Here is a 57,671-nt window from a genome sequence, read left to right on the forward strand (position 1 = left end):
ATGTCCCCCACCTCCCCCGGCCCGGGAGGCGACCCGGACCGCAGAGGAGATCATGCCGCACCCACGACACCCAGCCGAATTAAGCAGCAGAGTCTGCTGCCCTGCCGCCTGCTGCCACGGCCGGAGGGTGACCGCGAGGCCGAGCTCGCGCAGCAGGTGGGCGAGCATGCCGGTGAAACTGTCCTCGGCGTCGACGATCAGGGCGCTGCGGCCGGTCAGCGCGGGCACCGCGGCCGCCTCCGGCTCGCGCCGCCGGAGCCAGAAGGGGGCGAGGTGCGTGTTGCGGGCGGCGAGCGCCCCCGCTATCCGCGGATCTGCCGCAAGCGGTACGTGCGGACGGCCCGGCGCGGGCAGGCCGAGGCCTCGCCGCGAGTCGGGAGCACGGTCGGCCCGGGGCTCGTCGTCGCGCTCGGCGGACTCGCCGCTGGTGGCGTCGCCCTCGGCGGTGGAGGTGCCGGTGGGGAGGGTGCCGGCGGTGGAGGTGCCGGTGGGGAGGGGGCTGGTGGGCAGGGGGCCGGCCGGCGGGTGCAGGCCGAGGGCGGCGAGTACGCCGGCGGCCTTGGTGTAGGTCTCGGCGACCTCGCCGGCGGCGGTGGAGTGGCGGACCAGCGTCGCTCCGACGGGCACCCGCAGCCGACCGTCGGGGGTGATCTCGGCGGTGCGGATGAGGATCGGGGCGTCGAGCGTCTGGCGGCCGGCCTCGTCGCGTCCGAGCAGGGCGCACACCCCGCCGTAGTAGCGCCGTCCCCGGCGTTCGTGGCGGGCGATGACCCGCAGGGCGTTGTCCAGCGGGCTGCCGGTGACGGTCGGGGCGAACATCGTCTCGCGCAGCACGTCGCGCACGTCGGCGTCACCGCGGCCGGCGAGCAGATACTCGGTGTGCACGAGGTGGGCCATCTGCTTGAGCTGCGGACCGATGACCTCGCCGCCGCGGTCGGCGACCCGGGCCATCATCTTCAGTTCCTCGTCGAGCACCATGTACAGCTCGTCGATCTCCTTGGGATCGGCGAGGAACCGCAGTAGCGCCGCGGGGTCCGGGCCGGTGGCGGGCAGTCGGTGGGTGCCGCTGATCGGGTTCATCATGATGAGCCCGTCGTCGACGCTGACATGCCGCTCCGGTGTGGCCCCGACCAGCGTCCGGGTCCCGGTGTGGACGAGGAACGTCCAGTAGGCGCCGCGCTCGCCGAGCAGCAGCCGGCGTAGCGCGGCGAGCCCGGCGACCAGCGGCGGGGTGTCGAGGCTGGCGGTGTAGACGCGGTGGATGACGAAGTTCGCGCCCTCGCCGCGGCCGATCTCCTCCCGCAGCACCGTGGAGACGGTCTCGGCGTACCGCTCGTCGCTGAGGTCGAAGTGCCCGCCGGTGGCGGTGACGGCACGGTCGGGCAACGCGGCGAGGGCCGTCTTGAGCGGGACTCGAACGTGTTCGTCGACGCGCAGGCATTCCAGCGGCATCGCGTCGTCGATGCAGGTCAGGCCGCGTTCGGTGAGCTGGCGGTAGGGCACGAGGGCGAGCGTGCGCGGCCCGGCGGGACCTGCGGTGGGCAGGGGGAGGTCGGCGAGCCGGTCGACGACGTCGAGTTCGCCGCGCAGCACGTCGAGATGATCGGCGCCCTCGCGGCGCAGCAGCGCGAACGGGCCGGGTTCGCCGCCGGCGGTGGCGGTGGCGGTGTCGAGCAGGGAACGGAGCAGATCCATGATTTTTTCCTCGTGGGGTCGGGCGGGCCGCCGGGGTCGACGGCCGTCCCTCGCCGTGCCGAGGTGACGATGGCGGCCGCCGGGGTGGGCGGCCGCGTGCGTGTGGATTACGCGCGCTGGGTGTGGACCGCCGATGTGGCGGCCCACCAGAGACTCCGGCGCGCAGGCATGCGGTCACTCTAGCGCACGGCCGGTCGCGGTGAGCGTGCGTCCGTGGTCCCCGGTTGCCTCGCGGGCCCGCCGGCTTCGCGGCAGGCCGACGTCCGCCACTCGCCCGGGCAGCGTTCCCGCAGCGTGGATGTGGCGTTCGGGCGAAAACCAACCTGACCGATCGGTATGCTGACGGCCGTGAAGTTCGTCGTGCTTTCGCTGATCATCAATGCTCCGGACCCGCACACGGGCGTGACGATGAGTCAACACGACAAGCTCGCCAGCATCCTGGACCAGGCGGCCCTGGTCGAGCAGCTCGGCTACGACGCCTACCAGATCGGCGAGCGGCACGGCGCACCGTTCCTGTGCTCGTCGCCGGCGGTGCTGCTGACCGCGGTCGCCGCCCGCACCAGCCGGGTCCGCCTGCTCACCGGGGTCACCGTGCTGAGCATTCACGACCCCGTCCGGGTGGCCGAGGAGTACGCGCTGCTCGACCACATCAGCGGCGGCCGGCTCGACCTCGTCATCGCGAAGGGCAACCACGCGCCCCACTACGCGACCTTCGGGCTCGACCCGGCCGAGCAGTGGGACGTGCTCGCCGAGAAGTACGAGCTGCTGCGCCGGCTGTGGTCGGAGGAGAACGTGACCTGGTCCGGGCGCTACCGGGAGCCGCTGGTCGACCTGACGACGCAGCCGCGCCCCTACCAGCCGACGATCCGGGTCTGGCACGGCAGCGCGACGAGCCGGCATTCGACGGAGCTGGCCGCGAAGCACGGCGACCCGCTGTACTCGGCCAACGGGTTCTTCAAGGTGGCCCAGTACAAGGACCTCATCGACCACTACCGCCAGCGCTGGGCCGAGCATGGTCACCCGGGCGAGCCCCTGGTCGGCAGCGGCTTCCCGGCCCTGCTCATCCGCAAGACCTCGCAGGAGGCCCTCGAGGCGTACCGGCCGTTCTGGAACGCCCAGCGCGCCACCCCCGCCGCCAAGCACAACAACTCGCCGTTCTGGGAGCTGGAGGAGTTCATCGAGCAGGGCTCGGCCCTCGTCGGCAGCCCGCAGCAGGTCCTCGACAAGATCCACCGGTTCACCGAGCTGTACGGTCAGCAGCTCACCGGCATCGGCGTCGACTCCCTGCCGCTCGCCTGGCAGCGCGAACAGCTCGAATGGTTCGCCGCCGACATCGCCCCCGAGCTGCGCCGCGCCTACCCCGACACGCTGTGGGAGGCCTCGCCGGCCATCGACCCCGCCGCCCCGGCCGCGTCGCCGGCCTGACACCGCCCCCACCTTCGCAGCACCGCTCGGAGCGATCGCGGGACCGAAGCCGGAAGCGGGGCCGGGCGGACGTCGGGGAGTGGCGCGGTTCCGCGGAATCCGCATGACCGTGATCATCGGAATGGGGCGCGGCCGTGTGCGTCCGCCATGGTCGCAAGGGGTCCGTGTCGGTCACTCCGCGGCCCCGGCGACTATTTCCGGTCAACGCCCCGTCCTACGCATGTGCATCGCCGCCGGACCGCTGCAGGATCGCCTTCTGTCGGGATCGGGGGAATCGGGATCGGGGGAAGACAACGAGCCCGCGCTCATCTGGCCGCTTCTCCCGGGGACAGCCGCTCGTATTCGTGCCATCCCGCTGGCGTAGGCGGAGCCGAATATCGGTTTGAGTGGATAGGGGCAAGTAGTCGAATGCCCTCCGCCGGGGTGCTTGACGGTGGGTATGGTCCCTGGATGCCAGATCCGATCTTTGCCCACCCTCTCCTTGCGCGTGTCTACGACTCCTTCGATGGAGACCGCGACGACCTGGCCGCCTACCTCGCGACCGCCGCCGAGTTGACCGCGAGTCTTGTGCTCGATGTCGGGTGCGGCACCGGTTCCCTGGCGGTCCTGCTCGCGGGAAGCGGCTGTACGGTCGTGGGCGTCGACCCGGCCGAGGAGTCGCTCAGGATCGCGAGGTCGAAGGACCGGGCGGGCAGGGTCCGCTGGATCCAGGGCGATGCCGCGGCACTGCCGGCGCTCGACGCGGACCTGGCGACGATGACCGGGAACGTGGCCCAGGTCTTTCTTACCGACGACGACTGGAGCCGGGCCCTGCAGGGCATCCACACCGCCCTTCGCCCCCACGGCCATCTCGTCTTCGAGACCAGGCGCCCCGAACGTCACGTCTGGGAGGAATGGGTGGTGGACGTCGATCCGGTCACGCTTGACATTGCGGACATCGGCCTGGTGGAACGACGTCTGGAGGTCACCGACGTCAGCCTTCCGTTCGTCTCCTTCCGATACACCTACCGCTTCCTGACCGACGGCGTGGTCGTCACCTCGGACTCGACCCTGCGGTTCCGCAGCCGGGGCGAGGTCGAGTCGAGCCTGGTCGCCCACGGCTACCGAGTCCTCGACGTGCGGGAGGCACCGGACCGCCCGGGGCGTGAGTTCGTGTTCGTCGCCGAACGCGCGGCCTGAAACGGCCAGTGTCCGTCACCGCATACCGGCGGACCGACAGACCCGACGTCCGGCGGTGCGCAGGGCGGGGTGAGGTGGCTCAGGTCGGCCGGCTGCCGTCCCGGGCGCGGCATCAGGTTGTGTGGTCGACCACCCCCTCGTGCATCCCCGCGTCGGGGCTACGCCGGAGGTCGGCGCCATGCAGTATTCCGGTTATGTACTATCCGGGATATGCGGATTACCCAGGGAGTCGAGTGGGCGCTGCACTGCTGTCACGCGCTCGCGGAGGCTCCTGGCGGCGTGGCGCTGACGGTGCAGCAGCTCGCCGAGTTGCACGCCGGTAACCCGGCCTACCTGGCCAAGCATCTGCAGGCGCTGTCGAGGGCCGGGATCGTTCTGTCGGTGCTTGGCCCGCGTGGGGGATACCGGCTTGGTCGCCCACCCGACCAGATCCGGCTGCTCGACGTGGTGGAGGCGATCGAGGGCCAGGGGCCCGTGTTTCTGTGCACGGAGATCCGCCAGCGCGGGCCTGCGGCGCTGGCGCCGGCGAGCTATCGGATGCCCTGCGCGATCGCGGCGGCGGTGGGCGCGGCCGAACAGGCGTGGCGGCGCGAGCTCGCCTCGACCACCGTGGCGGACATCGTCGCGGAGTCCCGCCGCCGGGCACCGGAGGCGATCGCCGCCACGGCCCGCTGGCTGGAACAGTCCGCGCAGAACAGGGGCCGAAGGTCGTCCGGAGGTGATGCCGGAGCGACCGGACCGTGAACGCGCGCACCTCGCCGGGGTGGGTGGCGCTGCTGACCGGATGGCTGGCGCTGTTCGTCATCGGCACCGACCTGTTCGTCGTCTCGCCCCTGCTGCCGGTGTGGCGGGCCCGGTTCGACGTCTCGCTGCGCACCGCCGGCCTGAGCGTGACCGTGTTCGCCGTCGCCTACGTGCTGGCGGCGCCCGCCTGGGGGCGCCGGGCCGCGTCGGCGTCGCCGCAGAACGTTCTTACCCTCGCGCTCGTCGGCTTCTGCGCGTTCAACCTGCTGACGGCGTTCGCCCCGGACTTCGGGGTGCTGCTGGCGGCCCGGGGCGGCGCGGGCCTGTTCGTCTCCGGCGCCACGGCGACGGTGTTCACCCTCGTCGGCCTGAGCGCGCCCGGCGACCGGCGGGCGTCCTGGCTCGGGATCGCCACCTCTGGGCTGCTGTCCGCACTGTGGGCTGGCGCCCCGTTGGGCAGTCTCCTCGCCCGGCACACGAGCTGGCGGGCCGTCTTCGTCGGGCTGTCCGTGCTGGCGCTGGGCATCATGGCGGCCAGTCGGCGCGTGTGGCCGGCGGGCGGCGCGGCCGGCGCGGGCGGATCGTCGTCGATGAGCCCGCTTGACCGCTGCCGGGCGGTCGCCCCCACCGCCTGCTGGGGCGCGGCCGTCTACGGCCTCTACACCTACCTGGCCGCCGGCCTGGACGATCGGTCCCGCTGGTCCACCGCGTGGGTGAACGCCCTGCTGGTGGCCTACGGGCTCAGCGCGGTCGCGGCGACCTTCCTCGGCGGGCGGATCGCCGACCGGCGCGGCGCCCACCACACCACGTGGGTGGCGTTGGGCCTGCTCGGCGCCGCCGAGGTCGTCTTCGCCGTGAGCCTGCGCGGCGCGGTGCCGCTCGGCTGCCTGGCCATCGCGCTGGTCGCGCTGGCCGCCTACACCGCCTTTCCCGCCAAGCAGGCTGAGCTCATCGCCCGCCATCCGGACGACCAGGCGCGGCTGATGGCCTGGAACCAGAGCGCCATGTACCTGGGGATCACCGTCGGTTCGCTGGCCGGCGGGCGGATCGCCGACGGCCACTTCACCGAGCTGCCACTGGCCTGCGCGGCCATCGCCCTCGTCGGCGCCGCCGTGCAGCTCTCGGCGCCGTCCCGCCCGGCGCCACCACCCAGGCCGCCCGCCTGAAGGCTCACCCGCCTGCGGCGCGTCGGCGGCCGGCGGAGTCGCGCAGTGGTCAGCCGAGGGCCGCGGTGGCCTCGATCTCGACCAGGGCCTCCGGGCGGCCGAGGCCGGCGACCCGCACGACCGTGACAGCCGTGGGATGGGCGCCCCACACCGCGCCGGTCGCCGCGTACGCCTCGGCGGGGTCGACGTCCGCGGCGAGGTAGACGTTCAACCGGGCGACGTGCTCGGGCCCCGCGCCGGCGGCGGCGAGCAGCGTGAGGACGTTGCGCAGCGCCTGGGCGGTCTGCTCGGCGATCCCGCCGGTGATGACGCCGTCGCGATCGGTCCCGTTCTGGCCGCCGATGTAGAGGGTCCGGCCGGCCTCGGCCACCGTCGCCTGCGAGTAGGCGGGCGAGGAGTGCAGCTCGGGCGGGTTGAGGTGGGTGATGGTGCCCATGGTCTCGCTCCTTGGTCGGGGACGCCTTGTCCTGTGGGGACGCCTTGTCCTGTGGGGACGCCTTGTCCTGTGGGGACGTCGTGTCCTGTGAGGACGTCGGGTCGTGCGGGGACGTCGTGGTTGTCACGGGCGGGGGAGCCGATTCCGGCCGCGCGGTGTGGAGCACGTTACGGGGGGAGGGGGCCGGATCGGGCCGGCAGAGGTGCCCTCGTCGAGGGCTCCTTCGGGCAGGCCTCTCCGGACCGGGCTGCCCGGCTGGACACAACGGCGGCCCCGGTGGGAAGCCCGGCGCTGCCGGCCGGTGGGTCCAGCGGCCCCTGCGGCCAGGTCGGCGGCCTGGGTGCGGGGGCGGTGCTGGGCGTCCCCCGCGACAGGCGGTCGGGCGTGAGCGTGCAGACATCCCGCGCCCGGCCACCTGCCGCCACCTGCGCGGATGGCGGGCCGGCTCAGACCGGCATGGCCCGATCGCGCCAGGGTCATTTGTCGTAGTTCGACAGCATCAGGCACGATTCCACCATGCGTTCAAGGTGATCAACTCGCGGGCACCGGCACCTGAGTCGTCCGACCGGAACAACGCGTCGTCGCCTTTCGAACGGAGGCGAACGGCAGCCCGGTCCGGCCTCCCGCCGGTCGCCCGTGTCGGCGTCCGCGTGGCCGCGCGGACGCACCGGATTGGCCCGGGTCCACCGGGACGCAGTCTCCATCTCTGTGCTGCACACCGGCGGCTGGCGCGTCGCCTCTGCGCGGGCACGGACCTTGTCCGTGCCCGTCGCGCCTGCGCGCCGGTTGTCCGCTGGCCACGTGCGGGCGCAGGCAACCGTCGCCGACAGATCGTTGCCCTGTTCCTGAGCAAGGTGGGAGTTCGCATGCGCGATTTGCGCCAGACCCTCGGACGATCCCCGCGCGCGGCGGGCGAGTCGTACGAGGCGTGGCGGGCCCGGCTGGCCGGCCGGTCGGCGGACGCCCAGCACGAGCTGCTGGGAGACCTGATCGCGGCCCAGATCGCCGCGGTGGCCGGCCCGGGCGCTGGCGTTGTGGACCGGGGGGCGCCGTGGCGCGCCCTCGGGGTCTACCGCCACATCGCCGAGCGGCTGCGGGCGGCGCTCGCCGAGCAGACGGGGCTGCGCCTGTCCGCCACCCTGTTCTTCGACCGGCCGACGCCGCAGGCCCTCGCCGACCACCTGCGCCGCGAACTGCTCGGGATCGGCGACGAGATCACCGCCGTGAGCCCGACGGCAGGACCGACGGCGGGACCGGCGGCGGGTGGGGCTGCGGCGGGCGGCGGGGACCGGCCGGCGGACGACCCGATCGTCATCGTCGGCATGGGCTGCCGGCTGGCCGGCGGCGTCGACTCGCCGGAGGCGCTGTGGGAGCTGGTGCACGCCGGGCGTGACGTCGTCGCCGGCCTGCCCGACGACCGAGGCTGGGACCTGGCCGGGCTCTACGACCCGGACCCCGACCATCCCGGCACCGCCTACACCCGCCACGGCGGGTTCCTGACCGGCATCGACCAGTTCGACCCGGCGTTCTTCGGGATCGGCCCGCGGGAGGCCGCCGCCCTCGACCCGCAGCAGCGGTTGATGCTGGAGGTCTCCTGGGAGGCGCTGGAGCGGGCCGGCATCGACCCCCGGTCCCTGCGCGGCAGCCGCACCGGCGTGTTCACCGGGGTCTCGCTGCAGGACTACGGGCCCGCCTGGCACACCGCGCCGCAGGACGCGCAGGGGCAACTCCTCACCGGCAACGCCTCCGGGGTGATCGCCGGACGGGTCGCCTACACCTTCGGCCTGGAGGGGCCGGCGCTGTGCGTGGACACCCAGTGCTCCGCCTCGCTGGTCGCGACCCATCTCGCCAGCCAGTCGCTGCGCGCGGGGGAGTGCGACCTGGCGCTCGTCGGCGGGGTGACGGTCATGTCGACGCCGGGGATCCTGGTGGAGTTCAGCCGCAAGCGCGGGCTGGCGCCGGACGGGCGGTGCAAGGCGTTCTCCGCCGACGCCGACGGCACCGGCTGGGCGGACGGCGCGGGCGTGCTGCTGCTGGAACGGCTCTCCGACGCCCGCCGCCGCGGCCACCGGGTGCACGCGGTGCTGCGCGCTACCGCGATCAACTCCGACGGCGCCAGCAACGGGATGACGGCCCCCAACGGCCTGTCCCAGCAGCGGCTCATCCGCCAGGCGCTGGCCAACGCCGGCCTGCGGACCGCCGACGTCGACGCGGTCGAGGCGCACGGCACCGGCACCACGCTCGGCGATCCGATCGAGGCCCAGGCCGTCCTCGCGACCTACGGCCAGGACCGGCCGGCCGGTCGGCCGCTGTACCTGGGCTCGCTGAAGTCCAACATCGGTCACGCCCAGGCCGCGGCCGGGGTCTGCGGCGTCATCAAGATGGTCCAGGCGCTGCGGCACGAGGTGCTGCCGCGCACCCTGCACGTGCGCGAACCGTCGCCGCACGTCGACTGGTCGGCCGGCGACGTCGAGCTGCTCACCGACAACGTCGCCTGGCGGCGCCGCGAGGGCCGCCCGCGCCGGGCCGGCGTGTCGGCGTTCGGGGTGAGCGGCACCAACGCCCACATCATCATCGAGGAGGCCCCGGCCGAGCCGCGCCCACCCGCGCCGCGCAGCGGCACCGCCGACCACCCCGGCACCATCCTGCCGCCTGCCGCTGCCCCGTCGCCTGTCGCGCCGACGGCGCAGGACGGGGCACAGGCCGGCGCGCCGGTGCCGATCGTGTTGTCCGGCCGGACGCCGGCGGCGCTGCGCGCCCAGGCCGAGCAGCTCGCCGCGTACCTGGAACGCCACCCGGATCTCGATCCGGTCGACGTCGCCCACACCCTCGCCGGCCGGACCCGCTTCGAGCACCGGGCCGTGGCGCTGGCCGGCCGGCGCCGGGGCGGCGACGGCATCCGGCGCCTCGCGGGCACCCTGTCCGCGTTCGCCGCGGGCCGACCGGCGGCCGGGGTCGTCCTCGGCGCGGTCGCTTCGGCCGCGCCGAGCCGCACCGCGCTGCTGTTCACCGGGCAGGGCAGCCAGCGTAACGGGATGGGCCGGGACCTCTACGACGCCTTCCCCGCCTTCGCCGACGGCCTCGACGAGATCTGCGAACGATTCGCCGACCATCTCGCCCGGCCGCTGCAGGAGGTGATGTTCGCGGCCCCCGGCACGTCCGAGGCGGCCCTGCTGCACCGCACCGAGTACACCCAGCCGGCGCTGTTCGCCTTCGGCGCGGCGCTCTATCGGCTGATCACCTCCTGGGGGGTGACCCCGGCGCTGCTCGCCGGCCATTCCATCGGCGAGCTGACCGCCGCGCACGTCGCCGGCGTGTGGTCGCTGGACGACGCGGTGGCGCTGGTCGCCGCCCGCGGCCGGCTCATGCAGTCCTGCCCTCCCGGCGGCGCGATGATCGCGATCCGGGCGGGCGCCGACGAGGTCGCCGCGTCGCTGACCGGGTACGAGGGGCGGGTGGAGATCGCCGCCGTCAACGGTCCCGAGGCGACGGTGATCGCCGGGGACGCCGCCGTCGCCGAGTGGATCGCCGCGGCCTGGGCGGCCCGCGGCCATGCGACGAGGCGGCTCACCGTCAGCCACGCCTTCCACTCCCCGCACATGGCGGGCATGCTCGCCGAGTTCCGGGCCGTCGCCGAGCAGGTCACCCACCACCGGCCGGCGATCCCGATCGTGTCCACCCTCACCGGCGAGCCGGCCGGCGCGGAGCTGTGCACCCCCGACTACTGGGCCCGACACGCGCGCGGCGCGGTGCGCTTCCTCGACGCCGCCCGCCGCCTGCACGCCGAGGGCGCCACCGCGTTCTGCGAGCTCGGCCCCGACGCGGTGCTCACCGCGTTGCTGCCCGGCTGCCTGCCGGCGGACGCCGCGGCGCCGATCGCGGTCGCGTCGACCCGCGCCGGACGCCCGGAGGCCGCCACCCTGCTCACCGCCCTCGCCGGCCTCGACACCCGTGGTGTCGACGTGGACTGGCGGGCCGTCATCGGCCGCGCCGGCACCGTCGTCGACCTGCCCACCTACCCGTTCCAGCGCCGGCGCTACTGGCTCGCGGGCACCGCTGCCGTCATCCCCGCCCCCCGCCAGGCCGACGCCGCCCCGGCCAGCTCGCCGCTCGCCGCCGCCCAGTCCGTCCCCGCCCAGTCCGTCCCCGCCCAGTCCGGCGCCGCCGTGTCGGCGGGTGGGGCGCAGGCCGGGGCGGCGGACGAGGCCAGCGATCCCGGCACCTGGCGTTACCGCACCGGCTGGCAGCCGCTGGCCGACGCGGACGTCACCGCGGCGATCGCCGCGCAGGCCAGCGCCATCGCGCCGTTGGACGGCCGCTGGCCCGTGCTTGTCCCGCCGACCGGGGTGGACGAGGATCTGCTCGCCCGCGTCACCTGGATGATCGAGCGTCTCGGCGGCACGCCGCTGGTGGTGCCGCTCGCCCGCGCCGACCGGGGCGCGATCGCCGCACGGCTGGTCGAGGCGGGGTTCGGCGGCGCACAGCCGCCTGCCGCCAGCGCGCCGGTCGGCGACGGGGTCGGCGGCATCGTCTCCCTGCTTGCCCTCGACGGCACCCCCCACCAGGACCATCCGCACCTGACCACCGGGCTCGCCCTCACCGTCACCGTCGTCCAGGCGCTGGGCGATCTGCGGGTGGGCGCGCCGCTGTGGGCCGTCACCCGCGGGGCGGTCACGACGGGCGTGGAGGATCCGGTCACTCAGCCGGAGCAGGCGATGATCTGGGGTCTCGGCCGCTCGCTGGCGCTGGAGACGCCGCGGGTCTGGGGTGGCCTCATCGACCTGCCCACCAGCCTCGACGACCAGACGCTGCTGTGGTTCGGCACCGCACTGACCGCCCCCGGCGGCGAGGATCAGTTTGCCCCCCGCCCGCAGGGCCTGCGGGTGCCCCGTCTGCTGCGCCTCCCCGAGGGCCCCCCCGAGGGCATCGCCGAGACGAATCCCGCGTCGGCGCGGACCGAGGCGCGGGCGGGTGCCTGGCGACCCGACGGAACCGTACTGATCACCGGCGGCACCGGCGCCCTCGGCGCGCAGACCGCCCGCCGCCTGGCCCGCGACGGCGCCCGCCGCGTCGTGCTGGCCAGCCGGCGCGGACCTGACAGCCCCGGCGCCCGGGCGCTGCTCGACGAGCTTGCCGCGCTGGGCACCCATGCCACGATCGACGCCTGCGACGTCGCCGACTCCGACCGGCTCGCCGCGCTGCTGCGCCAGCTGGCCGACGCAGGCGAACCGGTCACCGCCGTCGTGCACGCCGCCGGCACCGCCGGCCCGACGATGCCGCTGGTACGGCTGACACTGGCCGAGTTCGCGGACGTCGTCGCCGGGAAGGTCGCCGGCGCCGGCGCGCTCGACCGTCTGCTCGACGGCCCGGACGGGGCGAAGGTGGCGGCGTTCGTGCTGTTCTCGTCGATCTCGGGGGTCTGGGGCAGCGGCAACCAGGCCGCCTACAGCGCCGGCAACGCCTACCTCGACGCCCTCGCCGCCCGCCGCCGCGCCGAGGGCCGGCCGGCCACCGCGGTGGCCTTCGGCCCGTGGGCCGACGCCGGCCTCGGCGCCGAACCGGCGCTGCGCGACTACCTGACCCGCCGTGGCCTGCGTCCGCTGCCTGCCGAACCGGCCGTCACCGCGCTCACCCGGGCCGTCGCCGCGGGCGAGACGGCGATGACCGTCGTCGACGTCGCCTGGGAGACGTTCCTGCCGTCCATCACCGCGGCCCGGCCCAGCCGTTTCTTCGAGGAACTGCCCGTCGCGGCCCCGCCCGCGGGACCACCCGGGGAGCCGGCACTGTCGGCGCGGGTCGGCCAGGCTGTTCCGACCGTCCTCGGCCTGCGGCCACCGCGGCGCGCCCGGGCGCTGGCCGAACTGGTCCAGGCCGAGGCCGCGGCCATCCTCGGCTACGACACTCCCGAGGAGCTCGACCCGACCCGCCGCTTCCTCGAACTCGGCTTCGACTCACTCGCCTCCGTCGAACTCAGCCGCCGACTGGCCGCGGCGTCCGGCCTGACTCTGGCCACCCAGGTCGTGTTCGAGCATCCGACGGTCACCGAGCTCGCCGCCCACCTCGACACCCTCGCCGCCCAGGTGACCGCCGCCCCCCACCCGGCCGACGCCGCCTCGGGCGCCACCCCGGGCGCCACCGCAGCAGCGTCGGGCACGGCCACGACGGGTGGCGCGGCCGAGGTCGGGGTTCGCGGGCTGTACCGGCAGGCCTGCGCGCAGGGCAAGTTCGCCGCCGGCGTCGGCGTGCTGCGCGCCGCCGCCCGGCTGCGCCCGGTGTTCGACACGGCCGCCGCCTTCGGCCCGCCCGCGCGGCCGGTGCGCCTGGCCACCGGCCCGGCACCCGTCGCGCTGGTGTGCCTGCCGTCGATGGTGGCCCCGTCCGGGCCGCACAACTTCGCCCGGATCGCCCTGCACCTGCACGGCCTGCGCGACGTCTTCGCGTTGCCGCACCCGGGGTTCGGCGACGGCGAGCTGCTGCCGGCGAACGCCGAGCTCGTCGTCGAGATGCACGCCGACACCGTCGCGCGTGCCTTCCCCATCACGCCCGTCGTCCTCGCCGGGTACTCCTCCGGCGGCTGGTTGGCGCACGCGATCGCCTCCGCTCTGGAGGAGCGGGGGGTGCGCCCCGCGGCGGTGGCACTGCTCGACACGTGGCTGCCCACCGACCGCATCCCGGAGGAGGACATCCACGAGGAGCTGCGCGGCATCGCCGTCAACGACCAGGCGTTCGCGCTGATGACCGAGGCGCAGATCACCGCGCAGGGTGCCTACCTCGACCTGTTCGAGAACTGGCGGCCGCGCGGCGTCGCCGCCCCGGTCATGCTCCTGCGCGCGGCCGAGCGGATGCCCCGGCGCACCGTCGCCGAGGACGTCACCGGGCACGGCCAGGCGTGGACGACCGACTGGTCGATGGACCACGACTCCTTCGACGTGGCCGGCGACCACCAGTCGATGATGAACGAGCACGCCGCGTCGACCGCCCGGGACCTGCACCGCTGGCTGGAGCGGCTGGAAGGGGTGAGATAGCCGGGCGGCGGCCCCGCACCACGCGGCGGCGGCTGGTCCGCCGTGCGGTGCGGCGCGGGGACGGCCCTGTCCCCGCGCCGCACCGCTGAGCGGCGGCTCTCAGGTCGCCGAGCGCGGGCTCGGCTGGGTGGCGGCGATCGACTGGCCGGCGGCGACCGCCCGGGCGAGGACGCCGATGTCGGCCTGATCGGTGAACAGCCCGTCGATGCCGGCCTTGAGGTAGGCGACCTGCTCGTCGATGGCCCGGCCGAAGTCGTTCGCCGAGGTGCCGCGGCGGTAGTCCGCCGGCAGGAACGTGTTCTCCGCGCGGAAGGTGTAGGGGTGCAGGACGAGCCCGGCGGCATGCGCGTCGGCGACCAGCGAGGTCGGCCGCCCCAGCGTCCCGTCGGCGGCCTTGGGGATGACCTGAAGCTTGTCGGGGCCGATGGCGTTGGCGTAAGCGGCGATGGCGCGCAGGCCGGCCGGCGTCACGAGGTCGGCGTAGGTCCGCTTGTCCCCGGCGGCGACGAGGTCGAACGGCGCCCCCTCGGCCGACAGCAGCTGCACCACCGAGGTGCGCAGCCCCAGCTTGCGCAGCTGGGCGAGGTTCGTCGTCTCGAAGGACTGGACGAACACCGCCGCGTCGCGCCGGTTCAGGCCATAGCGGTTCAGCGTGTCGACGAGGCGCTGCTCCAGGGGCAGCCCGGCCTTGGCGAAGTAGGTCGGGTGCTTGGTCTCCGGGTAGACGCCGATCTCGCGGCCGAGTTCCTTCGACAACCGGGCCCGCAGGTCGAGGACCTCGGTGAACGTGGGGACCTCGAACAGTCCGTCGTAGAGGGTGTTCTCCTGGCGCACCTCGGGCAGCCGCTCCTTGGCGCGTAGCGTCTTCAGCTCGGCCAGGGTGAAGTCCTCGGTGAACCAGCCGGTGGTCGCGACGCCGTCGAGCGACGCCGTCTTCTTCCGGCCGGCGAACTCGGGGTGGTCGGCGACGTTCGTCGTCCCGCCGATCTCCGGTTCGTGCCGGCAGACGAGGACGCCGTCCTTCGTGGGCACCAGGTCGGGCTCCACGAAGTCCGCACCCAACCGTGCGGCCAGCTCGTAGGAGGCCAGGGTGTGCTCGGGGCGGTAGCCGGAGGCGCCGCGGTGACCGATGACCAGCGTCGAGCGGCGGCGCTCGCCGCCGGCGGTGGGCGCAGCGGCGGCCAGCGCGGGCCCGGCCGCCGCCACCGAGGCGGCGAGCGGGGCGGCGGCGAGTGGTGTGGCGACGATCCCCGCAAGCACGCGGCGGCGGTCCACGGATCCTCCAGCGTGCCCGGGTGGCGACCCTCGCCCCTGGCGGCGCTCACCCAGCGAAGCGAGGACAGATTTCGGCACGGAGGATCGGGCCTTGCCCGCGGGGGTCGCCCAGCCGTCGAGTCGGTGAACATCCCCGCGGGACGCCGACGGGAAAGGCGGGTCCGGCGATTGGATAAACCAATGGCGACGGTGGGCCCGGCGCCGTCGTGGTTAGCGTTGGGCCCGTCCTGGAGCAAATGCTCCGGTGTGGATGCGTCGAACAGCGACGTGACCGGGAGGGAGACCGCGCATGGCGAGCGTCGATCCTGCTGCCTGCCCCGCCGGTGCTGCCCGTCCCGCCGGTGCCGACGGTGCCGTCGGGGGCGTCGGTGCCGTCGGGGGCCGGGTCGCCGTGGTGTCGGAGCCGCGCCGCAAGACGGTCAGCAATCCCTTTCTGCACCGCCTCCAGCGCCGTCACTTTCTGTTGTTCGACGTGCTCCCGATCGCCGGCACCGGGGCCGCCGTCGCCTTTCTGTGGGTGCATCCGCTCGGCGTCACCGAAATCGCGTTGCTGTTCGTGCTCTGGCTGGTGACCGGCCTGGGCATCAGCGTCGGATATCACCGGTTGTTCACCCATCGCACCTTCAAGGCCGCGCCGTCGGCGGCGGCGGTCCTTGCGATCTGCGGCTCCATGGCAGGGCAGGGCGGCGTCGTGTCCTGGGTCGCGCTGCACCGCCGGCACCACGAGTGCAGCGATCGCGAGGGCGATCCGCATTCACCGAACCTCGCCGGCGCCGGGCTGCCGGGGCGGCTGCGCGGCCTGGTGCACTCGCACTTTCTGTGGATGCGCCGGCACGAATACCCCAACGTCGCGCACTATGCCCCGGACCTGATCCGCAACCGGTCGCTGATGCGCGTCGCCCGCCGTTATCACCTGTGGGTCGTGCTGGGGCTGCTGCTGCCCGCCCTCGTCGGCGGCCTGGCCTACCGGAGCTGGGAGGGCGCGGTCAGCGGCCTGCTCTGGGGCGGCCTCGTGCGCATGTTCGTACTGGAACACACCATCTGGGCGATCAACTCGTTTCTGCACATGTTCGGTACCCGGCCGTACGAGTCCCGGGAGAACAGCCGCAACGGCGGGATCTTCGCCCTGCTGACCTTCGGGGAATCCTGGCACAACAACCATCACGCCTTTCCCGACTCGCCGTCGTTCGGGCTCACCTGGTACCGGTTCGACCCCGGTTACTGGCTGATCCGGATCATGGCGGCCTTCGGGCTCGCCCGGGACCTCCGGCTGCCGTCCGGGCAGCGCAGGGCGGCCCAGCGGACCGGGCGCCGCGAGGCTGTCGGGCTCGACCCCGCTGCCTGACCCGGATTCCCCAGACCTGACGCACGGAGGAGAAGACAGGTGCCGGACAGCCGGGAGAACCTCACCACTCGGGATGACGCCGCCACTCGGGATGACGCCGCCACTCCGGATGACGCCGCCGCTCCGGATGACGCTGCCGCTCGGGCGAGCATCGCGCAGTGGTGCCGGGACCATGTCGCGGACATCCTGGAGCAGCCGGTGTCCGAGATCGACCTCGACGCGGATTTCGACCGGCTCGGCGTCGATTCGGCCGTCGCGGTCTCGCTGCTGATCGCGGTCGAGGACCACTACGGCGTCGACGTCGCCCCCGAGGCGCTGTTCGAGAACCCGACGCTCAACGCGCTCGCGGCCTACCTGTACGACCAGGGCGCGCCGGACCTGGCCCAGCGGTGACGGCGCCCGTCGACGCCGACCGGACGGCGGGGGCGGCGGCGGCCGTCCGCTATCACTACGACGTCGGCGACGAGTTCTACCGCCTCTGGCTGGACAGCTCGCTGACCTACTCCTGTGCGATGTGGGAACCGGTCCCCGGGGAGACTCTCGGCGTCGGCGGGGACGCCCNGGCGGCCGCCCAGGAACGCAAGCTGCGCTTCCACCTCGACGCGGTGGGGGCCGACCGGGCCCGGGCGGTGCTCGACGTCGGCTGTGGCTGGGGGTCGGTGCTGGCCCGGCTGGCGGTGCGCCACGGGGTGCCGCGGTCGGTCGGCCTCACGCTCAGCGAACGCCAGGCGGCCCACATCCGCGCGCAGGCCCATCCCGGCGTCGAGGTACGCCTCGAGAACTGGCTGGACTACACCCCGGAAGGCCGCTTCGACGGCATCATCTCGATCGGCGCGTTCGAGCACTTCGCCACGCCGGCGGATCCGCCGGCCGAGAAGATCCGCCTCTACCGCGAGTTCTTCACCCGCTGCCACCGCTGGCTGACACCGGACGGCGTGCTGTCCCTGCAGACGATCGCCTACGCGAACATGCGCCGCGAACAGGCCAACGGGTTCATCCAACGGGAGATCTTCCCCGACGCCGACCTGCCCACCCTCGCCGAGATCACCGCCGCCGCCGAGGGGATCTTCGAGGTCCGGGCGCTGCACAACGGCCGGTTCGACTACGCCCGCACCTGCGAGGAGTGGGCCCGCCGGCTGCGGGCCCGCCGCGACGAGGCGGTGGCGCTCGTCGGGCCGGAGGTCGTCGCCCGCTACGAGCGTTACCTGCGGCTGTCCGCGGTCGGCTTCCGGATGCGCAGGATCTGCCTGCTGCGCCTGGTGCTCGTCCCCTACCGCGCCACCGGCGTCGACGGCCCCGGCGGTCCGGCCCGATGACGCACCGCTCGGCCTCGTCGGCTGGGATGGCCTCGTCGGCTGGGATGTCCTCGTCGGCCGGGATGTCCTCGTCGGCCGGGATGGCCTCGTCGGCTGGGACGGCGGTGTCGGCTGGGACGGCGGTGTCGGCGGCGCCGCGGTTCAACCCGTTCAGCGCCGCGTTCCGCGCCGACCCCTACCCGGTCTACCGGGAGCTGCGCCGGACGTCGCCGGTCCTGCGGACGATGGGCATGTGGGTGCTGACCCGCCACGCCGACGTGCGCGCCGTGCTGCACGACCGCACCTTCAGCGCCGGCCTGATCCCGCGGCTGGTCAGCCGCGCCGCCGGCGGCGACACCCCCGACTCCGGTTCTGCCGACAGCACGGACAGGTCCGACAGCACGGACAGGTCCGGCAACGCGGCGCGGATGGTCCGGCTGGCGCACACGTCGCTCGTCTTCACCGACAACCCCCAGCATGCCCGGCTGCGCGCCCTGGTCAACCGGGTGTTCACCGCCGCCGAGGTCTCCCGGCTGCGGCCCCGGATCGCCGCGATCGCCCGGGGGCTGGTCGACCGGTCGCTGTCCGCGGGCGGCGGCCTGGACGCGGTCACCGACCTCGCCGCGCCGCTGCCCGTCGCCGTCCTGAGCGACTGGATGGCGCTGCCGGGCGACGTGCGGGCCGAGGTCGGCCGGTGGACGCACGACATCCGGTTCCTGCTTGAGCCCGGCCTGATGGCGCCCGCCGAGGTCGCCCGCGTCGGCGAGGTCGTCGCGACCTTCGCCGGCGCCCTGGCCGGCGTCATCGCCGCCCGCCGCGCTCAGCCTGGCGACGACCTGGTCAGCCGGCTTCTCGCCGCGCGCACCGGTGGCGGGGACCGGCTCAGTGATGAGGAACTCGGCTTCCTGTGCATCATGTGCTTCGTCGCGGGCGTCGAGACGACGACGGCGCTCATCGGCAACGGGCTGCTCGCGTTGCTGCACCATCCCGACACCGCGGCGCTGCTGCACCGGCGGCCGGAGCTGGTCGGCGCCGCCGTCGAGGAGGCGCTGCGCTACGACAGCCCACTGCAACTGACCAAACGTCTCGCCACCCGCGACGTCGACCTCGGCGGTACCCCGATCCGCGCCGGTGAGCAGGTGCTGCTCTGCCTCGGCGCGGCCAACCGGGACCCGGCGGTGTTCGACCGGCCGGACAGCTTCGACATCACCCGGCCGGAGCGGGCCCATCTCGCCTTCGGCCACGGGATGCACGGCTGCCTCGGCGGTCTGCTCGCCAGGGCGCAGGCCGAGGTCGTCCTCGGCTGCCTCACCGGCCGCGCCGAACGCCTCGCGCCCGCGGTGGACCTGCGCGATGACCCCGGTGGGCGGGGCCTTTCCCGACAGGAGCACAGCCTCATCGTCCGCGGCCTGACCAGCCTGCCCGTCGTGCTGGCGGGGGCCTGGTGACGGGCGGGCCCGCGGCGGGGACGCGAACCGGGCACGACGTGGCCGGCGCGGCGCCGCCGGACGCGGTGTCGCCGGACGTGCTGCTGCCGGGCGTGCTGCGCCGACGCGCCGTCGGCGATCCGCACGCGCGGGCGTTCGTCCTGCTCGACGAGCATGGCGACGAGCAGGCGACGTTGACCTACCGGGAGCTGTACACCCGGGCGCTGGCCACCGCCGACCGGCTGGGCCGCCGCTGCGGGCCGGGGGAGCGGGCCCTGCTGGTCTTCCCGCAGGGCCTGGAGTTCATCGTCGCCTACTTCGGCTGCCTGTACGCCCACGTCATCGCGGTGCCGGTCAACCCGCCCCGGCGCGGCGCGGTCCAGAACGCCACCCGCGCGATCGTGCGGGACTGTGCGCCGACTGCCGTCCTGTCGACCGGCTCTATGATCGACATGGTCCGGGCGCCGCTGGAGGCGGTCGGCGGGCCGCTGGCCTGGATCGCGGTGGACGAGATCGACCCCGAGCCGTCCCCGGAGTCGGCCGGCGCCACCCCGCCGGCAGTCGCTGCGCCGGCCGACGGGTTGGCGGCCGACGGGATGGCGGTGTGGTCCGGCGAACCGGACGCGGTCGCGTTCCTCCAGTACACCTCCGGGTCCACGGCCGACCCCAAGGGAGTGATGGTCACCCATCGCAACCTGGCCGCGAACCAGGAGATGATCCGGCACGCCTTCGGCCATGACCGGCACTCGACGTTCGTCGGCTGGGCGCCGCTGTTCCACGACCAGGGCCTCATCGGCAACGTGCTGCAACCGCTGTACCTTGGCGCGACCGGTGTCCTGCTGGACCCGGGGGCGTTCATCCGCCGCCCGCTGCTGTGGCTCGCGACGATCTCCCGCTATCGCGCCCACACCAGCGGCGGCCCGAACTTCGCCTTCGACGTCTGTGCGGCCGCGGCGGCCCGCGGCGGCGTGTCCGACCTGGACCTGAGCTGCTGGCGGGTCGCGTTCAACGGCGCCGAACCAATCCGCGCCGACACGCTGCGCCGCTTCGCCGACGCCTTCGCCCCGGCCGGCTTCGACCCGCGGGCGCTCTACCCCTGCTATGGCCTGGCCGAGGCGACGTTGCTGGTCACCGGAAGCCGCAAGGGCCGCGGCCCCCGCACCCTCGACGCCGACATCGACGGCCTCGGCGAGGGCCGCTACGCCCCAGCCCCGCCTGACCGCGGCCGTACCCTCGTCGGCTCCGGCCTCGTCCCCTCGGCCGCCCAGGACACGGGCGCCGCCGCGCTCGGGCCGTGGGCCGCCGCCGAGGTGCGGATCGTCGATCCGGAGACCGGGCGCGGCGCTCCGCCCGACCGGATCGGGGAGATCTGGGTGGCCGGCGACCACGTGGCGGCCGGCTACTGGCAGCGCCCGCAGGCCACCGCCGCCACCTTCCAGGCCCGCTGCGCCGACGCGCCCGGCCGGTCCTATCTGCGCACCGGCGACCTCGGCCTGATCGTCGACGGGGAGCTGTACGTCGTGGGCCGACGCAAGGACATGCTCGTCCTCCGCGGCCGCAACCACTACCCGCAGGACCTCGAACAGACCGCGGTGGCGGCGCATCCCGCGCTGCGGCCCGGCGGGTGCGCCGCCTTCGCGGTACCCGGCGCCGGCGGGGAACGCCCCGTCATCATCCAGGAAGTGCGCGGCGAACCTGGTCCGGCCGCCGACCCCGCGGATGTCGCCGCGTCGATCCGCGCCGCAGTGGTGCGCGAACACGACCTCACGCTGGCGGATCTGGTGCTGGTCCGCCCCGGAGCGCTACCGAAGACCAGCAGTGGCAAGATCATGCGAGCCGCCGCCCGCCGGCGTTACCTGGCGGGCGACTTCGCACCGTGGGCGGCGTCGACGCTCGCCGCGCCGCCCTCGTCCCCGGCCGGCTGAGACGGCCCGATGGCGGTGCACCCGACCAACCCCGACTACGTCCGGTTCGTGACCGAGACGGTTCTCAGCATGCCCGCCGCGGCCCGGCTGGGCTTCCGGGTCGGGCGGGTGGCCCCCGGTGAGGCTGAGCTCCTCCAACCCTGGCTCCACGAGCTCACCCAGCACGACGGCCACCTCCAGGCCGGCGTCCTCGCGTCGCTGGCGGACCTCGCCGCCGGCTGCGCCGCGGGCACCCTGCTGCCGGTCGGCTGGGTCAACATGACCGTCGACATCACCCTGAAGATCCTCGCCCCGGCGAGCGGCGCAGCGTTCCTCGCCCGCGGCAGGGCGGTCAACGCGGGCCTGACGACGACCATTGCCGCCGCCGACGTCTGGTGCGTTCCGACCACAGACGGCGCAACGGACCTCCCCACGGCTCACGGCGGTGCGGGTCTCGGGATCGGCGCCGGCGCGGCGGCGAGCCGGTCCAGGGCCGACGATTCGTTCGGCCCCCGCGAACCCGCACAGACGATGTGCGCCACCGGGCTGATCACCCTGCGCAACATCCGCCGCCCTCCGTCCCGTTCGCCGCGCCCCCACCCAGCTGACGATTGAGTCTCCGCCTTTCCGTGATGCCTGGTCGGCGGGTAGGGATCGGGTGGCGGGGGTGCCCGCGCGCCTGGAGGGGCCGGAGGAGATCCGCGCCTACTTCGCCGCGGCGGCCAAGGCTCCGATCCGGTGGGAGAAGTTCGACGACATGGTGGTCCACGAGACCGCCGACCCGGAGGTCGTCATCGTCGAGTACAACGCCCGCGGAAAGATCACAACAACCGGTGCGGCATACCAGCAGTCCATCATCGCCGTGTTTCAAGTCCACGATGGAAAGATCGTCTTGTATCGCGACTACCTGAATCCGCTTGCCCTTGCCGAGGCGCGCATGGAGCTGTCCACCCCGGCTGAATAGTGGCGTGCTGGGGGCACGACCCCATCGCGGCGCGACGGGTTCCGCGTCGCCGGCCGGCTTCGCCTCGGGTGGTCATGAGGTCCTGCCCGCGGCCGTCGTCGAGGCCGGCGCGGCGGCCCCCGCGGGCGCCGGGGCGATGCCGTGCGCGCGCAGGTAGCGTTCCAGCCGGCCGACGTGGTCGGCGGTCGACCGGTAGGCGAGGTAGCCGTCGGGACGGACGAGGACGGCCTCGCCGATCGCGGCGCCGTAGCGTGCCCGCGCCCGGCCGGCCGGGTCGAGGACGGCGCCATCGCCGCCGGAATGCGCGCGGCCGGAATGCGCGCGGCCGGAAGGATCGTCGCCGGTGTTCCGGCCGGCGGGGGAGGTCGCGACGACCCGAGCGATGACGAGGTCGCCGAAGCGGGCATGGATCAGGGCGGCGTCGTCGTGCAGCCGTCGGGCCGCGTCGTCGTCGCCACCGGCGAACAGCAGCAGCGAGAACCAGGGGGTCCGGGTCGCCTGGCGCAGCGTCGGGCCGTCCGGGGCGGCGAGCGCGATGTCCGGGGCGAGCGCAGCATCCGGGGCGAGCGCGACGTCGGGAGCGAGCGCGCCCGGGTCCGGCACCCCGCGGCGGCGACCGGTGCGGCTCGGTTCGCGTTCGGTGAGGGGGCCGTCGGGGTAGCCGAGCCCGAGCTGGCTGAGCGCGGCCGCCGCCCGGCGGCCCAGCGGCGGGCTCGCGGCGACGAGTCGCAGGGCGAGGCCACGCGCCTGCCGGGCGACCGGATGCTGCGCGGTGATCACGCGGGTCGCCCGGGCCGTGCCGGCCAGCAGCCGGTCGGCGACCGGCTCCCGCTCGGCGGCGTAGGTGTCGAGCAGCGCCGCGTCGGCCCGCCCGGTGGCGACCAGCGCGAGCCGCCAGGCCAGGGCATAGGCGTCCTGCAGGCCGGTGTTCATGCCCTGCCCACCGACGGGACTGTGCGAGTGCGCCGCGTCGCCGGCGAGCAGCACCCGCCCGCGCCGGAACGTCTCCGCCCGGCGCTGGTGGACGCGGAACGTGGTGGTCCAGATCGCCTCGGTCAGCCGCGGTGGATCAGGCAGCCGCTCGTCGAGCAGCCGTTGCAGCTCCGCCAGATCGAGATCGGCGCGGTCGTCGGAGTGGGAGCCGGCGGTATCGGGGAGATCGGCGATGAAGCGCCAGTGCCGGGGGCCGGGCATCGGGAAGGCGGCGACGACCCCGGCGGGGGAGAAGGTCACCTGGCCGTGCGCGCGCTCGCGCGCCCAGTCGGTCACGACGTCGCCGAGGGCGAAGGTCTCGGGCAGGTCGTAGCCATGTGTGGCGATGCCGGCGGTGTGCCGGACCTGGCTGTGCGCGCCGTCGCAGCCGACCAGCCAGTCGGCGAGGACGGTCCGCGTCGAGCCGTCCGCGTGCCGCAGCACCGCCACGACATGCTCGTCCTCCTGCCGGACCGCCACACACTCGGCGCCCGTCTCGATCCGCACCCCCAGCCGCGCGGCGTGCGAGCGCAACAGGTCCTCGATCTGCGGCTGCGGCAGCGACAGGGTGAACGGGAAGGGGCTCGGCACCCGATCGATGGGCAGCCGCACGACGGTCCCCGCGCGCCGGCCCGCCTCCCTGCTGCCGCCCGCGTCGTGTCGGCCGCTGACGTCGTGCACCTCGACCTGGCGCAGCGGACGGCCGCGGCGCACCGCCTCGGCGGCCAGGCCGAGGTCGTCGAGCAGCATCAGCGTGCGGCTGCTGACGGCGAGGGCGCGGCTGCCGGGGGGTCGGAGCGTCGCCCGTTCCACGATCCGGGTGCGCACCCCGCGCCGGGCCAGCTCGGCGGCGACCAGCAGACCGGTCGGGCCGGCGCCGACGACCAGGACGCCGGGCCGGTCCGCGGAACTCGGCATGCGTGCACCGTAGTGACGTCACGCGGAGTGGGCAACTGCTGACCGATGCGGTCGCGGCAGCGGCGTTTCAGTGCTCGCGGATCACCGTCGCCACCGTGTATGGACGGCCGGCCGGGCCGCCCGCGCTGACCTCGTACACCGCCAGGGAACGGCCGCGGTGGACCGCGCGGGTCGTGAAGGTGACGGGATGGTTGCCGTCGCCGGGGCGCAGGAAGCTGATCCGGATCGACGTGGTGTGGGGTGGCCCGTCCGGGTCCGCCAGCGCCACCGCCAGATCGGAGCCGCACAGCAGCACGCCGCCGTGCACCGTGTTGTGCGGGTTCTGCATCCCGGGACCGCTCGGTAGGACGAGCGCCGGCCAGCCCGCCTCGGGCCCCGCCGCCCCGGCCGCCGGTGACGCCCCGGCCGCCGGTGACGCCTGCTCGGGGATCGCTCCGGCCGACGCCGACGCCGACGCCAGATCGAGGGTCTCGAACAGGGACCCGTGGTCCGCGGGTGGCAGGGGCGGGCGCATGCCGCCCGGCGGCAGGATGTCCGCCGGGACGTAGCGGCAGCGGCCGGTGGCCACGGCCACCACCCGGCCCTCACCGTCGTACACGGTGGCGGCCGCGAGCCCACCGACGGCGTCGCGGCCCAGCAGCGTGGCGTGCGCGGTCAGCTCCGGGCCGGCCCACGGCGGGGGGNCGACGACCTCCAGCGAGAGCTGGGAGGTCACCGAATGCCGGTCGCCGAGGCGGGCCCGCAGGATCGCCGAGCCGATGGCGTCGTCGACCACGACGCCGAGCGAGCCGACCGTCGGGACGCCGCCCGGCCCGGCCAGCCACGGCCCGATCCGCATCCGTACCCGGGTGCCGTCGTCGCCGTGCACGGGGGGCAGCACCCGGAACCGGGTCTCGGCGTACTCCCTGGCCTCGACCTCGGGCGGCTCGGCCCGCCCCGTCGTCGTGGTCAAGCCTTCGGCCCGCCGGCGACGTAGATGATCTGACCGGAGACGAAGCCGGCGCCCTCACTGACGAAGAACGACACGGTGTGCGCGATGTCGTCGACCTCGCCGACCCGGCCGACCGGGATCACCCCGGAGGACGCGGCGACGTACTCCTCCCAGGTCTTGCCCATGCGGGCGGCGGTGGCCCGGGTCATGTCGCTGGCGATGAAGCCCGGCGCGATGCAGTTCGCGGTGACGCCGAACTTGCCGAGTTCGATCGCCGCCGTCTTCGTGAAGCCCTGCAGGCCGGCCTTGGCGGTGGAGTAGTTGAGCTGGCCGCGGTTGCCCAGCGCCGACGTGCTCGACAGGTTGACGATGCGGCCCCAGCCGGCGTCGACCATGTGCTTCTGGACCGCGCGGGTCATCAGGAACGCGCCGCGCAGGTGCACGCCGATCACCGAGTCCCAGTCGGCCTCGCTCATCTTGAACAGCAGGTTGTCCCGGGTGATGCCGGCGTTGTTGATCAGTACGGTCGGCGCGCCGAGCCCCTCGGTGACGGCCGCGACGGCCGCGGTGACCTGCTCGGGGTCGGCGACGTCCGCGCCGACCGCCAGGGCGCGACCGCCGGCCGCGGTGATCGCCTCGACGGTGCCCTTGGCGGCGGCCTCCTCCAGGTCGAGCACGGCGACCGCCAGGCCGTCGCGGGACAGCCGCTGGGCGATCGCGGCGCCGATGCCGCGGGCCGCTCCGGTGACGATCGCGACGCGGGTGGGGGTTTCGGACACGGGCGTACTCCTAGTGGTTGAGGCCGACGGCCGAGCTAGAGGGACATTTGCGCTGACCTTCCGGCCAGTCAAGCGAATGGTCACCCTGGGCGGCCGGCGTGCCGAGGCGATCTGCGGCGCGCGCCGGATGGAGTATGAAGGAAACCGTTGTAGGGCGGGCCGGTACAGCCGGCGACGCGAATGTCGTCGTGAGGAAGCTGCGGACATGTCTGTTGCCGAGCCCGTCGGGGCGGCCCACGAGGAGCGCCCGGGGGCGGACCGACGGGTGCGCCTGCCGAAGTCGGCCGAGCTCGTCGCCGGTCACCTGCGCCGGCAGATCGTCCGCGGCGAGCTCGCCGCCGGCGAGGCGCTGCCGTCCGAAAGCGCGCTCATGGCCCAGTTCCACGTCTCGCGCCCGACGCTGCGCGAGGCCTTCCGGGTGCTGGAGAGCGAATCGCTGATCATGGTGCGGATGGGGCCCGGCGGCGGGGTGCGGGTGCGCCCGCCGAACGTCGACGTCGCCGCCCGCTACGCCGGCCTGATCCTGCAGCACCAGGGCACCGCGCTCGCCGACGTGCTGGCGGTCCGCGAGGTCGCCGAGCCGCAGGCCGTCGCCCACCTCGCCCGCGCCGGCGGGCCGAAGGAGATCGCCCGGCTGCGGGCGGCCCTGGCCGAGCCGGTCGACCCCGCCGCGTCGCCGCTGGAGACGCTGCGCCACTTCGAGCGGTTCCATCCGCTGCTGATCGAGCTGACCGGCAACCAGACGCTGCGGGTCCTCATGGGCATGATCGAGCACATCGTCGAGCTCGCGGACCGCTCGCGGGTGCAGTCGGACGCCGGCTCGCCCGACCTGGACACGGCGATCGCGCGCAGCCGGGCCGCGCACGCCCGGGTCGTGGACCTCATCGAGGCCCGCGACGCCGAACGCGCCGAGCGGCTGTGGCGCCGCCACCTCGTCGCCGGCCGGGACTACCTGGAGCGCGGCGACGGCACGACCGTCCTGGACATGTTCGGCTGACCAGCCCGCCCCGCGCCGGCCGCCCGTCACCTGCCGGCCGCTCGTCACCCGGTGGCTGCCCGCAGTGCTCCGCCCGCCGGCCGGGCTCACCTCTCGGTGGACCCGGCGAGGACGTCGGGCGACGCGGCCCCGGCCGGCTCCGCGGGGGCCGGGGCGTCGGGGGCCTGCGCGGTGATGCCGGCGAGCGCGGCGATGCGGTCGAGCTGGTGCTGCGGGTCGCGCAGCAGCAGCCGGTCGGTCGTCGCCCGCTTGAGGTACAGGTGGGCGGAGTGCTCCCAGGTGAAGCCGATGCCGCCGTGCACCTGGACGTTCTCACCGGCGGCGAGCAGGGCCGCCTCCGAGCAGGTCAGGCCGGCGATGCTGGCCACCTCGGGCAGCTCGGCGGGNGACTCGTCGGCCGTCCACGCCGCGTACATCACCGCCGACGTGGCCGCCTCCACCTCCAGCAGCACGGTCGCCAGCTTGTGCTTGATCGCCTGGAAGGAGCCGATCGGCCGGCCGAACTGCTCGCGCTGCTTGGCGTAGTCCACCGCCGACGCCAGGGCCGCCTCGGCGACGCCGAGCTGCTCGGCGGCGAGCAGGGTGACCGCCGCGTCCAGGGTGCGGGCCAGGCCCGGCGCGCCGGCGCCGTCGGCGCCGAGCAGGACACCGGGCGTGCCGGTGAGGGTGACCCGGGTCACCCGCCGGGTCGGGTCGACGACGGGCAGCGCCTCGACCGCCAGACCCGCCGCGCCGGCGTCGACGAGGAACAGCGACGTCCCGGCGGCGGTGGTGGCGGTGACGACGAACAGCCCGGCGCTCTGCCCGTCGAGCACCCAGTCCTTGACGCCGGTCAGCGCCCAGCCGTCCCCGGCGCGCTCGGCCGTGGTCGTGGGGGTGGCGTCCCAGGCCCGGCCGGGTTCGCGGGCGGCGAGGGTGCCGGTGGTCGTGCCGGCGGCCAGGCCCGGCAGGTGGGCGGCGGCGGCATCGGCGTCGCCGGCGTGTAGCAGCGCCTGGGTGGCGAAGCTGGTCGACAGCAGCGGCGCGCACAGCAGGCTGCGGCCGGCCTCGCTCAGCGCGATGCCGAGCTCCACCAGGCCGAACCCGGCCCCGCCGTACTCCTCCGGCACGGCGAGAGCCGGCAGCTCCAGCTCGTCGCACAGCCGCTGCCAGGTCACCGGGTCCCACCCGGTCGGCGTGGCCATGTCGCGCCGCACCGCATCGGCGTCGGCGACCTCGGCGAAGTAGCGCCGGATGCCGCGGCGCAGCTCGTCGTGTTCGGGACTGTACCGGAACTGCACGGAACCTCCAGCGGGTGACCGGGCCCGGCGACCGGAGTGTGTCGGCGAGTCGGCGGACGTCGACGGGACCCTGTGCTTGAGACAGGACACTGTGCTCGAGACACAAGGATAGGGATATTGTTTATCTGATTCTAGCCGTCGCGGGTGTGGGGAGGTCCGGGTGGACACGCGGTATCCGGCGGAGGTGGAGCAGTTCCGTGCCGAGGTGCGGGCGGTGCTGGCGGAGGAGCTGCCCCCGGGCTGGCCGGGGACGGGCGCCCTGGGCGACGCGGCGGCGGTGCGCGAGTTCGTGACCGGATGGCGCCGGACGCTGCACCGCCGCGGGCTGCTGGGGGTGGCCTGGCCGGTGGAGCACGGCGGCCGGGGGCTGACCACCCTGCACCAGGTGGTGCTGGTGGAGGAGCTGACCCGGGCCGGGGTGCCGTTCGGGGTGCAGCCGCAGGACTCGACCGGGTTCAAGATGCTGGGCAACACCCTGCTGCGCTACGGCACCGAGGCACAGAAGGCGGCGATCCTGCCCGGCCTGCTGTCCGGCGAGCAGATCTGGTGCCAGGGGTTCTCCGAGCCGAACGCCGGCTCCGACCTCGCCGCGGCGGGGACGCGGGCGCGCCTGGTCGACGGCGAGTGGCACATCGACGGGCAGAAGATCTGGACGTCGGGTGCGCACCGTAGCACGGGGATCTTCGTGCTGGCCCGCACGGAGCCCGAGGCGGCCAAGCACCGGGGGCTGTCGTTCCTGCTGGTGCCGTTGGACCAGCCGGGGGTGGAGGTCCGCCCGATCCGGCACATGACCGGCGGGGNGGNCTTNTGTGAGGNGTTCTTCACCGACGCCCGCTGCCCCGCGGACGCCATCGTCGGCAAGCCCGGCGACGGGTGGAAGGTCGCCTCGACCCTGCTGACCTACGAGCGCGGCGAGGAGGCGGCGACCAACCCGATCCTGTTCGCCGCGGAGCTCGACCGGCTGGTGGAGCTGGCGCGCCGGCGCGGGGTCGCGGACGATCCCGTGGTGCGCCGGCGGCTGGCGTACTTCCGGGCCCGGGTGGAGGTCATGCGCTTCCTCGGCTACCGGATCCTCAGCGACGTGCTGGCCGGCGGCGAGCTGGGGGCGGCGTCGTCGGTGTCGAAGCTCTACTGGAGCGAGTACCACCGCGAGGTCACCCAGCTCGCGCTGGACATCGAGGGGCTCGACGGCCTGGTGCTCGTCGGCAAGGGGCCGTCGCGGCCGCTGCGGACCGACGACCCGGGCGCCGACCCGGAGTCGACGGCGAGCTGGTGGGAGGTCTCGCTCAACGCCCGGGCGGGCACGGTGTACGCGGGCACCTCGGAGGTGCAGCGCAACATCCTCGCCGAGCGCGTCCTCGGCCTACCCCGCGAGCCAGCCGCCTGAGTCCGTCGGCGCCCCGGGCTCGCCGGGGCGCCCGAGCAGGTCCAGCGTGGCCTCGTCGCGCCCGCCCTGGCCGAGGTAGCGGGCGCCCGCGGCCAGGTGGCGCCGCCAGAGGTCCTGCGCGCCGGCGGCGTCCCCGGCCTCGACGAGGTCCACGAGCATGGCGTGCACCCGCACGGTGCCGCGCTCGGCCCGCTCCAGCTCCGGGGTGCCGAGGTCGGCCTCGACGCGCGTCCAGGTGGTCCGGTTGATGATCTCGCCGAGCAGGGTGATCAGCAGGGCGAGCGTCTCGTTGCCGGCGAGGTGGACCACGAGGGTGTGGAACTCGTTGTGCAGCCGCACCCCCTGCACCCGCTCGGTGGCCGCGTCGTGCTCGGCCAGCAGGGCGCGCAGCGCCCGCAGGTCGGCCTTGGTGCGCCGGCGGGCCAGCGCGGCGGCGGTCGGCGGTTCGAGCAGCAGCCGGGCGTCCCAGACGTCGGCGATCGTGGTGGCGCGGTGCTCCAGGACGAGCCCCGCGTAGCGGGCCGCGACCGCCGGGTTCGGCGACTGGACGCGGGCCCCGCCGCCCGCGCCCCGGCGGACCGTGATGAGCGACTCCGCCTCCAGGATGCGCAGCGCCTCCCGCAGGGTGGGGCGCGAGACCCCGTACTGCCCCATGAGCACGGCCTCGGGTGGCAGCGCCTGACCCTCGGCGAGGGTGTTGCGGATGATGGCCTGCCGCAGGTCCGAGGCGACCAGCTCGGCCATCTTCGGCACGCGCATCCGCCGGCCGATGGCGTCGCGTGGCCGTTGCGGACCGCCTGCAGCCACGCTGTCTCCTTCGGTCGGGCGGGGGAGGGATCGGGCGGAGCGAGGACCGATGTCGAGCATTCTAAGATGTAAATAATTTAGCGCTCAAGGGCGTCGGGTCGGGGGCGATCACGTCGGATCGCGGGGGCCGCGACGGGACGGGCCCGCCGGCAGGCGACGTGTCTTGACGAGGCTCGACGCGTCCCGCCGAGGCTCGACGCGCCTCGGCGCGGCGGTGCGATCACCTGAACGACAGGTGTGGCGTATGCGGACAACTTTGGGTAGCGTCCCCATCGGCTGGTCAGCGTGCCCCGCCGCGGCGGGAGCCGGGCGGATGGTCGGGCCGGCAGCTACGACGAACCGCGAGTACGGGGGTGCGCGCGTCCGGCGATTTCCGGAGTGATCCTTCGCGTCCGCGGGTTCGTGTTCCGCACGCCGTTCGCGTTCGCTCGGGAGTCCCGCCGGTATGCCTCGCACACGTTCGTCTCTGGTCCTGGCCGTCGCGCTGCTCGCGCTGACCGTCCTCACGGGCGGCTGCTCGTCGGGCACGCAACCCGCGGCCGCCAGCTGCGACACCCCCGGGATCACCGCCGACCAGGTCCGCCTCGGCCTGCTCTACCCGGACTCGGGCCCCACCGCGTCGTCGCTGGCGGCCGTGCGGGCCGGGATCGACGCCCGCCTGGGGCTGGCGAACGAGGCCGGCGGCATCCACGGTAGGAAGATCGTCTACGACTGGCGGGACGACCAGGGCACGACGGAGGCGAACACGATCGGCGCCCGCGACCTGATCGAGGGCAAGGGGGACTTCGGCATCCTCGAGTACTCCCTGGCCGCCGACGGCAGCGCCGGCTACCTCGCCGAACGGGACGTGCCGGTGGCGGGCCTGGCCGCCAGCGACAGCTGGTCGACCAGGCGGAACATGTTCTCCTTCTCCTACACCACCGGTGCGGCCAGCGACACCTACGGCACCTTCGTGAAGTCCCGCGGCGGCACCCGGGCGGCCCTGCTCACCACCGCCCTGTCCACCGGGGTCAGCGACGCCGGCGCCCGCCTGTCCGCGAGCCTGCGCGCGGTCGGCATCCCCGTCGTCGACCAGATCGGCTACACCGCGAACGCCGACAGCCCGGCCGCGATCGCCCGGCGGCTCGCCGCCACCGGAGCCGACACGCTGCTCACCGTCGTCGGCACCCCCGACCTGCCGGCGGTGCTGCGCGAGCTGCCCGCCACCGGGTGGAACCCGAAGGTGATCCTCTCGGTCAGCGGCTACGACAGCCAGCTCCTCGCCGAGGCGGGCGGCGCCATGACCGGCGTCATCGTGCCGGTGTTCTACCGGCCCTTCGAGGCCGGCGGGGCGCCCATCGCCGGCTACCTCGATGCGATGACGCGCTACGCCCCCCAGATCGCCAACCCCCGCCAGGACCTCGCGATGATCGCCTACATCGACACCGACCTGTTCCTGCGCGGGTTGCAGCAGGCCGGCGCCTGCCCGACCCGGCGGGGCTTCATCGACGCCCTGCGCTCGGTGCGCAGCTACGACGCCGGGGGCCTGATCTCGCCCCTCGACCTGAGCACCAACCTGGGCCGGCCCACCACCTGCCTCGCGTTCGTCCAGGCCAACGCCGCCGGCTCCTTCGACGTCCTCGACGAGCGGCTGTGCGGGCGGGAGCTGCCCGCGTCCGGCGGCGCCGGCTGAGCGATCGCCGCGCCGGCCCCGGCCACATCTGCCGCCCACGTGCGCTAAACACAGGGGAGAGCTGCTTTCTTGGCGCCAAGAACCGGAGGTCGGATGGATCGGGGTGCGGGACCGCTGGCCGGACTGCGCGTGCTGGAACTCGCCGGCCTCGGCCAGGTGGCGATGGCCGCGATGGCGCTCGCCGATCTCGGTGCGGACGTGGTCCGCCTGGACCGTCCGGGCGGCGGCCCCTACCCCGCCACGGCGGGCGACCCGGTGCTGCGCGGGCGCCGGCATGTCACGGTCGACCTGCGCTCGCCGCAGGGCCGGGACACGGCCCTGGACCTCGCCGCGGCGGCCGACGTGGTGCTGGAGGCGATGCGCCCCGGCGTCGCCGAGCGGCTCGGGATCGGCCCGCAGGACTGCCTCGCCCGCAACCCCCGGCTGGTCTACGGGCGCATCACCGGCTGGGGCCAGCAGGGGCCGCTGGCCCAGCAGGCCGGCCACGACATCAACTACATCGCGCTGACCGGTGTCCTGGGTGCGCTGGGGCGCGCCGGNGAACGGCCGCTGCCGCCGCTGAACCTGCTCGGCTTCGCCGGCGGCGCGATGCAGGGCGTCGTCGGGGTCCTCGCGGCGCTCCACGAGGTGGAGCGCTCCGGCCGGGGCCAGGTCGTCGACGCCGCCATCGTCGACGGGGTCAGCCTGCTCGCCCAGATGGTCTGGTCGTTTCGCGGCCAGGGACGGTGGAACGATGCCCGCGAGAGCAACCTGTTCGACGGGCACGCCCCCTTCTTCGACACCTACACCTGCGCCGACGGCCGGTTCGTCGCTGTCGCGGCGATGGAACCGGCCTTCTACGCGAACCTGCTGCGCGGCCTCGACCTGGCCGACGCCGACCTCCCGCCGCAGGACGACGAGCAGGGCTGGCCGGTGCTGCGCGCCCGCTTCACCGAGGCCTTCGCGCGCCGCGCCCGCGACGAGTGGGTGGCCGCCTTCGCCGACCTCGACGCCTGCCTGACGCCGGTGCTGACCTTCGACGAGGTGGCGGCGCACCCGCAGATCGCCGCCCGCGGTACGGTCGTCGAGGTGGACGGGATCACCCAGGCCGCGCCGACTCCGCGCTTCTCCGCCACCCCGGCGCCGCCCCCGCGCCCGCACACCGACCCCGAACCCGCCGAGGGGATCCTCGCTGCCTGGCGCGACCGCTGACGTCGCGCTGAGGTCGGCCGTCGCGTTGAGGTTGGCCGTCGCGCTGCGGTCGGCCCGACCCGCCGGCGGGCACCCGCGAGACATCTCGAGCGGCCCGGCGGGGCTATGTTGGGGATCTTCTAGCTGGAGGTGAGGGCGATGGGCAGTCCGACGCCGCGGATCCCCCGTCACGTCCCCGTCGATGCCGCCGCCCGGCACGGCACGCTGCGTATCGCCGACTATCAGCTCGGCGATCACCTCGTGTGGGCGGCCACCGACGATCTCGGTGTCGTCGCCCTGGCCGGGACGCGCGAGGAGCTCCAGCGGGCCCTGGCCGAGTTCCCGGAGTAGCGGCAGGCGGCACTGCTCGCCGGGCCGAAGGTCCCCGCGGGCTCTTCTCGAGGTCCCTGTGTCCGTGCTGCCCGCAGCGATGTACTGCTCCGGACGCGATCGAGTTCTGGACTTGATCAGGATGGCTGGGAGTGCCCGTGATGAGTGTTGTGGATGGCCGGCCGGCGCATCATGAGGGGCTGGCATCGTGGGTGCGGGACGTGGCCGCGCTCACCGAACCCGACGAGATCGTCTGGTGCGACGGTTCCGAGGAGGAATGGGAGCGGCTCACCGGCCAGCTTGTCGCGGCGGGCACCTTCGTCCGGCTGAATCCGGCCCTGCGCCCGAACAGCTTCCTGGCCCGCTCACACCCCTCGGACGTCGCCCGGGTCGAGGACCGCACGTTCATCTGTTCGGTGTCGCCCGGGGATGCGGGGCCCACGAACAACTGGGCGGATCCGGACGAGATGAGGTCCACGTTGCGGGGCCTGTTCACGGGAGCGATGCGGGGACGGACGATGTATGTCGTCCCGTTCTCGATGGGCCCGCTCGGTTCGCCGATCTCCCAGCTCGGGGTCCAGATCACCGACTCGCCCTACGTCGTCGTGTCCATGCGGATCATGACGAGGATGGGGAAGGCGGCGCTGGACCTGCTCGGGGCGGACGGCATGTTCGTGCGGGCCCTGCACAGCGTCGGTGCCCCCCTGGCGCCCGGTCAGACGGACGTTGCCTGGCCCTGCAACCCCACGAAGTACATCACGCACTTCCCGGAGACCCGGGAGATCATCTCCTATGGTTCGGGCTACGGCGGGAACGCGTTGCTGGGCAAGAAGTGCTTCGCGTTGCGGATCGCCTCGGTGATGGGTCGTGACGAGGGCTGGCTCGCCGAACACATGCTGATCCTGAGGCTGACGAATCCGGCCGGGCAGGTGCGTCACGTCGCGGCGGCCTTCCCGTCGGCGTGCGGGAAGACCAACCTGGCCATGCTGGTCCCCACGATCCCCGGCTGGCGGGTCGAGACGGTCGGCGACGACATCGCGTGGATGCGGTTCGACCGGTCGGGGGAACTGCGTGCGATCAACCCGGAGAACGGCTTCTTCGGGGTGGCTCCGGGAACCGGACCGTCGACGAATCCGAACGCTGTCGCGGCCCTGCACGCCAACTGCATCTTCACGAACGTGGCCCTGACCGACGACGGCGACGTCTGGTGGGAGGGTCTCACCGACGCCCCGCCCGAGCACGCCGTCGACTGGCGGGGNGACGACTGGACGCCGGCGTCCGGGACGCTGTCGTCGCACCCGAACGCGCGGTTCACCGCGCCGGCATCGCAGTGCCCGTCGATCGCCGACGGGTGGGAGGACCCGGCCGGGGTGCCCGTCGACGCCATTCTGTTCGGCGGGCGCCGCGCCGGCGTCGTCCCCCTGGTCGTCGAGGCCCGGGACTGGGCGCATGGGGTCTTCCTCGGCGCCACGGTGTCCTCGGAGACGACCGCCGCCGCGGTCGGGACGGTCGGCCGGCTGCGCCGCGACCCGTTCGCCATGCTGCCGTTCTGCGGCTACGACATGGCCGACTACTGGGCCCACTGGCTCGCCATGGGCCGGGTCCCGCACGCGCGACTGCCGAAGATCTTCTACGTGAACTGGTTCCGGCGCGCCGCCGACGGCCGCTGGCTGTGGCCCGGGTTCGGGGAGAACAGCCGGGTGCTTGCCTGGGTGTTCGAACGAGCGGCGGGGACGGCGGAGGCGGTGGACTCCCCGATCGGGCTCCTGCCCGCCCCCGGTGCGCTCGATCTGACCGGCCTCGACCTGCCCGCGCGAGACGTCGCCGAGCTGTTCGCCGTCGACGTCGAGGAGTGGCGGGCCGAGGCGGACTCCATCGAGGAGCACTTCGCCGGCTTCGACCGCCTGCCCGCGGCGATGAGCGAGCAGCTCGACGGGCTGCGCCGGCGCCTCCAGCGATCCGCCGTCCACGCCGCCCCGGCCGCCAGGACGCCCGAGTAGGTCCCGCCTGCCCGGGCGATCCTCGGCGTGGCACGCCGGTCGAACCTGGACCGTCGCCCTCTAGACGGACGGTTCGGGGGCCGGCTGGGAGTCGTCCCAGGTCCAGTTACGGATCTCGGGCAGGTCCTCCAGATGGTCGCGAATGTAGTCGTGGTGGCGGCTGAGCTGAGTTTCGCAATGGGTGACGAGCCGGTCGGTGCCGGGATGGGTGGTGCGGGCGAACTCGATGGCGAGGCGAGCGAGGTGGTAACGACTGACCTCGTTGCGGACGAGCATGTCGAACGGGGTGGTCGTCGTGCCCTGCTCGATGAAGCCGCGGACGTGGAAGCGCTGGGGGTTGCGCCGGCCGTGCAGGAGCTGGTGAACGCCCCGGCTGTAGCCGTGGAACCCGACGACGACGTCGGTCTCGTCGGTGAACAGGGCCCGGAACATCGGGTTGGAGAAGCCGTGCGGATGCAGGTCGCTGCGCAGCAGGGCCATCAGGTCGATCACGTTGACGACCCGGATGGAGAGGCTGGGCACGAACTGGCGTAGCAGCTGGGCGGCGGCGAGGATCTCCATGGTGGGCACGTCGCCGATGCCGACGAGAACGATGTCGGGATCGCGGCCGAGCTGGGATTCGGTGCCGGCCCAGTCCCAGACGGAGCCACCGCGGGCGGCGTGCTCGTCGGCCTCGGCGGCGGTGAGGTACTGCAGATGCGGCTGCTTGTCGGCGACGAGCAGGTTGACGTGGTCGCGGCTGCGCAGGCAGTGGTCGGCGACGGACAGCAGGCTGTTGGCGTCCGGCGGCAGCCAGATCCGGATGACTCCGGGGGACAGCGGCACGACGGTGTCGATGAGGCCGGGTCCCTGGTGGGAGAAGCCGTTGTGGTCGTTGCGCCAGCAGGTGCTGGTCAGCAGCACGTTGAGGCTGGGGACGGGCTCCCGCCAGCCGAGCTTGGCCCCTTCCTGCAGCCATTTCGTGTGCTGGACGAGCATCGAGGCGGACACCATGGCGAACGCCTCGTAGGTGGCGAACAGGCCGTGGCGGCCGGTGAGGGTGTAGGCCTCCAGCCAGCCCTGGCACAGATGCTCGGAGAGCACCTCCATGACCCGGCCCGAGGGGGAGACCCGGTCGTCGTGCGGGTCGATGGGGGCGACCATGCAGCGGTCGGTCACCTCCAGGATGGCGCCGAGCCGGTTGCTGGTGAGCTCGTCGGGGCTGAACACCCGGAAGGTGGTCGGGTTGTCGCGGTAGACGTCGCGCAGCAGCTCGCCGAGCGGCCGGGTCGTCTCGTAGGAGACGCGACCGCGGTGGCGCGGGTCGATGTCCAGGGTGTAAGCGCGCCGGTCGGGCAGGCGCAGCGGTTCGGTGCGCCGGCCGCCGTTGGCGTAGCTCGTGGCCCCCAGCCGTTTGTCCCCGACCGGGGCGAGCGCGGCCAGCTCGGCGGCGAGCCGGCCGTCGGCGTCGAACAGCCGCTCGGGTTGGTAGGACCGCAGCCACGCGTCGAGCTGGGCCAGGTGCTCCGGGTTGTCGCGGACCCCGGCAAGGGGCACCTGGTGGGCGCGGAAGGTGCCCTCCACCTGCACGCCGTCGACCTCATGCGGGCCGGTCCAGCCCTTCGGGGTGCGCAGCACGATCACCGGCCAGGTCGGGGTGTCGGTGACCGTGCCGCCGGGGCGGCGGGCGGCGTGCTGGATGCGCCGGATCGCCTGGTGGGCCGTGGCGAGGGCGGCGGCGAAGTCCCGGTGGACCTGGCGGACGTCGGAGCCTTCGACCCACAGGACCTCGTAACCGTGGCCGGCGAGGTAGGCGGTCACCTGGTCGCGGCTGCGGCGGCCGAGAACGGTGGGGTTCGCGATCTTGTACTGGTTGAGGTTCAGGATGGGCAGGACCGCGCCGTCCCGGGCCGGGTTGAGGAAGGTGATGCCCTTCCAACTGCCCTCCAGCGGGCCGGTCTCGGCCTCCCCGTCGCCGACGACGGCGGCGACCAGCAGATCGGGGTGGTCGAACGCGGCCCCGAAGGCGTGCACCAGGGCGTAGCCGAGCTCGCCGCCCTCGTGGATCGACCCCGGCGTCGGCACGCTGACGTGGCTGGGGATCCCGCCCGGGGTGGAGAACTGCTCGACCAGCCTGGTCAGCCCCGCCGTGTCCGCGGACACCCGCGGGTAGATCTCGGAGTAGGTGCCTTCCAGGTAGGTGTTCGCGACCAGCGCCGGGCCGCCGTGCCCCGGGCCCGCCACGTACAGCACGTCCTGGCCGGTCAGGCTGACCAGCCGGTTGAGATGCGCGTACACCAGGTTCAGCGCCGGCGATGTCCCCCAGTGGCCGAGCAGCCGCGGCTTGATGTGTTCGCGGCGCAGCGGCTCCCGCAGCAGGGGGTTGGCCCGCAGGTAGATCTGGGCGGCCGTCAGGTAGTTGGCGGCGTTCCAGTAGGCGATCAGTCGGTCCAGCGACGGTTCGTCCAGCTCCGGAGTCGGACGGTCGAGTCCGTCGACGTCCACCGTGGCAGTCATGGTGCCAAGACTCCCACCCGTCCCGCCCACCACATACAGGTGTCCGATTCCGGGAAGGTCCCCGAACCGGGAAGGTCTGCCGTCGGGGGTCCGAAGGGCCCGAGGCCAGGTGCCTTCCGGCATTCGTCGCCGAGATGCTCCATGGACAGGATGACATTGCCCACATCGGTGGGGGACACGGGCCGGCTCGGGAACCCACCGGTCCCCGATCGCCTTCGGGCCGGCCGGGGATCCTTCGGGACGCCGGGATCCTTCGGGACGCCGGGATCCTTCGGGACAAGGACAGGAGACGATCGATGTCGGGTCAGGACCAGGTACTGCTGACCTCAGCCCGGGACGCGACCCCGGCCACCGCGGACCGGCTGCCCCCGCCGGACCGGCTGCCCGACGAACGACGGCTGTCCTCGCTGGTGGCCTCCGGGGCCCGGGTGCAGCCGCAGCTGCGGGCGATCGCCCGCCGGCTGGCGGTGTTCCACGAGCAGGGCGAGACCTCGCCGGAGATCGCCCGGGCGGGCGGCCTCGCCGCGCTGCGGGCGCTGTGGCTCGAAGGCCTGGTGGGCGTCGAGCCGTTCCGTGACCTGCTGGACGGCGAGGTCGTAGACGAGATCGGCCGACTCGCCCTGCGCTACCTCGACGGCCGGGCGGCCCTGTTCACCGAGCGGCAGCGGGCGGGTCGCATCCGCGACGGGCACGGCGACCTGCTCGCCGACGACGTCTTCTGCCTCGACGACGGTCTCCGCATCCTCGACGGCCTGGAGTTCGACCGGCGGTTGCGGGTCGGCGACGTCCTCGGCGACGTCGCCTTCTTCGCGATGGACCTCGAACGGCTCGGCCAGCCGGGGGCGGCACGGTACTTCCTGGACGCCTACCGGGAGTTCTCCGGCGAGACCCACCCAGCCTCCCTGGAACATCTCTACCTCGCCTACCGGGCCTTCGTCCGGGCCAAGGTCGCCGGCATCCGGGACCACCAGGGGGAGCCGGGCGCGGCCGACGCGGCCCGCGAGCTGGCCGCGCTGGCCCTGCGCCACCTGCGCCGCGGCCGGATCCGGCTGGTCCTGGTCGGCGGCCTTCCCGGGACCGGCAAGTCGACCCTGTCCCAGGGGCTGGCCGACGGGGCGGACGGCTGGGTGCGGATCGGATCCGACGCGGTGCGCAAGGGGCTGGCGGGTCTGGCTGCCGAGCAGTCCGCCGCCGACGCGTTCGGTGCGGGGCTGTACGGTCCGCAGCCGACGGAGGCGACGTACTCGGAGCTGGTGCGACGCGCCCGGACGGCCCTGGAACGGGGGGAGAGCGTGGTGCTCGACGCCTCCTGGACCTCCGGCGCGCACCGGCGGCTCGCCGCCCAGCTCGCCACCGAGACCGACGCCGACCTCGTCGAACTGTGCTGCGTGGCGCCGCCGGAGGTGGCGGCCGCGCGGATCGCGCGCCGCGCCGCCGTAGGCGGCGACGCCTCGGACGCCACGATCGCCGTCCACGCCGCGATGGCGGCCCGCAACGACCCGTGGCCGACGGCCCACGAGGTGCCCACGACCGGTCCGGCCGGTGACGCGCTTCGGGCCGCGTGTGCCCTCGTCGCCTGACCGACCCGGGCCCGTCAACCACCCTCTCCGCCGGCAGGCCGGCGGATGACGGCGACCGGGCAGGTCGCGTGCAGCAGGCACTGCGAACTGGTGGAACCGAGCAGCAGGTCGGCGAACCCACCGCGGCCCCGAGCGCCGACGACGAGGAGCTGGGCTCGCACCGCCGTGTTGATGAGGCCGTAGGCGGCGTTGCCCATCACCAGGTCGGTGTCGACCGTGAGGTCCGCCCGGCCGGCGAGGCCGGCGCTCGCGGACTCGTCCAGGACGGCCTGGGCGGCGGCGCGAAACACCCCGTCGCCCTCGTCGAGCCGGTCGGCGGCGGGTGGGGGCGGCTCCCACACGTGCACGATGCGCAGCGCGGCCCCGCGCAGTTCGGCCTCGACGGCGGCCCAGGCCAGGGCCTCGATCGAGGCACGCGAACCGTCGACCCCCACGACGACGGGGCGGTGGCCGGGTGCGGTCCCGCCGTGGACCACCACGACCGGCACCGTCGCGCCGTGCGCGCAGGCGAGGCTGACCGAGCCGGTGAGCATGCGCCTGGTCCGGTCCACCCCACGGGCGCCGAGGACGAGCATGGCGGCATGGTCGGACTCGGCCAACAACGTCTGGACCGGTGGCCCGAAGACCGTGCGTTCGACGATCCGGGCTGTGGGCTCGTCCTTGCGGACCCGCTCCACGACCTCGTGGAGCAGCCACGGGGCCGTCCAGCGCGGATGCTCCGGCGAGGTGGCCGCAGGCGGGACGCCCGGCTCGTGCGGGGGCCCGGCGGCCGCCCAGACCAGGACCGCGCGCACCTGGGCGTCGCGCCGGCGTGCCGCGTCCACCGCCCAGCGAAGTGCCCGCTCGGCGTCCGCGGAACCGTCGATCCCCACGACGATCTGCGCCCCGGGGACGTCCTCACCTCCCACGGCATCTCCTCTCCCGGCTGTCCGACCTGCTCCCGGCTGTTCGGCCTGCTCCCGGCTGTTCGACCTGCTCAGACTGACACCCGCAGGGAGTGACGGCGAGCGCACGGACGAACACGTGGGAGTGCCGCGGTCGAACGGGCGGCTTCCCGGGCGTGGACGGATCCGGCGCCCAGGTTCCTCGGCGGCCACCTCAGGGTATGGCCTCGACTACAGGACGTCATGACCGGCCGGCCGGCCAGCCGGACGGAGGGGACGGGGGTGCGGTGGCGCAGCCAGAGGTGGTCGAGGCCGTCGTCCGGCCGGCCGCGCTCGGCACCCTCGTCGAGGTGCTGCGGGCGCGCGGTTACCGGGTGGTCGGCCCGACGGTGCGGGACGGTGCGATCGTCTACGACGAGATCGCCGGCGCCGCGCAGCTTCCGGTGGGCTGGACCGACGTCCAACAGCCCGGCCGTTACCGGCTCGAACGTCGTGGCGACGCGGCGCTGTTCGGCTACGCCGTGGGGCCGCACTCGTGGAAGCAGCACCTGCTGCCGCCCCGGTTGCGCCTGCTGCGGATCCGCCGCGGCGGCGGCGAGGGGTCCGAGGCGGTGGAGGGGTCCGAGGCGGTGGAGGGGTCCGAGGCGGCGGAGGAGTTCGAGGCGGCGGAGGAGTTCGAGGCGGCGGAGGAACCGACCCCACGCACCAGGGTGGCGTTTCTCGGCGTTCGTTCCTGCGAGCTGCACGCGATCGCGATCCAGGATCGGATCCTGCTCGGCGGCGGCACCCGGGACCGGGACTACGCCGCCCGCCGCAGCGACGTGTTCATCGCCGCGGTGAACTGCCACGAACCGGGCGGGACCTGTTTCTGCGTGTCCATGAACACCGGCCCGGCGGTGCGGGAGGGCTACGATCTCGTGCTCAGCGAGATCCTCGACGCCGACCACCGGTTGCTCGTCGAGGCGGGCACCGCCCGCGGCGCCGAGGTGGTGGGCGAGCTGGCCGGGCGGGCGGCGGAGCCTGCGGACCGGACGGCGGCCAGGGCCGCGGTGGACCGCGCGGCCGACCGGATGGGGCGCACGGTCGAGGCGGCTGATCTGCGCGACCTGCTCGCGGACAACCTCGAACACCCGCGCTGGGACGAGGTGGCACAGCGCTGCCTGACCTGCGGTAACTGCACCATGGTGTGTCCGACCTGCTTCTGCACCTCGGTGGAGGACGTCAGCGACCTGCGCGGCGGCGAGGCGGAGCGCTGGCGCAGCTGGGAGTCCTGCTTCTCGCTGGACCACTCCTACCTCCACGGCGGCAGCATCCGCGCCGCGGGGCGGTCGCGCTATCGCCAGTGGCTGACCCACAAGTTCGGGACCTGGCATGACCAGTTCGGCACGTCCGGATGCGTCGGTTGCGGACGGTGCATCACCTGGTGCCCGGTCGGCATCGACGTGACCGAGGAACTGGCCGCGATCCGGGCGAACTCCCTGGCCGGCGACCCCGACCCCACCAGCGCCCAGCCGCGCCCGCCCGCGCGTGAGGCCCGCGATGACGCCAGTTGAGACCCCGCTCGCCGAGGCCGGCGTGTTCGCCGGGATACGGCCGGACCATCTCGCGCTGCTCGCCGGCTGCGCCCGCCACGCCGTCTTCCCGGCGGGTGCCCTGCTCCTGCGGGAGGGCGACCCGGCGGACACCCTCTACCTCGTCCGGCAGGGCACGGTCGCGATCGAGATGTTCGTCCCGGCCCGCGGATCGGTCCCCCTGGAAACCGTCGGAGCCGGCAGCGTCGTCGGCTGGTCGTGGATGTTCGCGCCCTACCGTGTCCACTTCGACGCCCGCGCCCGCTCGCTCGTCCGGGCCGACGCCCTCGACGGCGCCTGCCTGCGGGGCCGGTTCGCGCAGGACCCGGCGCTGGGCTACGACGTGCTCTCCCACCTTGCGCAGGTGCTCATCGAGCGCCTGCAGGCGACCCGGATGCGGCTGCTCGATGTCTACGGAAACCCGGACCGGGGCTGACGGCGCCGTCGGGGCGATGACCCCGCGGCCGTTCCGCGTCACGAGCCACCGCCAGGAGACCCGGGACACGTGGACCCTCGAGCTCGAGCCGGTCCGCGGCGCCCCGCTCGTCGCCAGGCCCGGCCAGTTCACCATGGTGTACGCCTTCGGCGTCGGCGAGGTCCCCCTGTCCGTGTCCGGCGGCCCGGTGTCCGGCGGCCCGGTGTCCGGCGGCCCGGTGTCGGGCGGCCCGGTGTCGGGCGGCCCGGTGGGAGAGGGCGGGGACGGGCAGCTCATGCACACCGTGCGGGCGGTCGGCGCCGTGACGGAGGCGATCTGCGCGGCCCGCCCGGGCGACGTCCTCGGGGTGCGCGGCCCGTTCGGACAGGGCTGGCCGCTGCGGGCGGCCGCCGGCTCGGACGTGGTCGTCGTCGCCGGTGGGCTGGGCCTGGCGCCGCTGCGCCCGGTCGTCCGGCAGATCCTGCGCCGCCGCGCCGACTTCGGCGCCGTCGCCGTGCTCGCGGGCAGCCGGACCCCCGACGACATCCTCTTTCGCCGGGAGCTGGCCGGCTGGCAGGACCGGGCCGACCTGCAGACCCTGGTCAGCGTCGACGGCGGCCAGCCCGGGTGGCGCGGGCGGGTCGGGGTCGTCACCGCCCTGCTCCCCGAGGTGCACGTCGACCCCGCCCGGGCGGTCGCGTTCATCTGCGGGCCGGAGGTCATGATGCGGCTGACCGCGCGGGCGCTGGTCGACGTCGGCGTGCCGGCCGACCACGTCCACCTGTCCATGGAACGCAACATGCACTGCGGGCTCGGTCACTGCGGCCGCTGCCAGCTCGGCCCGCTGATCCTCTGCCAGGACGGACCGGTCCGCGGCTACGACCGCCTCGCCCCGCTGATGGCCGTGCGGGAGCTGTGATGCGGACATCGGCCTCGACATCACCATCGGCATCACCATCGACCGCGGCCGCCAGGCCCCGCCTCGCCGTGTGGAAGTTCGCCTCCTGCGACGGCTGCCAGCTCACCCTGCTCAACTGCGAGGACGAGCTGCTCCCGCTGGCCGCTGAGGTCGAGATCGCCTACTTCCTCGAGGCGTCCAGCGCCACGGTCGCCGGGCCCTACGACCTGTCGCTCGTCGAGGGCTCGGTGACCACCCAGGCGGACGCGCAACGGATCGGGGAGATCCGGGCCGCCTCCCGGCGACTGGTCACGATCGGTGCCTGTGCCACCGCCGGCGGCATCCAGGCGCTGCGCAACTTCGCCGATGTCGACGGGTACCTTGCGGCCGTCTACGCCACCCCCGCGTACGTCTCCACGCTGTCGACCTCCACCCCGATCTCCGCGCATGTCCGGGTGGACTTCGAGCTTCAGGGCTGCCCGATCGACTCCCGCCAGCTCCTCGAGGTGATCAGCGCGTTTCTTGCGGGTCGACGCCCCGCCATCTCCTCGGCCTCGGTCTGCACCGAATGCAAACGACGGGGAACGGTCTGTGTCATGGTCGCACACGGCACGCCCTGCCTCGGGCCGGTGACGCATGCGGGCTGCGGCGCGATCTGCCCGGCCTGGCACCGCGGCTGCTATGGCTGCTTCGGCCCGATGGAGAGCCCCAACACCCCTGCGCTCGTCCGCGAGCTGACGGTGCTCGGCATGGACGACCGCGAGACCGGCCGGGTGTTCCGGACGTTCAACGCCGCCGCGCCGGCGTTCCTCGCCGCGTCCCGCGACGCCGCCGAGGGCGGTGGGATCCATGCCGAGGACACCGACGCCGAGGACACCGACGCCGAGGACACCCAGGCCGAGGACACCCATGCCGAGCAGTAGGCGCATCACGGTCCCGCCGCTCACCCGGGTCGAAGGGGAAGGCCGGCTGCTGATCCGGGTCAGCGACGGCCGGGTCGACGAGACTCGGCTGAACATCTTCGAGCCGCCGCGCTTCTTCGAGGCACTGCTGCGCGGGCGGGCCTACACCGAGGCCGCCGACATCACCTCCCGCATCTGCGGCATCTGCCCGGTCGCCTACCAGCTGAGCGCGCTCGCCGCGATCGAGCAGATCTGCGGGGTCGGCGTCGACGGTCAGCTCGCCGCCCTGCGGCGGTTGCTGTACTGCGGGGAGTGGATCGAGAGTCACGCGCTGCACGTCTTCCTGCTGCACCTGCCGGACTTCCTCGGCTGCGACAGCGGCCTCGAGCTGGCCCGGGAGCATCCCGCGGTCGTGCGCCCGGGGCTGGAGCTGAAGAAGATCGGCAACACCCTGATGACGCTGATCGGCGGCCGCGCGGTGCATCCCGTGAACGCGCGGGTCGGCGGCTGGTACCGGGCCCCGACCCGCGGGGAACTCGACCGGCTCGTCGGTCCGTTGGAACGGGCCCGCGACATCGCCCGGGACACCGCCCGTTTCGTCGCCGGCCTGGACTTTCCCGACGACGAGGTCGGCGCGGTCTTCGTCGCGCTGCGGCAATCGGGACAGTACGCGATCGAACGAGGCCGGATCGCCTCCAGCGAGGGCCTCGACATCGCCGCCGCCGACTACGACAGCCACTTCGTCGAAGAACAGGTGCCCTGGTCCACCGCCCTGCACTCGACGCTCGCCCCGCTCCCCCCGCTCCCCCCGCACGCCCCGCTCGCCCCGCACGCGATGTCGGCCGCCGGCGGCTCCTACCTCGTCGGACCGCTGGCTCGCTTCGCGCTGAACGCCCGGTGGCTGGCGCCGGCGGCGCGGGAGACGGCGGCGGAGGTCGGCCTGCGCCCGCCGGAGCGCAATCCCTTCCGCAGCATCATCGTGCGCTGCGTCGAGATGGTTCACGCCGCCGACGAGGCGCTGCGGATCATCGGCGACTACACGGAACCCGCATTCCCCGCCGTGCCGGCCCGGCCGCGGGCGGGAATCGGACACGGCGTCACCGAGGCGCCTCGCGGGCTGCTCTACCACCGCTATTCCACGGACCGCGACGGCACGATCCTCGACGCGAAGATCGTGGCGCCGACCTCCCAGAACCAGCGTCCCCTCGAGGAGGATCTGCGGGATGTCGTCGAACGCTCGCTTGACCTGCCCGAGGCCGACCTCGCTCGTCGCTGCGAGCGGGTCATCCGCAACCACGACCCCTGCATCTCGTGCGCGACCCATTTCCTGACCCTCGACATCGACCGCGGCTGACGGTCGTCGGGATCGGGAACCGGTGCCGGCACGACGACGCGGTGGGCCTGGTGGTCGTCCGCCGACTCCAGGGTCGGTTTCCGCTCGCGACGAGCACGGTCGAGGGTCTCGACGAGCCGGCCGGTCTGTTCGCCGCCTGGGACGGTGCCCACGGCGTCTGGATCATCGACGCCGCCCGTTGCGCCGCCGCACCGGGAACCGTGTTCCGTTTCCGGGCCGACGAGCGGCCACTGCCGGCGCAGCTGATCGGCCCGTCGACCCACACCCTCAGCGTCGCGGACGCCGTCGAGATCGGCCGGGCGCTCGGCGGGCTTCCCCGCTTCGTCGTCGTCCACGCGATCGTGGGCCGTGACTTCTCCCGCGGCGAGGGACTCGATCCCGACGTCGCGGCCGCCGCCCGCGGTGTCGCCGCCACCGTCCGGGCCGAGGTGGCGAGGTGGGCCGCTCGCTACGCAGCGGCGTGCACGACCGCAACCGGGCACGACGCGTGATGCAGGCACTGGTGGGCGACCGAACCGAGCAGCAGCTCGGCGAAGCCGCCGTGACCCCGGGAGCCGACGGCGAGCAGCTGCGCGTCCTCGGCCGCCGACAGCAGCGCATGGGCCGCGCCGTCGGTGACCAGCCTGTCGTCCACGACGAGGTTCCGGCGGTCGTCGATTCCCTCGGCGAGGCAGGTGTCGAGGACGGACCGGGCGGCCTTCTCGGCGGCGGTGTAGTCCACGCCGACGTAGACCGGGGGGTAGCCCAGCGGGACCGGCAGCCAGGCATGGACGACCCGCAGGACCGCCCCGCGCAGGCGCGCCTCGCGGGCCGCCCACCGCAGCGCCTCGAGCGACGCGGCCGACCCGTCGACGCCCGCGACGACCGGTCCCTGCGTGCTGTGCTGACGGACGCGGGTCACGACCACGGGCGTGGTCGCCCTGTGCACGCAGGCGGCGGAGACGGAGCCCATGAGGACCCCGCGCAGGCGGCTTGCTCCGTGGCGGCCGACCACCAGCAGCTCGGCGTTGGTCGCGGCCTCGAGCAGAGCCTCGGCCGCGCCGCGGGACTCCATGCGCTCCACTACCGGCACGGGACGCCGCGAGTCGAATGCGTTGCGTACGGAGGTCTCCAGGAGGTGGCGGGCCGTGGTCTCGGCCTCGGGCGACCCCGGCTCGTGCCGCATCCTGGCGATGGCCGCCGAGGAGTCGTCCGGCGACCAGGCCAGCAGGGCGGTGACCGTCACGTTTCGCAGGTGTGCTTCGCGCAGGGCCCAGCGAAGTGCCTCCTCGGCCTCCGGCGACCCGTCCACTCCGACCACAATGCCGCTCATCCTGCGCCTCCCGTCACGCCGTGTTCATGTCAGCGGACACAGCGTCGCCCGGTCGGCATCGTCGATCGAGTGCGGTTCGGCGGTGGGACCCGGGCCGCCCGGCCCTGCCGACCGGAACGAAAGGCCCCTGTCGTACCCCCATGCTCCCGGGACGATCGGCCCGGACCGGGCCGACGGTCAACGCCGCCCCCGGCTCTGCGCGCGGTGGAGACAGATCAACAGGACCTTGGCCCCGGGCGGGACGGACCTTCGGGCCCGTCGGCCGCGACCTGCGCATGCATCCGCCGCACCAGGTGCGCGGGCACTCTCGGGGCATGGCTGTGATGACCGAGGCGAGCCCGTTCCCGGCGGGGCGAGACGAGCCGGTGCCGGCCGGTGCGCCGGTGCCGGCCGGTGCGCCGCGACCGTTCGCGGGGTTCGTCGAGACGTCGGGATCGGTGCTGTACTTCTTCGGGGATCGGGTCTTCAAGGTCAGGAAGCCGGTGGATCTCGGTGGGGTGGACCTGCGGAGCCGGTCGGCCCGGCGGGCCGACTGCGAGGCGGAGGTGCGGCTCAACCGTCGCCTCGCGCCCGACGTCTACCTCGGCGTCGCCGACGTCGTCGGGCCGGGCGGGGAGCCCTGCGACCACATGGTCATGATGCGTCGCCTGCCCGCGGCGCGCCGGCTGTCGACGCTCGCCGAGAGCGGGGCCGCGGCCGTCGAGGAGATCCACTCCATCGCCGAGGTGCTCGCCGACTTCCACGCCCGGTGCGAGACCTCCCCCCGGATCGCCGCGGCCGGCGACCCGGATCGCCTGCGCGCGCGGTGGGACGACTGCGTCGCCGAGGTGCGCCGTGCCGGCGGCGTGGCGGTGGGCGCCGACCTGCTCGACCAGGTGGACCGGCTCGCGGGACGGTACCTCGAAGGCCGGGGCGAGCTGCTGCGGGAGCGCCGGGAGGCAGGGTGGATCCGCGACGGGCACGGCGACCTGAGCGCGGCGGACACCTTCTGCCTCGACGACGGTCCCCGGATGCTCGACTGCCTGGAGTCCGAGCCCGAGCTGCGGGCGGCCGACGTCCTGGCGGACGCCGCCGCCCTGGCGGTCGACCTGGAATGGCTCGGACGTCGCGATCTCGCACGTGCGCTGCTCGACCGGTACCGCGACAGGACGGGGGAGAACCATCCCCGGTCGCTCGAGGACTTCTACTGCGCGCTCGCGGCGCTGCGACGCTGCCAGCTGGCGTGCCGGCGGCTCGCCGCCGGTGAGACCGCGGCGGCGCGTGAGGCCAGGGTCTTCGCCGAGCTGGCCTGGGCCCGGCTTCGCCGGGGCCGGGTCCGGCTGGTGCTGGTCGGCGGCCAGCGGGGCACCGGGAAGTCCACGCTCGCCGACGGACTCGCCGCGGCCGAGCGGTGGACCGTGCTCCGTTTCGACGACGTCGCGGCGGCCTGGTCGCCCCCGCCCGGTCGTCCTGAGCCCGCCGCGGGACACCGAACACCGGTCGACGGCGTGGACGCCGTCCACCAGGAGCTGCTGCGCCGGGCCGCCGCCGCGGCGTTGCGTCGCGGCGAGTCCGTCGTGGTCGACGCGCCGTGGAACCGGCACGGCCAGCGCCTCGAGGCGGCCGAGGTGGCCCGCCGGGTCGCGGCCGACCTGGTGCAGCTGCGCTGCACGGCCCCGCCCGATCTCGCGGCCACCCGCGTCGACCCGCGCCGCGCGACCCCCGCCGGCCCTGCCGGCCCTGCCCGTCTCGCCGACAGCGTCTCCCGGGGTGAACCGTGGCCGGAGGCCAGGAGCATCGACACGGCGGCGACCGCCGCGGACGCCCTGCGCCACGCCCGCCGCGCCGTCGTCTGACCACCGGTGCGGGTGGTCTGCGCGTGAACATCCAGCCGCCGCCCGGAATGGGTCCCGTGCGGCCGATCGATTCCGGTACTGTTCGGGCGTGGGCACGGAAGCCGAGCTCGTCGCAAACGGGGCTGGGGTGGAAGCGAACGCGCTGTCACCGTCCCCGCAGGGGGAGGGCTTGACCTTCCCCGTCGTCGCGCGCCTCGAACTCGACGAGCTGCTCACCCAGCTGGTCGAGCGCGCCCAGGATGTGCTGGCCACCCAGGGCCGGTTGCGCGGGCTGCTCGCGGCGAGTCGCGCCATCGCCACGGACCTGCGGCTGCCGGTGCTGCTCCGGCAGGTCGTGGAGGCGGCGTGCGAGCTGCTCGGCGCCCGGTACGGGGCCCTGGGCGTCATCGCGCCGGACCGCACCCTGGAGGAGTTCATCCACGTCGGCATGGACCCGAAGGACGTCGAACGGATCGGTCACCTGCCCACCGGCCACGGTGTGCTCGGTCTCCTGATCGACGATCCCCGGCCGCGCCGCCTCGACGACATCTCCCGGGAGCCGAGCGCGTACGGCTTTCCGCCCGGGCATCCGCCGATGCGGACGTTCCTTGGCGTGCCCATCACCGTGCGTGGTGAGGTGTTTGGAAACCTCTATCTGACCGAGAAGCGCGGCGGCGCCGCCTTCACCGCGGAGGACGAGGAGCTCGCGCTGGCGTTGGCCGCCAGCGCCGGCGTCGCGATCGAGAACGCGCGGCTGTTCCACGAGGCCCAGCAGCGGCACCGGTGGATGAGCGCCTCGGCCGAGGTGACCCGGCAGATCATGGCCGAAGCCGACGGTGCGCTCGGGTCCGTCGTGCAACGGCTGTGCACCGTCGCCGACGCGCAGTTCGTCTCGGTCGCCCTGCGCGAGGAGGATCCCGGCAACGTCCGGGTCGCCGCCGTCGCCGGGGTGGATACCGCCGGGCGCATCGGGCAGCGGATACCGCTCGAGGGCACCCTGACCGGCCGGGTGATGGCCGAGCAGCAGCCGCTGCGGGTACAGGATGCCCGTCTCGACTCCCTTCCCGAGGAGCGGGGGGCCGAGACGGGTTCGTTGATCGTCCTGCCGCTGGTCGCCGGTGCCGACCACGTGTCCGGCGTGCTGCTCGTCGGCCGGAACCGGGCCGAGCGGCCTTTCAGCGACGCCGATCTCGCCAGCGCCGCAGGCTTCGCCGGCAATGTGGCGATCACCCTGGAGCTGGCTCGGGTCAAGGCCGACCGGGAACGGCTGGTGGTGCTGGCGGATCGCGGTCGCATCGCCCGTGACCTGCACGATCACGTCATCCAGCGGATGTTCGCCGTGGCGCTCGGCCTGCAGGATGTCGCCCAGTACGAACGCCCGGCGAATGCCGAGCGGCTCAACCAGTACGTCGACGACCTCGACGTGACCATCAAGGACATCCGACGGTCGATCTTCGAGCTGCGTAGCAGCGGCGAACCGAAGGAACAGCGCCGCCTGCACACCGAGATCGACCGGATCGCCGAGGACGTCCGCCCGGCCCTCGGCTTCACGCCGACCATCCGCTACTCCGGCCCGCTCGAGACCGTGGTCGGCGACGAGCTCGCCGCCCATGTGATCGCCGTCGCCCGGGAGGCGCTGACCAACGCCGCGCGCCACTCCCAGGCCCGGTCCGTCGAGCTCCGCCTCGGCGTGGCCGGCGACGCGGTGGTCGTCGACGTGATCGACGACGGCGTCGGCATCGGCTCCGCCGATCGGCGCAGTGGGTTGGCCAATCTCCGGTCCCGGGCCGAGCAGCTCGGCGGATCCTTCAGCCTCACCACGCCGGCCGGCGGGGGCACCCACCTGCACTGGGCTGCCCCGCTGTGACCGTGCCCTGACGGACTCCCAGCCCCCACAGCGCAGTGCGGCGCAGTGCAGTGCGCCGCAGTGCGGGGCAGGATGCAGGGCGGGGCAGGCTGCAGGGCAGGGCCGCACGGGACTCCGGGACGGATCCCGTGATGCGCCCGTCGTGCCGCCGTCGGCACCGAGGTACACGACGATGGGTGATGACCGTGGGCGGAGAATCTTCCCGGGAACCTGCCGCTGCGGCCGACGCGCAACCGGGCGTAGTCGGCGGTCGGGCCCGGTCGACCCCGCGGAGGCGGGCGGCCCTGCTGGTCGGTCTGGCCCTCGGCGGACTGGCGGTCGGCGCCGTCGGGNGGTTCGTGGACCAGACCCGCATCAGCGCGGTGGCCTGGGCCGTGACCGCGGGGATCGCGCTGGTCCCGGCGGTCGCCAGCGTCGTCGCCGGGCTGCGTGACCGCAAGGCCGGCGTCGACGTGATCGCCGTGCTGGCCCTGATCGGGACCGTCGCCGTCGGCGAGTACCTGGCCGGCGCGGTGGTCGCGGTCATGCTGGCGACCGGGCGGCTGCTGGAGGCCGCGGCGGGTGAGCGCGCCGAGCGGGCTCTGCGGCAGCTCCAGGCCGCCGCACCCCGCAGCGCCCGGCGTCGTGAGGGCGCCGGGCTGCACACGGTCGCGGTGGCGGAGATCGCCGTGGGTGACCTGCTGGTCGTCGGCGCGGGGGAGGTGGTCCCGGTCGACGGCCGCGTCGAGCGGGACACGGCCGTGATCGACGAGTCGACGCTCACCGGGGAGCCGGTGCCCGTGACGAAGCGCGCGGGCGACGCGGTCCGGTCCGGGACCTTCAACGCGGGCGGGCCGTTCGAGCTGCGCGCGACCACCACGGCCGAGGACAGCGCCTACGCCGGGATCGTCCGGCTCGTCGAGTCCGCCCGCGCGGACTCGGCGGGCTCGGTCCGGATGGCGGACCGCTACGCCCTCGCCTTCGTGCCGGCGGCGCTCCTGCTGGCCGCCCTCGCCTGGGCGCTGTCCGGGCAGGCGGAGCGCGCGGTGGCCGTTCTGGTCGTGGCCACCCCGTGCCCGCTGATCCTCGCCGTGCCCATCGCGATCGTCTCCGGGCTGTCCCGGGCGGCCCGCCGCGGGGTGATCGTCAAGGGTGGTGGTGCCCTCGAGGCACTGGGCCGGGCCGACACCGTGCTTTTCGACAAGACGGGCACCCTCACCGTGGGCCGCCCGACCGTCACGGACGTCGTCACGGACTCGGCGTCGGCCGCGGGGTCGGCCCCCGCCGAGCTGATCCGGCTCGCCGCCTCCCTGGACCAGGTGTCGCCGCACGTGCTGGCCGCGGCACTGGTCCGGGAGGCGCGGGAGCGAGACCTGCCGCTCACCATGCCGCAGGACGTCGTCGAGGAACCCGGCACCGGGATCCGCGGCCGGGTGGCAGGCCGGCTGGTCGCGGTCGGAACCGCCGCCTGGGCCGGGGCCGCTGTCGGGGCTGCTGTCGGGGCCGGACCAGGGGTCGCACCGGTGGCCGAGGCCGGCGGCCGGTGGGTTCGCACGGTCCGGCGGCGGTGCACGTTCGACGGATCGACCGCGGTGTTCGTCGGCGTCGACGGGCGGCTCGCGGGTGCCCTGCTGCTGGACGACCCGCCCCGCCCCGACGCGCCGCGGATGATCAACCGGCTCCGCGCCGCCGGGGTGGGCCGGATCGTCATGGTCACCGGTGACCGGGCCGAGGTCGCCGAGTCGGTCGGGGCCGGGCTCGGCGTCGACGAGGTGATCGCGGAGTGCACACCGGCCGACAAGCTCGCCGCGGTCCGGGCCGAGGGCCGCACCGCGAGCACCGTTATGGTCGGTGACGGTGTCAACGACGCACCGGCCCTCGCCGCGGCGACGGTCGGGGTGGCGCTGGCCGCGCGCGGAACCACGGCGTCGGCGGAGGCCGCGGACGTCGTCCTGACCGTCGACCGACTGGACCGGCTGGCCGAGGCGATGGCGATCGCCGCCCGCTCGGTGACCATCGCCCGGCAGAGCGTCCTGCTGGGGATGGGTCTGTCTTTGATCGCCATGGTCGTGGCGTCGTTCGGCGGCCTGGCCCCGGCGCCGGGGGCGCTGTTGCAGGAGGGCATCGACATCGCCGCCATCGGCAACGCGCTGCGGGCACTGCGGCCGGGCCGGGACCGGTCGGTGTCCCTGCACGGCGAGCAGGCGGCGATGTCCGAGCACTTCGCCGCCGAACACCACCGCCTGCGCCCCGGCCTGGACCTGCTCCGGAGCGCGGCGGCGGTGGCCGACGACGCCGAACCGGCCGAGATCCTGCGTCGCGCCGGCGCCGCCCACCGGTTCTGCGTCGAGGAGCTGCTGCCGCACGAGGACGCCGAGGACGCCGAGTTCTACCCGGTGCTGACGAGCGTGCTCGGGGGGAGCGAGTCGACCGCCATGATGAGCCGGGCGCACATGGAGATCCACCATCTCGTCCGCCGGCTCGGCCGGCTTCTCGACGAGCTCGATCCGGCCGACCTCGACCGGGACGACGTCCGTGACCTGCGCCAGCTGCTCTACGGGCTGTACGCGGTCCTGCGCCTGCACTTCGCGCAGGAGGAGGAGGACTACTTCTCGCTGGCGGACGCCCCACCGATCCCGCCGGCGGGCCAGGAGGTGCTGGCCTGACCTGCGCGTCCCGGAGGTCGCCAGGGTGGACCGGCACAGGAGGAGACGGGACGGCCATGGACACACGGACGCGATCGATCGTCTGGTTCGACGAGCTGGGCGCGGCGGACACCGGCGTCGCCGGAGGCAAGGGCGCGAACCTGGGGGAACTGACGGCGGCGGGATTTCCGGTGCCGCCCGGCTTCGTCATCCCGGCGGCGGCCTACCTGGCCGAGACGGAGCGGTCCGGGGCGCGGGCGGAGCTTGCCCGGGACCTCGCCGGCGCCGACGCGGCCGACGCCGGCGCGCTGGCCGCGCGCTCCCGACGCCTGCGCGACCTGGTCGGTGCCATCACCATCGGCCCCGAGCTGCGCGCGCACATCGTGGACGCTTACCACAAGCTCGGCGGCGGTTTCGTGGCCGTCCGCTCGTCGGCGACGAGCGAGGACACGGCGGGCACCTCCTTCGCGGGGATGAACGCGACGTTCACCAACATCCGGGGCGAGGACGCGCTCGTCGACGCGGTCCAGCGCTGCTGGGCCTCCCTGTTCGGCGAGCGGGTCCTGACCTACCGCGCCAGCCGGGGAGTCCGGGACGAACCCGCGATCGCGGTCGTCGTCCAGCGCATGATCAACGCAGACCGCTCCGCGGTGGCGTTCAGCGCCGACCCGGCGACCGGGGACACCGGCCGGATCGTGATCGAGGCGGCCTTCGGCCTCGGCGAGGTGATCGTCTCAGGACAGATCGTGCCGGACACGTACGTGGTGGACCGGGCGGGCCCGAGGATCGCCGAGGTGCGGACGGGCGTGCAGAGCCACCAGATCGTCCGCGGACCCGACGGTGCCGACCAGCGGATCGCCCTGCGGCCCGACGAGGGCGGTGCGCGGGTGCTGAGCGACGACGAGATCCGCACCCTCGCCCGCCTGGTCGACGGGGTGCAGGAGCACTACGGCGAGCCCCAGGACACCGAGTGGGCGATCGAGGACGGTCGCACCTACCTCGTCCAGGCCCGGCCGATCACCACGTTGCCCGCGGAGCGGACCGGACCCGCGGCGGACGGTGGTGCGCCGCCGCTGGTCGGCGGCCTCGGCGCCGCGCCGGGGACGGCCAGTGGGCTCGTCCGGGTGCTGGTCTCCCCTGCCGAGGGCGGCACGCTGCGCGACGGCGAGATCCTGGTCGCCCCGATGACCTCGCCGGACTGGGTCCCGACCATCCGGCGGGCCGCGGCGGTGGTCACCGACAGCGGCGGGGTGACCTGCCACGCGGCGATCGTCAGCCGGGAGCTGGGCGTCCCCTGCGTGGTGGGTGCCCGCACCGCGACCAGCGTGTTGCGCACCGGCCAGCCGGTGACGGTCGACGGCGGCCGCGGCACGGTGCGCGGCGGCCTCGCCCCGACCGAGCCACGCCGGCCGGTCACCGCGGGCAGCGGGCGGGAGCCCGGCGCGCCGGGCGCGGCCGACCCGCCGGTCACGGCGACCCGGCTGTACGTCAACCTGGCCGTCGCCGAGCGGGCCGAGCAGGTCGCGGCCCTGTCCGTCGACGGCGTCGGCCTGCTGCGCGCCGAATTCCTGCTGACCGAGGCGCTCGGCGGGGTGCACCCGAAGCGGCTGCTCGCCGACGGCGGCCGGGCCGAGTTCGTGGCCCGGATGAGCAGCAGCCTCAGCCGGATCACGCGGGCGTTCTCGCCGCGCCCGGTCGTCTACCGGGCCACCGACTTCCGGACGAACGAGTTCCGCGGGCTGCGGGGCGGCGAGGCGTTCGAGCCCGTCGAGGCGAACCCCATGATCGGTTACCGTGGCTGCTACCGCTACGTCCGCGAACCGGAGCTGTTCGCCCTGGAGCTGGAGGTACTCGCCGAGGTCCGCCAGAGCACCCCCAACCTGCACCTGATGATCCCGTTTGTGCGTACCCGCTGGGAGCTGGAAGCCTGCCTGGAGGCGGTCGACGCGAGCCCGCTCGGCGGCGACCGCGGGCTGCGCCGCTGGGTGATGGCCGAGGTGCCCTCGGTGGCCTTCTGGATCCCGACCTACGCCGCGATGGGCATAGACGGGGTCTCGATCGGCTCCAACGACCTCACCCAGCTCGTGCTGGGCGTCGACCGGGACTCGGAGACCTGCGCGGAGCTGTTCGACGAGTCCGACCCCGCCGTGCTCGACACGATCACGCGCATCATCGACGCGTGCACCGCGGCCGGGATCACCTCGTCCCTGTGCGGGCAGGCGCCGTCGAACCGTCCCGAGTTCGCCGAGCACCTCGTGCGCGCCGGCATCACCTCGATCTCGGTGAACCCGGACGCGGTGGATCCGGCGCGCCGGGCGCTCGCGGCGGCCGAACGCCAACTGCTGGTCGAGGCGGCGCGCCGGGACCTCGCGCGCCGCTGAGGATCCGGGCGCGCCTGGTGCGGCTGCTCAGGACGCCGGCACCGGCAGCAGGGCGGTCACCGTGAAGCGCTCGACCGCGACCAGGTGACCGCCGGTCCAGGCGACCACGGTCAACACCGGGTCCTGGGCGTCCCGGTACGTCACCCTGGTCGACCATCCCTGGTTCGTACCACCGGCCGGCAGGCAGCAGGACTCGCCGATCGGCCGGGCCGACGACGGTTGCCGCACCTGGACGTGGATGTTCTCGTCGACGCCGGTGATCCGCCCGCCGACGGTGACGGGGGAGGCGTACCGCGTGCCGTACCGCGGCGTCAGCAGCGAGAAGTCGGCGTCGCGGGTTCCGACCACTTCCCAGGGGGCGTCGGAGCCGGCGCCGAGGCGGACGAGATGCACGACCCCCGCCGTCGCGTCGCCGTATCCCTCGGGCCGGGCGAAACCGACGCCGACATGGGCGTCGGTCGTGCCGATCTGCCGCGTGGTGACCCGGTCGATGCCACTCAGGGCCAGGTAGCCACGGGCGAAGTCGAGCGCGGTCAGCCCCGCGTCCAGATGCCACGGCTGGTGGCCACCGCCGGCCGCCTGCCAGTCGCGCGCCTGTGCGGCGTCCCGGAACGGCCAGAGCAGCTGGTAGGCGAGCCATGGCTGGGCGGCCGGGGTCGACGTGGTGGCGGCGGAGCCGCGCGGGACGGGGCCGGCGCCGCGCTGTCCGGTCGGCGTCGCCCCGGGAGTGACAGTGCCGGTCGGGGCCGGCGGGGTGCTGGCCCGACCCGTCCCGGCGGGCGCACTGGTCGTGGGTGAGGCGGTCGGTGCCGTCGTCGACGCCGCGTCGTCGCCGGCGCGGCCGTCGAGGACGGCCCAGGACCCGGCGGCCACGGCCAGTACCGCCACCACGATCGCGACGATCAGCCAACGGTCCCGCCGCGGTCGGCGCCACCGTCCTGTGACGCCTCTGCGGGCGGTGTCCTCGTCTGGGGAGTCCACGGCAGTCACCTCATGCTTCTCGGGAGGCAGGGAGGCAGGGAGGCCGGGGGAGCGGGGGACCGGGCGGTGCGCCACGGCCGGGCCCGCGGCGTACCGCCCGGCTGGCGCGGGTCAGCCGCGCTGCACCTCGATCCTGCGGGTCGTGGCCGTGGCCTGCCGGTCGTCGACCGGCACCCTGATCTCGAGAATGCCGTCCTTGTAGGTCGCGGCGACCTGGTCGTCCTTCGCGCCCGCCGGCAGCGGCAGGCTCCGGGAGAACGATCCGTACCGGAATTCGGACCGGTAGCCGTGGTCCGTCTTCTCAGCCTTCTCGTCACGCCGCTCGGCCCGTACCGACAGGACACCTTCGGCGACGGTGATCTCAACGTCGCGGGCCGGGTCGATACCGGGCATCTCCGCCCGGACGACGTGCATTCCGGCCTCGTCCGTCTCCTCCACGCGAATCATGTCGTCACGCAGCCCGACAAGCCGCTGCGCCAGTACTCTGCTCTCCTCGGACCATGGCCAGCCGAGCCCGGAAAATGTTGCCGAACGCCGGTCGCGGTGGGCGATACCCGTCATGGAAACCATCCTCCTCGTGTCGGTCCCACTCCTCCATGATGTCGCCGCCGCCGCATCCCTTCAGGTGCCTTCAGGCATGGTCCGAGGTGACCAACCGCCCTGGTGGAGGTGGCTGTCGGCGGGCTTTGTCAGCGGATCGCCGGGAAGGCCGGCGCGGTTCCCGACCGGAGTGCGCCCATCGGGCTGGGAGCAGTTCTGACCTTTGCCGTCCATTCCGATTCCGAGAACATCGATGGGAACACGGTCGGCATCATCCTGATGCCCCTCGGAGTCGTCGCCGCCGCACTCTCCATCGAGCCATCCGGGCCGGGATCGGCGGCCTGGCCGCTACCGCTGGTCGCGTGGCACTGACCCGCGACCAGCACGTCCGGCGGGAACCGGGGAGCTCAGCTGACCCGGTGTGCGCGTAGGAGGAGGGCCCACCACGGCCGCCGCTGCTCGCGGGGCGGCCGTCGCCGGCGGCCGTGTAGCCGCACACCGCCCCCCTTCATGCTGACCCAGCCACCGGGGCCCATCCGGACGATCGCTCTGGGCCCCGGAGCGCGACGGGCGAACTGCCGCGAGACGGCCACCGCTGCGGCGACGATCTCCCCGACAACCACGATCCGGGTCAGGTCGAGCGGCTCGATGTGAGCCCAGGGCGCGTGGCCGACCGGTCGGGTCGGGAGTTGCCGGGTGCGCTGGGGGTTGGCCACCCCGGGGGCGAGGATGATCTTCGGGTCGAGCTCCGGGCGTTCCTGGACGGGTCGCGACGCGGGGCGGGCCGGGACGAGCGCGGCACCCATGGCTGCCACCTCCTTGCCGGAGTGACCACCGGCAGTGGCGAGTATGCGTCCCTGCCGGCCCGCGCGACATCTGCCCTGCGTTGGGCGGGCTCGGGACCTTCCGTCCGCCGGTTCGGGACCTTC

General features: G+C 74.2%; 44 protein-coding genes and 5 pseudogenes. 34 read left to right on the plus strand and 15 right to left on the minus strand.

Annotated elements, in window-relative coordinates:
* Nucleotides 1-1,695: chorismate-binding protein (locus tag FF36_RS15325; protein ID WP_199865401.1), on the minus strand; the 1,695-nt coding region annotated here is incomplete at its 3' end.
* Nucleotides 1,696-2,031: 336 nt separating this feature from the next.
* Between FF36_RS15325 and FF36_RS15330 the strand changes: the two genes are divergently transcribed.
* From FF36_RS15330 to FF36_RS15345, 4 genes are all read left to right on the plus strand, one after another.
* Complete coding sequence (locus FF36_RS15330; protein WP_082121937.1) at nt 2,032-3,120, plus strand: LLM class flavin-dependent oxidoreductase; 1,089 nt, start codon at nt 2,032-2,034, stop codon at nt 3,118-3,120.
* A gap of 450 nt (nt 3,121-3,570) precedes the next feature.
* Entirely contained in the window at nt 3,571-4,299 is a 729-nt protein-coding gene (locus FF36_RS15335; RefSeq protein WP_044885757.1) for a class I SAM-dependent methyltransferase, read from the plus strand.
* Nucleotides 4,300-4,509: 210 nt separating this feature from the next.
* Nucleotides 4,510-5,043: an RrF2 family transcriptional regulator gene (locus tag FF36_RS15340; protein ID WP_052681141.1), complete on the plus strand. Its 534-nt coding sequence runs from the start codon at nt 4,510-4,512 to the stop codon at nt 5,041-5,043.
* Nucleotides 5,040-6,209: an MFS transporter gene (locus tag FF36_RS15345; protein WP_044885758.1), complete on the plus strand. Its 1,170-nt coding sequence runs from the start codon at nt 5,040-5,042 to the stop codon at nt 6,207-6,209. The genes FF36_RS15340 and FF36_RS15345 overlap by 4 nt, the downstream gene beginning before the upstream one ends.
* 49 nt (nt 6,210-6,258) lie before the next feature.
* Here FF36_RS15345 and FF36_RS15350 read toward each other — a convergent pair whose 3' ends face one another.
* Nucleotides 6,259-6,645: a RidA family protein gene (locus FF36_RS15350; RefSeq protein WP_044885759.1), complete on the minus strand. Its 387-nt coding sequence runs from the start codon at nt 6,643-6,645 to the stop codon at nt 6,259-6,261.
* An 866-nt stretch (nt 6,646-7,511) separates the two neighbouring features.
* On the opposite strand from FF36_RS15350, the gene FF36_RS15355 reads away from it, so the two are divergent.
* On the plus strand, nt 7,512-13,670 hold the full coding sequence (locus FF36_RS15355) for a type I polyketide synthase (RefSeq protein WP_044885760.1): 6,159 nt from the start codon (nt 7,512-7,514) through the stop codon (nt 13,668-13,670).
* A gap of 99 nt (nt 13,671-13,769) precedes the next feature.
* On the opposite strand, the gene FF36_RS15360 is transcribed toward FF36_RS15355, so the two are convergent.
* On the minus strand, nt 13,770-14,945 hold the full coding sequence (locus tag FF36_RS15360; RefSeq protein ID WP_044885761.1) for a glycerophosphodiester phosphodiesterase: 1,176 nt from the start codon (nt 14,943-14,945) through the stop codon (nt 13,770-13,772).
* Between the two features lie 289 nt (nt 14,946-15,234).
* Here FF36_RS15360 and FF36_RS15365 point away from each other — a divergent pair, with 289 nt between their 5' ends.
* The 8 genes and pseudogenes from FF36_RS15365 to FF36_RS15395 all read left to right on the plus strand — a co-directional run bounded on the left by FF36_RS15365 (nt 15,235) and on the right by FF36_RS15395 (nt 21,880).
* Nucleotides 15,235-16,290 (plus strand): acyl-CoA desaturase, encoded by a 1,056-nt coding sequence (locus FF36_RS15365; RefSeq protein ID WP_199865402.1) that lies wholly within the window; start codon nt 15,235-15,237, stop codon nt 16,288-16,290.
* Between the two features lie 39 nt (nt 16,291-16,329).
* Nucleotides 16,330-16,683 carry an acyl carrier protein gene (locus FF36_RS15370; protein ID WP_242418938.1) on the plus strand — a complete coding sequence of 118 codons (354 nt, stop codon included), beginning with the start codon at nt 16,330-16,332 and terminating at the stop codon, nt 16,681-16,683.
* A partial coding sequence (locus FF36_RS38055; RefSeq protein WP_242422536.1) for a class I SAM-dependent methyltransferase occupies nt 16,680-16,851 on the plus strand: 172 nt, incomplete at its 3' end. The genes FF36_RS15370 and FF36_RS38055, both read left to right, overlap by 4 nt.
* Nucleotide 16,852: 1 nt before the next feature.
* A pseudogene (locus tag FF36_RS15375) lies at nt 16,853-17,606 on the plus strand (class I SAM-dependent methyltransferase); the annotation flags it as partial.
* An 80-nt stretch (nt 17,607-17,686) separates the two neighbouring features.
* Nucleotides 17,687-19,033 (plus strand): cytochrome P450, encoded by a 1,347-nt coding sequence (locus FF36_RS15380; protein WP_044885823.1) that lies wholly within the window; start codon nt 17,687-17,689, stop codon nt 19,031-19,033.
* On the plus strand, nt 19,030-20,937 hold the full coding sequence (locus FF36_RS15385) for a fatty acyl-AMP ligase (protein WP_082121940.1): 1,908 nt from the start codon (nt 19,030-19,032) through the stop codon (nt 20,935-20,937). The genes FF36_RS15380 and FF36_RS15385 overlap by 4 nt, the downstream gene beginning before the upstream one ends.
* A 9-nt stretch (nt 20,938-20,946) precedes the next feature.
* A complete protein-coding gene (locus FF36_RS31565) occupies nt 20,947-21,531 on the plus strand; it encodes a PaaI family thioesterase (protein WP_052681142.1) in 585 nt (194 codons plus the stop codon).
* A gap of 52 nt (nt 21,532-21,583) precedes the next feature.
* On the plus strand, nt 21,584-21,880 hold the full coding sequence (locus FF36_RS15395; protein ID WP_242418939.1) for a nuclear transport factor 2 family protein: 297 nt from the start codon (nt 21,584-21,586) through the stop codon (nt 21,878-21,880).
* Nucleotides 21,881-21,952: 72 nt separating this feature from the next.
* On the opposite strand, the gene FF36_RS15400 is transcribed toward FF36_RS15395, so the two are convergent.
* The 3 genes from FF36_RS15400 to FF36_RS15410 form a co-directional block, all read right to left on the minus strand.
* A complete protein-coding gene (locus FF36_RS15400; protein WP_052681143.1) occupies nt 21,953-23,770 on the minus strand; it encodes an FAD-dependent monooxygenase in 1,818 nt (605 codons plus the stop codon).
* A 67-nt stretch (nt 23,771-23,837) separates the two neighbouring features.
* On the minus strand, nt 23,838-24,284 hold the full coding sequence (locus FF36_RS40395; RefSeq protein WP_339325607.1) for a PaaI family thioesterase: 447 nt from the start codon (nt 24,282-24,284) through the stop codon (nt 23,838-23,840).
* A 434-nt stretch (nt 24,285-24,718) separates the two neighbouring features.
* Nucleotides 24,719-25,480, minus strand: coding sequence for an SDR family oxidoreductase (locus tag FF36_RS15410; protein WP_044885765.1), 762 nt, complete (start codon nt 25,478-25,480; stop codon nt 24,719-24,721).
* A gap of 205 nt (nt 25,481-25,685) precedes the next feature.
* On the opposite strand from FF36_RS15410, the gene FF36_RS15415 reads away from it, so the two are divergent.
* Nucleotides 25,686-26,477 (plus strand): FadR/GntR family transcriptional regulator, encoded by a 792-nt coding sequence (locus FF36_RS15415; protein ID WP_044885766.1) that lies wholly within the window; start codon nt 25,686-25,688, stop codon nt 26,475-26,477.
* Between the two features lie 86 nt (nt 26,478-26,563).
* Here FF36_RS15415 and FF36_RS38065 read toward each other — a convergent pair.
* Nucleotides 26,564-26,863 (minus strand): annotated as a pseudogene (locus tag FF36_RS38065) (acyl-CoA dehydrogenase family protein); the annotation flags it as partial.
* Between the two features lies 1 nt (nt 26,864).
* Nucleotides 26,865-27,925 (minus strand): annotated as a pseudogene (locus tag FF36_RS15420) (acyl-CoA dehydrogenase family protein); the annotation flags it as partial.
* 16 nt (nt 27,926-27,941) lie between these two features.
* Between FF36_RS15420 and FF36_RS38070 the strand changes: the two are divergent.
* Together FF36_RS38070 and FF36_RS38075 are read left to right on the plus strand one after the other, a co-directional pair.
* On the plus strand, nt 27,942-28,557 hold a 616-nt coding region (locus FF36_RS38070), incomplete at its 3' end, for an acyl-CoA dehydrogenase family protein (RefSeq protein WP_277912942.1).
* 50 nt (nt 28,558-28,607) lie between these two features.
* Complete coding sequence (locus tag FF36_RS38075; RefSeq protein ID WP_277912943.1) at nt 28,608-29,144, plus strand: acyl-CoA dehydrogenase family protein; 537 nt, start codon at nt 28,608-28,610, stop codon at nt 29,142-29,144.
* Here the strand turns inward: FF36_RS38075 and FF36_RS15430 are convergent.
* Nucleotides 29,121-29,951 (minus strand): FadR/GntR family transcriptional regulator, encoded by an 831-nt coding sequence (locus FF36_RS15430; protein ID WP_236705792.1) that lies wholly within the window; start codon nt 29,949-29,951, stop codon nt 29,121-29,123. The two genes, FF36_RS38075 and FF36_RS15430, sit on opposite strands and share 24 nt — an antisense overlap.
* 445 nt (nt 29,952-30,396) lie before the next feature.
* Between FF36_RS15430 and FF36_RS15435 the strand changes: the two genes are divergently transcribed.
* From FF36_RS15435 to FF36_RS38095, 6 genes and pseudogenes are all read left to right on the plus strand, one after another.
* Nucleotides 30,397-31,623 carry an ABC transporter substrate-binding protein gene (locus FF36_RS15435; protein WP_044885770.1) on the plus strand — a complete coding sequence of 409 codons (1,227 nt, stop codon included), beginning with the start codon at nt 30,397-30,399 and terminating at the stop codon, nt 31,621-31,623.
* Nucleotides 31,624-31,716: 93 nt separating this feature from the next.
* On the plus strand, nt 31,717-32,162 hold a 446-nt coding region (locus FF36_RS38080), incomplete at its 3' end, for a CoA transferase (RefSeq protein ID WP_242422532.1).
* 1 nt (nt 32,163) lies between these two features.
* Nucleotides 32,164-32,814, plus strand: a pseudogene (locus FF36_RS38085) (CoA transferase); the annotation flags it as partial.
* 138 nt (nt 32,815-32,952) lie between these two features.
* Entirely contained in the window at nt 32,953-33,144 is a 192-nt protein-coding gene (locus FF36_RS34930; protein ID WP_044885772.1) for a hypothetical protein, read from the plus strand.
* Between the two features lie 140 nt (nt 33,145-33,284).
* The coding region (locus tag FF36_RS38090) for a phosphoenolpyruvate carboxykinase (GTP) (protein WP_242422533.1) at nt 33,285-34,381 on the plus strand (1,097 nt) is incomplete at its 3' end.
* 1 nt (nt 34,382) lies between these two features.
* Nucleotides 34,383-35,123, plus strand: a pseudogene (locus FF36_RS38095) (phosphoenolpyruvate carboxykinase domain-containing protein); the annotation flags it as partial.
* Nucleotides 35,124-35,183: 60 nt separating this feature from the next.
* Here the strand turns inward: FF36_RS38095 and FF36_RS15455 are convergent.
* A complete protein-coding gene (locus FF36_RS15455) occupies nt 35,184-37,619 on the minus strand; it encodes a phosphoketolase family protein (protein WP_044885773.1) in 2,436 nt (811 codons plus the stop codon).
* 296 nt (nt 37,620-37,915) lie between these two features.
* Between FF36_RS15455 and FF36_RS15460 the strand changes: the two genes are divergently transcribed.
* Nucleotides 37,916-39,199, plus strand: a complete 1,284-nt coding sequence (locus FF36_RS15460; RefSeq protein ID WP_052681144.1) for a bifunctional aminoglycoside phosphotransferase/ATP-binding protein — start codon at nt 37,916-37,918, stop codon at nt 39,197-39,199.
* Between the two features lie 14 nt (nt 39,200-39,213).
* Here the strand turns inward: FF36_RS15460 and FF36_RS15465 are convergent, their stop codons facing one another.
* The gene (locus tag FF36_RS15465; protein ID WP_044885774.1) at nt 39,214-40,107 is read right to left on the minus strand and encodes a universal stress protein; all 894 of its coding nucleotides are present in this window, start codon (nt 40,105-40,107) and stop codon (nt 39,214-39,216) included.
* A gap of 263 nt (nt 40,108-40,370) precedes the next feature.
* On the opposite strand from FF36_RS15465, the gene FF36_RS15470 reads away from it, so the two are divergent.
* Genes FF36_RS15470 through FF36_RS15495 form a run of 6 tightly spaced genes read left to right on the plus strand, consistent with a single transcriptional unit; the run spans nt 40,371 to nt 45,714 of the window.
* A complete protein-coding gene (locus tag FF36_RS15470; protein ID WP_044885775.1) occupies nt 40,371-41,636 on the plus strand; it encodes a 4Fe-4S dicluster domain-containing protein in 1,266 nt (421 codons plus the stop codon).
* Entirely contained in the window at nt 41,623-42,090 is a 468-nt protein-coding gene (locus FF36_RS15475) for a cyclic nucleotide-binding domain-containing protein (protein ID WP_044885776.1), read from the plus strand. The genes FF36_RS15470 and FF36_RS15475 overlap by 14 nt, the downstream gene beginning before the upstream one ends.
* Nucleotides 42,062-42,988, plus strand: coding sequence for an FAD/NAD(P)-binding protein (locus FF36_RS15480; RefSeq protein WP_199865403.1), 927 nt, complete (start codon nt 42,062-42,064; stop codon nt 42,986-42,988). Before FF36_RS15475 ends, FF36_RS15480 begins: the two co-directional genes overlap by 29 nt.
* The gene (locus FF36_RS15485) at nt 42,988-43,890 is read left to right on the plus strand and encodes an NADH-quinone oxidoreductase subunit B family protein (protein ID WP_044885778.1); all 903 of its coding nucleotides are present in this window, start codon (nt 42,988-42,990) and stop codon (nt 43,888-43,890) included. The genes FF36_RS15480 and FF36_RS15485 overlap by 1 nt, the downstream gene beginning before the upstream one ends.
* The gene (locus tag FF36_RS15490; protein ID WP_044885779.1) at nt 43,877-45,223 is read left to right on the plus strand and encodes a Ni/Fe hydrogenase subunit alpha; all 1,347 of its coding nucleotides are present in this window, start codon (nt 43,877-43,879) and stop codon (nt 45,221-45,223) included. Before FF36_RS15485 ends, FF36_RS15490 begins: the two co-directional genes overlap by 14 nt.
* On the plus strand, nt 45,181-45,714 hold the full coding sequence (locus tag FF36_RS15495) for a hydrogenase maturation protease (protein ID WP_255354281.1): 534 nt from the start codon (nt 45,181-45,183) through the stop codon (nt 45,712-45,714). The genes FF36_RS15490 and FF36_RS15495 overlap by 43 nt, the downstream gene beginning before the upstream one ends.
* Here the strand turns inward: FF36_RS15495 and FF36_RS15500 are convergent.
* Nucleotides 45,672-46,535: a universal stress protein gene (locus tag FF36_RS15500; RefSeq protein ID WP_044885780.1), complete on the minus strand. Its 864-nt coding sequence runs from the start codon at nt 46,533-46,535 to the stop codon at nt 45,672-45,674. The two genes, FF36_RS15495 and FF36_RS15500, sit on opposite strands and share 43 nt — an antisense overlap.
* 323 nt (nt 46,536-46,858) lie before the next feature.
* Between FF36_RS15500 and FF36_RS15505 the strand changes: the two genes are divergently transcribed.
* The 4 genes from FF36_RS15505 (at nt 46,859) to ppsA (ending at nt 55,221) form a co-directional block, all read left to right on the plus strand.
* Complete coding sequence (locus FF36_RS15505; RefSeq protein WP_063925293.1) at nt 46,859-48,370, plus strand: P-loop nucleotide/nucleoside kinase family protein; 1,512 nt, start codon at nt 46,859-46,861, stop codon at nt 48,368-48,370.
* A 127-nt stretch (nt 48,371-48,497) separates the two neighbouring features.
* The gene (locus tag FF36_RS15510; RefSeq protein WP_044885831.1) at nt 48,498-50,216 is read left to right on the plus strand and encodes a sensor histidine kinase; all 1,719 of its coding nucleotides are present in this window, start codon (nt 48,498-48,500) and stop codon (nt 50,214-50,216) included.
* 452 nt (nt 50,217-50,668) lie between these two features.
* Nucleotides 50,669-52,861 (plus strand): heavy metal translocating P-type ATPase, encoded by a 2,193-nt coding sequence (locus FF36_RS40855; protein WP_479686785.1) that lies wholly within the window; start codon nt 50,669-50,671, stop codon nt 52,859-52,861.
* A gap of 56 nt (nt 52,862-52,917) precedes the next feature.
* Nucleotides 52,918-55,221, plus strand: a complete 2,304-nt coding sequence (gene ppsA, locus FF36_RS15520) for a phosphoenolpyruvate synthase (protein WP_044885781.1) — start codon at nt 52,918-52,920, stop codon at nt 55,219-55,221.
* A gap of 27 nt (nt 55,222-55,248) precedes the next feature.
* Here ppsA and FF36_RS35965 read toward each other — a convergent pair whose 3' ends face one another.
* Entirely contained in the window at nt 55,249-56,202 is a 954-nt protein-coding gene (locus FF36_RS35965; RefSeq protein WP_052681146.1) for a hypothetical protein, read from the minus strand.
* 111 nt (nt 56,203-56,313) lie between these two features.
* Nucleotides 56,314-56,763, minus strand: a complete 450-nt coding sequence (locus tag FF36_RS15530) for an Hsp20/alpha crystallin family protein (protein ID WP_199865405.1) — start codon at nt 56,761-56,763, stop codon at nt 56,314-56,316.
* Between the two features lie 102 nt (nt 56,764-56,865).
* Between FF36_RS15530 and FF36_RS15535 the strand changes: the two genes are divergently transcribed.
* Nucleotides 56,866-57,114 (plus strand): hypothetical protein, encoded by a 249-nt coding sequence (locus FF36_RS15535; protein ID WP_044885782.1) that lies wholly within the window; start codon nt 56,866-56,868, stop codon nt 57,112-57,114.
* Between the two features lie 35 nt (nt 57,115-57,149).
* Here the strand turns inward: FF36_RS15535 and FF36_RS31570 are convergent, their stop codons facing one another.
* Nucleotides 57,150-57,548 (minus strand): hypothetical protein, encoded by a 399-nt coding sequence (locus tag FF36_RS31570; protein WP_052681148.1) that lies wholly within the window; start codon nt 57,546-57,548, stop codon nt 57,150-57,152.
* Nucleotides 57,549-57,671: the final 123 nt, after the last annotated feature.

The sequence above is a fragment of the Frankia torreyi genome, assembly GCF_000948395.1.
GTDB lineage: Bacteria > Actinomycetota > Actinomycetes > Frankiales > Frankiaceae > Frankia > Frankia torreyi.

Bases quoted from the DNA above. Each gene is read 5' to 3' on its own strand.
- FF36_RS15455 (WP_044885773.1), bottom strand. From the start codon at position 37,619: ATGACTGCCACGGTGGACGTCGACGGACTCGACCGTCCGACTCCGGAG.
- FF36_RS15380 (WP_044885823.1), top strand. From the start codon at position 17,687: ATGGCCTCGTCGGCTGGGACGGCGGTGTCGGCTGGGACGGCGGTGTCG.
- FF36_RS15435 (WP_044885770.1), top strand. From the start codon at position 30,397: ATGCCTCGCACACGTTCGTCTCTGGTCCTGGCCGTCGCGCTGCTCGCG.
- FF36_RS34930 (WP_044885772.1), top strand. From the start codon at position 32,953: ATGGGCAGTCCGACGCCGCGGATCCCCCGTCACGTCCCCGTCGATGCC.
- FF36_RS15415 (WP_044885766.1), top strand. From the start codon at position 25,686: ATGTCTGTTGCCGAGCCCGTCGGGGCGGCCCACGAGGAGCGCCCGGGG.
- FF36_RS15460 (WP_052681144.1), top strand. From the start codon at position 37,916: ATGTCGGGTCAGGACCAGGTACTGCTGACCTCAGCCCGGGACGCGACC.
- FF36_RS15355 (WP_044885760.1), top strand. From the start codon at position 7,512: ATGCGCGATTTGCGCCAGACCCTCGGACGATCCCCGCGCGCGGCGGGC.
- FF36_RS15490 (WP_044885779.1), top strand. From the start codon at position 43,877: ATGCCGAGCAGTAGGCGCATCACGGTCCCGCCGCTCACCCGGGTCGAA.
- FF36_RS15365 (WP_199865402.1), top strand. From the start codon at position 15,235: ATGGCGAGCGTCGATCCTGCTGCCTGCCCCGCCGGTGCTGCCCGTCCC.
- FF36_RS15340 (WP_052681141.1), top strand. From the start codon at position 4,510: ATGCGGATTACCCAGGGAGTCGAGTGGGCGCTGCACTGCTGTCACGCG.
- FF36_RS15475 (WP_044885776.1), top strand. From the start codon at position 41,623: ATGACGCCAGTTGAGACCCCGCTCGCCGAGGCCGGCGTGTTCGCCGGG.
- FF36_RS15335 (WP_044885757.1), top strand. From the start codon at position 3,571: ATGCCAGATCCGATCTTTGCCCACCCTCTCCTTGCGCGTGTCTACGAC.
- FF36_RS15480 (WP_199865403.1), top strand. From the start codon at position 42,062: ATGTCTACGGAAACCCGGACCGGGGCTGACGGCGCCGTCGGGGCGATG.
- FF36_RS15505 (WP_063925293.1), top strand. From the start codon at position 46,859: ATGACCGAGGCGAGCCCGTTCCCGGCGGGGCGAGACGAGCCGGTGCCG.
- FF36_RS15530 (WP_199865405.1), bottom strand. From the start codon at position 56,763: ATGACGGGTATCGCCCACCGCGACCGGCGTTCGGCAACATTTTCCGGG.
- FF36_RS15330 (WP_082121937.1), top strand. From the start codon at position 2,032: ATGCTGACGGCCGTGAAGTTCGTCGTGCTTTCGCTGATCATCAATGCT.
- FF36_RS15350 (WP_044885759.1), bottom strand. From the start codon at position 6,645: ATGGGCACCATCACCCACCTCAACCCGCCCGAGCTGCACTCCTCGCCC.
- FF36_RS40395 (WP_339325607.1), bottom strand. From the start codon at position 24,284: ATGCGCCCGCCCCTGCCACCCGCGGACCACGGGTCCCTGTTCGAGACC.
- FF36_RS15485 (WP_044885778.1), top strand. From the start codon at position 42,988: ATGCGGACATCGGCCTCGACATCACCATCGGCATCACCATCGACCGCG.
- FF36_RS15400 (WP_052681143.1), bottom strand. From the start codon at position 23,770: ATGCCGAGTTCCGCGGACCGGCCCGGCGTCCTGGTCGTCGGCGCCGGC.
- FF36_RS31570 (WP_052681148.1), bottom strand. From the start codon at position 57,548: ATGGGTGCCGCGCTCGTCCCGGCCCGCCCCGCGTCGCGACCCGTCCAG.
- ppsA (WP_044885781.1), top strand. From the start codon at position 52,918: ATGGACACACGGACGCGATCGATCGTCTGGTTCGACGAGCTGGGCGCG.
- FF36_RS31565 (WP_052681142.1), top strand. From the start codon at position 20,947: ATGGCGGTGCACCCGACCAACCCCGACTACGTCCGGTTCGTGACCGAG.
- FF36_RS15500 (WP_044885780.1), bottom strand. From the start codon at position 46,535: ATGAGCGGCATTGTGGTCGGAGTGGACGGGTCGCCGGAGGCCGAGGAG.